Source organism: Methanomassiliicoccales archaeon (genome assembly GCA_026394375.1).
Classification (GTDB): Archaea; Thermoplasmatota; Thermoplasmata; order Methanomassiliicoccales; family UBA472; genus JAJRAL01.
This window is the reverse complement of the sequence record JAPKYJ010000015.1, coordinates 53,984-109,314: the sequence shown is the minus strand read 5'-3', so window position 1 is coordinate 109,314 and position 55,331 is coordinate 53,984. Positions and strand designations below refer to the sequence as shown.

Below are 55,331 nucleotides of genomic sequence, written 5' to 3'. Positions count from 1 at the left end.
TTCCTCCGATGACACGGGAACGATTGCGTTGTACATCCCCACATTCTCCATGGCCTTGAGGAGCTCGATGCTCTGCACCGAGCTCGGGGTGATGTTCTTGGTGGTCAGCGCGTTATAGAGCGCCTCCGGCTCCGCCGACCAGTTGAGGATCGCCTCCAGCTCTTGTTCGGTGAGGGTGTCCGCCTTGGAGAGCACGTTCAGTAAGGGAATGTCGAAACGGAAGTGCGTGATAGCGCAGAGCAGGAGGGTGGCCACGAGGCCGTTGGGCGTCTTGGCCAGAGAGGGGTCAGAGAGGAAGACCAGGAACGACTCCTGCTTTCCCAGGACGTCCACCAGGACGTTGCTCGATTGCCGGAAGGCGAATAGCTCCATCTGCCCAGGGGTATCGATGAGCACGTAGTTGGTCTTGAACTTCTCGATGGTCTCGGCCAGTTCCTTCGCGTTCAAGGCCATCATGTCCGCGCACACGATCTGCGCTCCGTTCGGACCGAGGGCGTAGTCCTTCATGACCTCCTCCACCTTGACCCAATCCCGGATGTCCACGTCCGGTTGATAGGGGATGTACTCCGCTCCCGGGTCCAGGTTGACGGTGATGCAGTCCAATCCCTGCAACGTCATCCATTCCTGGAAAGCGTAGACCAGCGATGACTTGCCGCTGCCGGCGGTGCCGATGAAGTAGATGTTAACGGACATGAGAGCTAGCTCCTCGCAGCATCATTCCCTTCGAGTAGATAAGCTAAGCGCGTCCCGGCGTGAAAACATTCCATTGCAATATCCGAGCCTATCTAAGCGTTCCTCAGACCGATATCGGAGATACGAAACGAGCCTAATTGTGTCCCCCGCAGGAGGAGCCGCCGGAAAGGCAAGAATGATGGCGGGGGCAGATGCACCGTCTCATGCGTAGCCAGTATTGCGAGCCCCCTGGCATTTCCTACCTGAATTTCAGAATTCCCATCAATACCAAGACTATGACGGCCAATACTACCGCACCAAGCAGACCAAATATCAGCCAGCCTATGACGAAAGCTATTACTGATCCGAGTCCCAGTGCCCCCCAATTCATTGTTATTGCCATTTAATATGCCCTGTCTATCACGACAGCTGCACCTTTATTATGCTATCGACATCGGCCCAAAGCCAATCCTGCGAATCGGGTTCTCAATCATGTAGCGATATATAGGCGCAACCGATGGCAGAGTAGAGAAAAAGGCGAGGGGAAAGTCCTGTCGGATTCGATAGGGTTTTTCATTGAAGTATCGTGTCGACTAAATGGATGCAGAAGTGGCGGGCCCGGTGGGTAGCACCAGCCGCCACATCCAGTTAGTCGGGTTTCGACGTCAATAACGAGGCTCCGCTTCCCGTGAGTTCGAGCCGGCCAAACCCTTTCTTTTCTTTCCCACCTTCATGGGCCACTAAGGTGGTCTTGCGCATCTCCCTCCCCTCTCCCCTACTCACAACACGCCGCCTTTCCTTCTTTCTTCTCTATCTGGATAGAGAGGAGAGTAGTAGGTTAACTCAAGGTCAACTAGGGGGTATCTGTGGGGTAACAGTGGGGTAACTCGAAAGCTAGTTAACCCAGGATTCTCGGCAGTGACCCCCCGAGTGTCCGTTGTCTCACCTGGATTATTCCCCAGAGAATGGAATGATCGATCGTTCCAAGCTTTTTCTAATACGCCAGTAGGATCTTTTGGATATGACTCAATAGGTACTGGATAAAACGTAGGTATTCTGCCTCGTTGTCGTGGCATACATCTACTGCGCAGTAGATGTATGCCGTTTCGATTGAGTGTAATGAAATTGACAAATCATTATAAGTAAATTGTCAAATCCATTACAATAAGGAATTAAGAAACGAATGAATCGAACATCTAAAGATAATTCGTTTTCATAAAATCGATAACCAGTTCATAATATGTCGCTTTTTTCATAGCCTATGATTGAGTATTAATTGTAAAATTGTCTGTTATGAAAATGACAAAATCTATATAAAGAAATGTCAATTTGGTAACATGATGTTTAACTTCACCTTTACTTACACTAAGAATCAGCTTGAGGCATTTCGAGCGATTTGCCTAGGCAACATGTCAGTGAATGATATTGTAAAATCCACAAGCTCATCGAACAAAACCGTTTACCGGATAGCTGAAGCGCTTAATAAGAAAAAAGTAGTAACGAGCCATGGCGACCGGGGTATTCAATTCCTACCGAGTACAGATCTCCATGCGGCAGCATTAAAGAGATATGTTCTATCGAATGAGCACCCCCTCGATGCAATCATAGGGTCAAAACTTCTCGTTCTCCTAGCAATATCGCATTTTCCCAAAAGCGTTAAACGAATAGCAAAAGAGACCAAACTTAAGCAGGATACGGTAAGAGTCCTGGTTTGGAGCCTAAGGAATTATGGGGTGGTGACTCAGAAAGAATCCAAGATTATGATTTCATCCACTGACGTTTTTATGGCTCAGTTCTTGCAGGATTTCTCAAAAGGTGTAAACATTAAGATTGTGGAAATGAAAACAAAATTTGGGATTCTGCTTTGGAGTGGTGGTTTAGAATGCATTTTTTCAACCCCCTCACTAGATGATTCTACGGGAATCCAGAAAACATGCATATCTGCAATGGCAAATTATGGTCTGCAATTCGTTTCTGAGACAAACTATTATTATTATTCGTATTGGCATCCAGACTTAAGAACCGAAGATGTGGCTATTCACAATCTGCTGATAGACCCATATAGCACACGGGGAATAAGTTACTCCATGTTATTACTAAAGAAGACTGGGTTCGACTCCAAGTACTTATTGCGAGAAGCTAGATCTGTTGGAATCAATAAGCTTGTAAAAGAAATAATCGACTTCGTGTCTAGCAGGAAAACTACCAATCCGTTTCTGCCAAGTAGAATCGACATTGATGACCTTTATCGCCAATATGGGGTGCAATAAGTGGAGACTACCCAATTCAACAAGGAAGAGGTTTTATCGGTATTAGTTGAAGCTGGTAAGATATGCTCCAAGAACATATCGGTATATTTGGTCGGTGGGGGTGCGATGGCCATCAGGGGGGAGAAGGATGCCACCAAAGATGTTGATCTAATTCTGGAATCTGAAGAACACGCAGAAGAATTGAACAAAGCATTAACAAGGCTTGGTTTTGAGGTGAGTATTCGACCTCCTGTTGAATGCAAGAGTCTAGTAGATGCAAGAATATTGACTATATCAAGAGGCATGAGAATTGACATTTTTGTTGGAACAATATGCGACAAACTAATTTTCAGTCAGGGCATGAAAAAACGATCAGAGTTTTACAGCGACCTTAGCCAAATTTCTCTCAGTCTATGCTCAAGAGAAGACATCTTTCTTTTGAAAAGTGTAACCGAGCGCAATAGAGATCTTGACGATATGATTGTACTTTATCGAAAGGGAATCGATAAAGAGACACTCTTGACGGAATGTCGATTCCAGAGTCAACATGATGATTTAATAGGAGGTAGAATCTGGGAAGTATTTCTTTTGATAAAGATAGAGGAGATGGAGAAGAAATATGGCATTTCTATTCCTTGGAAAAGGGAGCTGAGTAAGATAGCTGAGGTTAAACTTGGTAGTAAGTTAGTTCTAGAACAGATCAAAGGGGGCCTGAATACAGTGCCAAAGATCAGCAATGGTTTGAAAATGAAACCCGCTCAAGTTAGACAATATCTATCGAATCTCGAGAAAGCGGGAATTATAGTAATCGATAAGACAGTAAAACCCAACAAAGTAAATCTGAACGAACCCTAGCTTAGCCAATGTGGACTGTCTAAGACCTCACGAGCTAATTAGGAAGAAAGACGCCACCATATTCTCACCTCATGAATATGTAATAAGGCATTTCCTCAGACTTATTCGAAGTATCTAGGTGCAACATGAAGCGAGTCATATTCTCAATAGAATTCCCATCTTTGCTCAGAGAAAAGAATAAAGAGGCAAATCTGGAATGAATGCACAATCTTGCGCCTCATAATATGCAACATTTCAGCATGAATTGTTGCATTCTTTCTTATTCTCGGTCGATACCTTATAGGATCAACACCCTCAAATGTTGCACAATGCAACCTTATAAGTGCCATTGGTTGCATATCGATGATCATGGGATCCCGCGACGACGCTCTCGATGAAGAGCAATACGAGCAGCTGCTGCAGGCCGCGGACCCCGACCGCCCGGAAGAGCTCCTGATCCTGCTGCTCGCCGGCGACCTGGGCATGAGGGAGGGGGAGATTGCGCACCTGCAGAGGTCCTGGCTCAACTTCCAGAAGGGGCACATCATCATCCCGTCGAGCGACAGGGACGGCTGGACCCCGAAGACCAGGTGGGGGGCGAGGACCATCCCCGCGCTCAAGATGTCTCGGAGGGCGTGGGACGCGGTCAGGGCCTACTTTACCGCCTACGAGCGGCTCGGAATACACCGAATCACCGTCTACCGGATCGTGCAGCGTATAGCCGAGAGGTCCGGGCTTGAGGCCCGGACCTATCCGCATTCGCTCCGGGTGACGGCGGCCACGAGGCTGGCGTACAAGGTCAAGAACCCCCGGGTCCTCTGCGACCTCTTCGGCTGGGGCCAGCTGAAGATCGCGCAGTACTACATCCAGAGGGCTGGCGGCTTGGCCGAAGAGGAACTCGAGAGGGCGTTCATGTAAGACGGTAATAACTTTTTTAACAGAAGTTATTATTCATTTATGATGTCAGCAACCGCGATTAGTATCCAATTATGAGTTGTTAGATTCAATATTTCTTATTGCCAGATAATTCAAATTGGCAATTGTATAACGAAATGTTATACATCCATAATCCTTCCTGTATAACAATTTGTATAACAGACTGTAAAACATAAATAGGGTGTAACCAATCCCTATTTATGTGCCCTTTCGTAGCCGTCCGAATCTCTGAGGCCATGAAGGCTGAGATAGAGACGATCGTAGCGGAGACTGGCTTGTGGAAAACGCAGAGCGATTTCATAAAAGAGGCATTGGACGAGTTCATCCAGAAAAATTGGAGCGGTGAGAGGTATGTCAAGAGCAAGAATAGGAATTGATGCAAGAAAGGACCGCGACGATAGAAGGGCCAAGCACACCAGGGTAACGATCAACAGAAAGAGGGTGGACCTTCCGCTGAAGGCCGCGAACATTAGCACTGAATCCCAGATTGAAACTGACATCGCTAAGAAACAGGTTGAGAGGACGATTATCAATGAAATTGGGTTGAAGATTAACCCAAAGCGGTTAAGGGCAATCGTCACGAGTGACTCTGAGCACCACAATATCAAGAACGCCCTTCAAAACACACTATCAGACATTGGCGACTCCGGCATCAACATTGCATTCCCTTACTTTGTCAATGAACGAAGTCCCAACGAAGACCCAATGGATTTCAGGCCGTTCCCGGCCCCAACGGAGAAGATGGTGCAAAAGGTGTTCGACCTATTCGACATCGAGGGCATCGATATCCTCATTCCCCCGATGATCATGGATGATGCCCATGAGTTACAATGGGCTAAGATAGGGTCCTCAGTCTATTCGACCAGGAAGGGAGACTTCCTAGAGGAATATGCCATCTCTGGAATGGTCCCTTATGCCATAAGCGAAGAAACCGCCAAGAAGATCACAAAGACCTATCTTGAGAACGGATTCGAATCGCTCACTTTCGATTGCGGCGGTGCCAAAATCAAGCAATCAAGGATGAGGGGGATTATCGATAGCGTACCTAACTGGGATAGTCTTCTCATCCACGGCACGAACGTCCCCCACTTCAACTGGCATGGCACTCACGCTTCGTCCGTTCAACCCACCTACGATCTGCTGGTTTCGGTATACGGGTTCGACTCATTCGGAGGAATGCGAAGGGGATTCGATGCGGACCCGGAGACTCCGCAGAAGATTCAAGGTAAGATTCCCAAGAAAAGATACTACACGACCGATACCTATGGAGCATATACATGCGAAGGTCTCAAGAAGCTCATGGAGTCGCACACGCTTCGATGCCAATGCCCCACATGCAGTCGAATCAAGTCGCCTATTGATATTTATAACCGTTCGAACACGAATGAGGACCTCAAGGCACTTCAACAGGATTTAAAGATACATCGTCTTCACGCCGCACATAAGGAGATGTCCCAGGCATCCAAACTTATAGACAAGGGAAAGTACCTTGATCACGTCTCTGACAAGAAAGCAGCGACGAAGGAGCTCCAAACGATTCTAAATGCAATCAGTAGACAAAAGACATCGGAGGATTTCTAAACCCGAAAGTTGCCTTTGGGATTCAGCGCTCTTCTCTTCTCTGAAGACCCACCCCTGCTCAATCCCCTTCCGCCGATGAAGCGGGAGAGCGCTATAGAAGGCTCAGCATTTCATCGGTCATGGGACGCGCGATCGTTGGTCCTGGGTCGTGCCGCATCAGATTCCCTCGACCTTAAGCTTTAGCCGAAGTTGGATAAGAGGTCCATAATGAGGACAAGGAAGTAAGGGTGCAGATGTCTTAGACTCCAAATCCACAGCCCCTAATCATTGAACTGAGATGAAAGATACTCCATTCTCTAGCGACCAAGTCACCATATGAATCTATTCTTGAGATTCTCACGCCAAGTTTCATAACCCCGCCCTCCTGAACCAACTCTATGAATCAAGACGCGCAAATTGCACTAATGATGAGGATTGAACGGACAAGACGAAAGTACCTGAAGAAGGTATTCCACGCTGAAATAGTGGAGAATCCGATTGTTGAGCACACAAACCAAGAAATTCCATATGTCAGAATCAATCTTGGGCATAGGGGCAAGACTGGCATGGAGTTTTTCGAGACTCTCTCGGGGTTTCTCCTTCCTGAGAAACTCGATAGTTATAAAAAGGCGCTCAAGGATGGGAAGCACCTAGTGATCGTCGTTATCGCGATAAATGCAAACAAGTCGATAATGGCGGTAATCCTAGAAAGGCGAGAGCAGTTGATTGGAATTGGGGGGGCTCATCCACAGGTGTGGATCTGCGATGGGCAATACATGACCGAGGTTGCGTCACATGACCGAGTGCCCCTTGAACCCTGAAAGCTTCGCATAGGAAGTTATTCGACCTCAGTCTCCATTTCCGAATGGCCTCCACCGCGTTCATTGCCCGTTCTTGGACGTGCGTCTCGGTGTTCTCCAAGAGCCCATCATACAGCACAAGATTCGAACCCTCCGTTTGAGGTGATCAATGGCAGTCAGACAAAGGAATCAAGCTCGAGGCCGTCCGGAAAGACCTAGGCCACGAGGACATCGAAACGACGCAGATATACCTCCACCTGAACATTCGGCAGCGCTCGAGGACGTATCGGGACGCGACGAGGTTCGGTGTCTGAAGCTCAAGCAAGGCACCATATCGCAATTCGAGCCGTTTTCTGGAAGGACGGGAATGGGCGGTGCACTGGGGACTGGCCAGCGCAAATTGCTTATATGCATTGGCTGACTTTGAAGACGATGACCGCGGACGCCGAAGTAACATATGCAGCTGAACTCATCAAGTGCGTTAGGCTCGATGCCAAGGCGTCGAGATTGCTGCATGGGGCGGGACTGCATGCAGCCGGGACCTATCACCTTTGCCAGGCAGCTGAGAAGGCAATAAAGGCATATCTGTTGCTAGGAGAGCGCATGGGTCTCACCCTCTCGGATATGAAGAGCCACGACTTCCTTGCCATCCTCAAGCACTCTCTCGAAAAGACCCAGAAAGAAGTGATCGACGGCCGTGAGGCGGATGTCACCAGGCTTGGTGAACACATCAGAAGACTGAACGAAATCAAGCACAAGTGCGCCCTGTTAGCTAAAGACGACTTCGAACAGCTAATCTCCAATTATGGAGAGATCAAGGTCGAAGACTTGCCCGGAGGGATAATGGCTGAGATCGAGCCTGAGGACTTCACGAACCGGATGACCATGTACGGCTTCCTAACGCTGCTCGGGCTCATCGCGAGGACGCATGACCAAAGCACGAGATATCCAGATTGCACTCTAGAGCCGTGGGATTATGACCTGAATCTTGGCATTGTAGCGGCCGCGCCCGACCTCCTTGGGGTGATAGAGGTCTTCTGCACATGGCTAGACGAAGGATTCTAGCGTACTGGTGTCCATTATGCTGGAGGCCTGGCTGAAGAAGAGCAAGCAGCTACTCCAGGCCTGCGATAGTCCGAATCGCTGAGGAGGAGCTAGAGGTAAGAAAGAATTAGTGGGACGATATCGGTCGATCGTTCTCCTCCGCAGGTCATATTGTGGAAGAAGCAGGAATATCATTATTAGCCAGTTATCCATGTAAAATTGAAGCAAGATGACGAAGAACCTTAAATCCATAATCTTGAAGTCAGGTATTCCTTTGGAAGCATCCGTAATAAAGAAAATGGCCAAATTCAACTTGCAAGATCATGGAGACTATGAATACGAGAGAGATGGAAAGACTTTTTCTAACGACTGCTGGTTCTCCCAGAATTATCCGATTTCTAGGTCTGCATCGGTAATGGTTAATTATGTTATAGAATGTAAATATAAAGATAGAAACCAGAAATGGTTTTTCTTTAAATTTAATGAATATGCACATTCATATAGAAATGTGGGCTCCAACATGCTTTTCTCATATTTTATCGAGGCTCCGCGGGGAAGAAAGAATAGGGAATTGTTCAATCCAAAGTTGGAATATTTATTGGGCTCCGAAAATCTTTTCGGACTCCCAATCGCGGATTCTGGTCTAGATGTGACCCAGAGTGATTCCAACCCCAACGTCATTCGAGAAGCAGTTAGTCAAGTGAGTTATGCCTCGATCAATATACATAGAATCGGAATAGGGATTAATTCCTTTATGCTCAATCAGAAGATTTCGAATAAGAAAAGAATTGGAGTCTTTCCTTTTTCGACGCTAACGATTCCTATAATCGTTACAACAGCACCCTTGTCTATCCTTCGAGATGAGGTCACTTTGGAAGAGATAGAAAATTCAATAGACATTATGGATCTCGCTGAGGAAGTACCCGGGATATGTCTGAACAGGAGCCAGACGCATGACCAATTCACCTACATGGATAAAGTCAATGAAGCAGACCCAGTGTATTTATCGACGGAGGTCGAAGACTGGTTGAAGAATTATCAAGGTTTAGATAAGGAGGCAGCACACGACATTATCAGAGGGTCTCCTGTCAATAGGATTCACATTCTGAATTACGCCTCCCTTGAGGAATCTCTTGAGCGAGTCACTGGCAACATCAGATCCATCTGTGGTTCTGCTCCGCTTGATCCACTATAGCAGTGCAATAGGTTACAAACTGGCCGCCTGCCAAGAGCACCGGAAGCCTCGCCGAGGAGGAACTCGAGCGGGCGCTTGGGCCTTGACCGATAGGCTATTCGCCGCGGTCAGCCAATTCAAGTTCCGATGGTTTCACGCCTGAGGAGGAACTGGAGATGCGAGTGAAATATTCCTGTGGGGTCACTTCGAGGACTTATGTTGGCCCGATGGCATTCAAGAAAGTTGAGGAATTCCTGATAACCCTCGGAGGAGACGACAGGGGCGTGTTCACTAGACTGAGCATCGAATATGAGATGACAGATCCCGCTGAAACGCCCAAGTTAGAAATCAACGGGGACCATAGCCGTCTGGATATTGGTGGGGACCCCGAGCGCTATGCGCGGATTCTCAATCTCTTTCATACGGTCGAATCTGCGCTGACATTAAATGGAGTCCAGCGAGTCCACTATGATGACATAACCCAGGAGTGGCTCCCAGACAACGAGGAGGAGAAACGGAAGCTCACCGTAAACAATGTCAAGTTCACCAAGAGAGAACCGGAAGAACCGCTGCGTAGAGTCCGGAGGTCATTCATTGACGGGGACCTAACAAGAATATGGAGAATCGAAATCCCGCTCGCCTTCTTCAGAGAGGGAAGGAACGAGTTCCTCGCACGGAGATACATCAACGCCTTCCAGGATTTTTACTACGTTCTGGAAGGCCTCTTCGGTGAAGGGAAGACCAAAGACGTGGAGGGGGCGATGAAGGCGTCGAACGATTTGCGGCTATGCTCAGACTCCGTTCTGAAAGTGATTAGGGGGAACCCCGACTTCGAATCGAGAATCGCACCGCTCTTCGTTTCGTTGAGGCTCAACATAGACGTCGACGGCTTGGTCGATTTCATTGTCAAGTACAGGCATCGCCTCCACCATTTCTGGGTCGAAAAGAGAGAATGGTACGGGCATCCTTTCAACCATGATGAGTTCCGCGATCCAGCCCTCGTCTTGATGTTGCTCAGCATGACCATACTTGAGATTGAGGAATCCAAAGCGTATGGCTTGTGGAGAAGCTAGTGATTTGCTGCTAGATGCCTGCTTCGATGCGTCCTGCAGCCTCTCGAGCCTCGGCCGATGGCTTTGAGGTTCTCCGCCATTTTGGCAGTTGGCGACCCCCGGCGGCCTTCAGTACTGCTAGGAATTTCCCTGGTCGACATCCGGATCCTCGCCGATGAGCTCCCGAGGCCGAAAGTCAGGGAATCGCGTGCCCGGGAGGCCTCGGAATTGGGGCCTGGCTACCAATCCTTGAGTTAGTGCCAGCGGGAAAGACACGATCGGCGGCCGGAGTTCCAGAGGAGAGGAGGTCTATTCTCGTGAACATGGCGAAGCAATGAATTTCTCTTCTGACTCCCTAACAGCACGAGATATCTCAGGACTCCTTACGAGGACTTCACGACTGAGTGGCCTTAAGGCAAGATCCGCGGCTTGTAAGCGCAGAAGCCTAGCATGGCCAACGTCGACGCGGACGAATGACAAGTGCGCCCTGAATTGACTATGTCTGCCAGTCGTCTTGAGGTACGTCTGAGCGCCATTCTCCTCCTTTCTCATGATGCATTCAGTGCGTGGTTGCTCGATGGATGATCGCAATTGCCTGCTTGAGAGATTCTTCAAGTAGGCCGTCATTGACGCCTTTGAGAACATGATGTAGTCAAGGCAATTTACAATCTGGAGCCTGTTCAATTCGTCAACGTCGCTTGTCTTGTCGATGCGGATGATTCCATTGCCCTGAATCTTGAGCCGGTACAGCTCCTTGTCAAAGAAGAGAATTGACATTTCTTCGCTGATTGGAAAAAGAATCATTAATCCGGGTGACTGCAGTGCGGTCATCGTTGGGATGACTTGATTGTACAAGACTACAGGTGAATCCCCACAGATAAATGGAATATCGGTCGCGTTGCGCACGAGCGCCACCGCCAAGTCAGATATCAAGAGCGGACCTTCTCCGAGCGCCACGAGAATGCCAGTGCTGTCGGCGTGCTTGAGTTGCACACGGATGCTGTGTACGTCGGAGATGGGAACGCCCTGCGACCGCAGCGACATCATTATATCTGGCTTCATAGCAGCCATGATGGTATTCATGATGGACTCAGCTTCCATCTTGGATGCCTTGGTTCTTCTTGAGCACAGAAGGACAAAGCGCAACAGCTCAGGCCAGTCGTTCTCGTCGAGTCGGTCGAAACCCTTGACCTCGTCTATCTTGTCCAATATCTCTGAATGACTCTTCTCAATGGCTGACATTATCGTTTCAAAGTCCTTTGCATTCTCCTTATCGGCATAAAAGTAGTGCTCGGAGCCAACAGCTCTGAGGTTCCTTCTTATGATGGTTCCCTGATCGACGCAAAGAAGGAAGAGACCAGTCCCATCGCTGGAGAAGCGACGAATGTAGAACATCGGCAAGTAGTGCTGAGTCTTGTATGCAGTCATATGAAGTGGCATCCAGCAGCGTCTGCAATTAGCTCAATGGCTGACATCCTCGATAAATATTAGCCAAGCAGGTTGACCCCAAACGCAATTTTGAGAATCCACTGGAAGACAGCTGAGAGGAATAGAGGATTCATTATCCACCTGGGCAATGTGATTCTGTGGTATTCTGGAATTCGCAGGATGAATATAAGAAAATCCTAGAGTTGGTGAAGAATAATCCAGATAGACTCGCGGATTTTGCTTTCGTCTATTACCGAGACCTTAATGAAGGTTCTGCTGACCTTGGTGAATGGGACAGACTGTTTATTGCAGTGTCAAAAATGAGTTGTGAGCTCTATAGAAATGTCACTATCCAAGAGAAGAGAGCAATCAGAAAGAATCTCAGCTTCAAGGGAACATTTGTCGAGCCTTCCATTTATGAAGACGTGAAAGTAATGGCAAATGCCCATGAAATCCTCAACGAAATAGGAATGAATGGGGGTGATCCATCACTGCTCGAATTATTGCTGGTTGCTCACGATCTTGAATTCATCCTACGGCCGACCTTACTCCGATTAAATTGGCTTGTTCGAAAAACAGATGGTGAAGCGCTAGGATATTCTGAAGCGCAGCTGAATAAGGAAAAGAAACAGAGATCCATTCGCCATGGCATCGACCAAATTCAGAAGAAACTGGACTTACGGAGGAAGCACCGCGTCTTATCCAAGAATGATAAAAGGGAAATCCGTGATTTTGTAAGAAGCATGTCGGCAGACAAGGGATTCCCATTGGGGGTCGTAGAACTCCGTAATTGGATCGCCCATAGAGATTTTTTTGTGTCGGGAAATGAGGTCATCATGAACTTTCATCCATATCCAGGTAAACGAAAACCTCTAACAAAGGCACAGATTGCAGATATTCGCTATACTACTCTAGGCCTTGTCACCTTGTGCATGACGATCGATGCCGTTTTCAAAATCGCTTCGGAGGCAAACCTGGGTATCATGAAACCTCAATTGAAGATTAGAAAGAAGCCATGAATTATCTCAATAAACAAGCCTTAGAAGAGACGAGACAGGATTCACGTTCTCAGCGAGTCTATCAAGTCACCTTCCTAGACTCACAGACAACCAAATCGTCATGGAAGCCTATGAAGGCTGGGGGCAGGTCTGCAAGCGGTAACTGCAGGCGCGAGCTCCGGAGGCCTCGTATTCCAGGAGGAATGCATTACATACCATGTTTCAATTCCAGGTGCCTAAAAATCGAGGTGAATGCCATCAGCGTGCCTAATCCCCCAAGACCGATAACAATGGCTGCTATCACGGAAGCACCTGCATCATTGATCCATCCGCCTGTGAGTAGTGCGATCCCCAGCGCTCCTAGGACCCCCGCAGCTATGTTGAACAGGCTGCAAACCGCCAGGAAGAACGCGGTATCTCCGTACTGTTGCCATCTGTGCTTGCCAACCTTCTCCTTGGCCCTCTCAATGAAGTACGACATGAGAAGATTGGAAACAAGGGCAAGTCCAGCGAATCCGGTGCTGACTGCGGCAAGCCCCTCAGCGCTTGTCATCTTCTTCTTCCCTCCGATCAACCAGGTCCTTCCAGTTCCTGGCCAGATAGACAATCGATACAACTGTCAACAATAGAGCGAAAAAGGCTAGGTAAGCGAGCAGCTCCAGCAGAGGATTCTCGGGTTGATCCCAAACGAGGGGTATTGCTGCCCCTATGGTGAGGAACGCCAAGAGGCCTGCCGCAAAGAACATCAATTGGAGTGACCGACCCGGGGAAAAGACGACTTGTCCTTGAGGCTGCACGTTGCTCAAACGCTTGAGCTGGGAGATTAGGTAGATCGCGGCACCAGAAGTAGAAGCGGCAACCACTACCAGTCCTTCGAGGCCTGAGGTCACAATTTTACCTTCTAGCCGTGCCTCTCCCTGTACTCCATGATACAGAGCTCCACCCCGTGGGATCTGCTTGCGAATACCCTCTTCTTCACCATCTCATCCAGCCAATCGATTAGCTCCTGTGGAACCGTGACGGTCAGCTTCTCCCTTTGCCTAACCATGTCGGGCAAATTGCCATAGGAAGGCTTAATAGCGTATACGCTAATATACGACAATGTTAGGCATGGTTAGGGAATGCCTAATATGGTGAACACATGAAGGGACTGACCATAATGCTTGACGAGAAAGACCTCCAGGAGCTCAAAGACATGGCCAAGCGGATGGCTTTGCCGCCGTCCGTCTACGCCCGCTCCCTGCTCCTGAGGGCGCTGAGGAACGAGATCGCCGCGATGGACGAGCAGCAAGCTCTGGAGGCATGACCATGAACGAGATGACGGAGCTCGAGCACATCGAGCTGAAGATGATTGACGGCATGCCGATCGACTACTGGCGAGGGGTCGAGGACGCCATCGACCTGGTGTCGGAGCTGCTCTTCTCCTGCTCGAGGGGGAAGCCGCTGGACGTCGACGCTTTCGATCGGAAGCTGGAGGAGCTCATGATCGCCGCGAGGGACCGGCGGACCATCTGGCTGGGGAAAATGATGTTCGCATTCTCAGGGCCGGCGCCGACGGATTCTACAGCGACAAGTCCCTCCGGAGCATCAAGGACCTGGTCGAGGAGGCCTCGGGCGTGAGGTTCATAATCAAGGACCTCAGGTCGACGATCACCTCGATGACCGTGAACCTCGACCCGAAGCTCCTCCCCGCGATGTCTCTGCAGCTGAGGCACGCTAGCCCTGCGACGACGCAGCGCTACTACGCGAGCATCAAGCAGGGCCTAGCCGGCGGAGAGCTCAGGGAAGCGTGGAGCCGAAATTCAATAACCCCCAAAAACGGCGTTATTGACCGAAAACACGACAACACTGGATATGCTTAGTGGCGGGCCCGGTGGGATTCGAACCCACGACCCATCGGTTAAGAGCCGATTGCTCCACCTAGCTGAGCTACGGGCCCGTCTTTCGGCCAATACTGATTAGCCTACATAAAGATATCGCGCACGAAGTCCGTGCCTGACCGCGGAAAAGGCCGCTGGCTTTTTCTGTTTTACATGGAACCGGGCGTGATCTCTTCCGCCTTGCCGCGCTTGATCAACGCCCGCCCGATCGAGGCGGGGAGCGTGATGACATCCTCCTTGTGCAGCTTGTAGACCGAATCCGGTCCTGCGAATGAAGGAATGTCCTCGAGGATCCGCAGCAGCACCTCCGCACCTTTCGCTTCCGTAGGGCGCTCGCTCATCAGTTGGGTTGTGGAAGTGGATGGTGGTTCGGGAACGAGCTTCCTTTGCTCCCCTCCGTGGCCATCGTGCCCAGGTTGCCGGGAAGATGCTTCCTCAACTCCTGGAGCAACCTTCGCCTCCGCTCCTTCGGGCTGGACCGAGGGCGGTCTCTCTTGCACCACGGTCTTCGGGACCGGAGGAACGGGCATGGGCGCCACGGTCGGAGCGGGGATCACCTCGCGGCATCTCTCGCCCGACGAGAATATCGCCTCCCGGCTGGCCTTGGTCCGCTGCAGCACGCTCTCCAGGAGCGCCTTCTCCTCCGGCGTGAGGCGGGACTCGTCCAGCTTTCCCCCGCTCGCCGCCCGGATGGCCATGAGCGTTACCTTCTCCGCTCGGAAATCGAATATCTGCATCGTCTTCTCGGTGAGCCGGTTGATCTGCTGCCCCAGCCCTCTCGCCTTGGCGGAGTAGGGGTCGAGGGCGCTCTCCCTTTCGTGGTCGCGCTTGAGCTGCTCTACCAGCTGCCTTGCTGTGATGTAAAAGTCCTTCCTGATCTCGGTGATCGTGTTGGAACGCTTCTCCTCCCTGAACGCTTTCATCACGTCCTCGTAGGTGAGGGACTCCGGCAGCGGCGCCATCGAGGACAGATTCGGCTGTTGATATTTGATGCTTCTCGGTACTTTGCTTCGGAAAGAGGTGGGCAACGTCTTTCTAACCAAATCGCGGTGCTGGTAATCGTGAGCCGTGGAGTCTTGTTCCGGGAGACCGCTTCCGGTCTAGAGCTGGACGTCATCGTCTCTCCCAAGTCGGGCCGTTCAGAGGTGGAGGGCTTCGATCAGTGGCGCGGCCGACTGGTCGTCAAGCTCAAGGCCCCTCCCGAGAAAGGGGAGGCGAACAAGGAGCTAGTTGAACTGCTGGAGGCATTGCTCCAGGCGAAGGTCTCCGTGTTGCGAGGTCATACCTCGCGAACGAAGACCGTCCTTGTCACCGGGGACCTGGAGCGCGCGAAGAAGATGCTGGAGGGGTGGCATGCTCGACCCTGAGGAGACCTTGAAGGAGCTCATGAAAATCCTGGAGGAACTGAGCTCTCGCGCTCCAGAGCAGGTGATACTGATCGAAGGGCAGAAGGACCGGGCCGCCCTCTCCCTTCTCGGCGTGGGCGGCGAGGTGTGGCAGGTGCATGGTCCGAACTCTATCTTCTCCCTTGCCGAACGCCTCGCCACGGAAAGGAAGAGCGCTGTCATCCTCACCGATTGGGACCGGAAAGGGGGGCAGCTGGCGCGGCTGCTGCGCTCCGCCTTGGTCGCCAACGGCGTCCGCTACGACGACAACGTTCGCCGGCGATTGGTCAGGCTGGTCAAGATGGAGATCAAAGACATCGAGAGCCTGCCAGCATTCTTCTCCCGCCTGGTCTCGCTTTCAAACGCTCCTGGCCTCTAGAGAATCTTCGTCTCTCGGCGAGATAGTGGATTCCGATCTCATTCGGATGCCACTCCGTCATATGCTAGCCAGACGCACGGAATATGGCAAGGTATTAATCTAGCGGACAATGTAGCGAGGGCGGAAAGATGAGGCACCAGGAAGAGATGTTGGCAGAGCTCGGCATGCGGAGCTTGGACCAGCTGTTCGAGGACATCCCCGAGGATGTGCGCACGAAAGGCCTGCGCTTGCCGAAGGGGATATCGGAGATGGAGGTGCTGCGCGAGGTCCGCCAGACCCTCTCCAAGAATCTCACCGCCGACGATCATCCTTGCTTCCTGGGAGCAGGCGTCTACCATCATTTCATACCCTCTGCCGTCCGAACCATCCTCTCCCGCTCCGAGTTCCTGACCTCATACACCCCATATCAAGCGGAGGTGAGCCAGGGCATGCTGCAGGCCCTATTCGAATACCAGAGCTACATGGCGGAGCTCACCGGGCTGGATGCCGTTAATTCCTCCAATTACGACGCCTCCACCGCCCTGGGCGAAGCGGCCACCATGTGCACGCGTCTCAACGAGAAGCGCCGGTTCCTCATTCCCGAGGCGCTCAGCTGGGAGAAGAAGAGCGTGCTCAAGAACTACGCCTGGGGGCCGAAGATCGAAGTGGTGGAATATTCCTACGACCCCTACACGGGCGAGCTGGACCTGGAGGACCTGCGATCGAAGGTGGACGCCGAGACCTCTGGTGTCTACGTGGAAGTACCGAACTTCTTCGGGGTCCTTGATTCCCATGCTCACCTGTTGAAGGAGCAGTTCCCGGAGGTGGCGCTGGTGGTGGGCGTGAACCCGATCTCGCTTGGGGCGCTCAAGGCCCCTGGCGACTACGGCGCGGACATAGTCATCGGTGAAGGCCAGCCATTGGGCATCCCCATGAACTTCGGAGGTCCGCTGCTAGGCATCTTCGCCTGCCGACAGGAGCATGTGCGCAAGATGCCTGGACGGGTGATCGGAATGACGCGAGATGCAGAGGGGGAAAGGGCTTTCTGCATGACGCTGCAGACCCGGGAGCAGCACATAAGGCGCTCCAAGGCCACCTCCAACATCTGCACCAATGAAGCTCTGATGGCCGTGGCCGCCTCCGCCTACCTGAGCGTGCTGGGGAAGGAAGGGCTGCTATCGTTGGCCAAGGTGAACATGGTCAGGGCCCGGAAGCTAGCGGACATGATCGGAGAGATCGACGGGTTCGAATCGCCCTTCTTCGACGCTTACCATTTCAACGAGTTCGTCGTCCGCACTCCCGTCAGACCAGAGAAGCTGAACAAGCTGCTGCTGAAGAAAGGCATCATCGGCGGATTGCCTTTGGTCGAGCACATCCCTAGGCTGAACGAGCACATGCTGCTCTGCTCCACAGAGATGCACTCGGACGAAGACCATTCCGGGCTGATCGCCGCCCTGAAGGACGTGGTCTGATGTACCGCCAAGCTCGCTATGAGCGTCGCCTCATCATGGAGAAGGACGGACGGACCGACTTCGACCTGCCGTTCGATGATGAGGGGAGGGGGCTGGAGGACTACGCCCCCAGCGAGCTGATCCGTTCGGAGCTCGACCTGCCCTCCCTCCCAGAGAGGGAAGTCGTCAAACACTACATCAACTTGAGCCAGATGACCTTCGGCATCGACAACGGGATGTATCCGCTGGGCTCGTGCACCATGAAATTCAATCCCAAATACGCGGACGTACTCGCTTCCCTATCGACGGTGCAGAACATCCACCCCTATCAGGACGAGGAGACGGTGCAAGGGGCGCTGCAGCTCATGTACGAGCTGGAGAGGGCGTTGTGCGAGATCTCGGGCATGGACGCCATCACCCTTCAACCGGCGGCCGGGGCACATGGCGAGTTCACTGGCATGCTTCTGACCAAGGCCTATCATGCCAAATCTGGCGAGCAGCGCACCGAGGTGGTGGTCCCGGACTCCGCCCACGGCACCAACCCCGCATCCGCCGCCATGGCCGGCTTCGAGGTCATAGAGATCCCTTCGTCGGACGAGGGCCGGGTGGGCGTGGAAGCGCTCAAGGCCGCGGTCTCGGAGAAGACCGCCGCGTTCATGATCACCAACCCTAACACGCTGGGCATCTTCGAATCCGATATCCGGGAGATCGCCCGCATCGTGCACGAGGCCGGGGCGCTCCTCTACTACGACGGCGCCAACCTGAACGCGGTCATGGGACGTACCACCCCGGGGATAATGGATTTCGATATCGTGCACTTCAATCTGCACAAGACCTTCGCCACCCCTCACGGGGGCGGCGGACCGGGAGCCGGGCCAGTGGGGGTGAGAGAGCGATTGCTGCCCTTCCTGCCCGTTCCGCGCATCGTAAAGAAGGATGGCAAGTTCCACCTTGACTACGACCAGCCGGATTCCATCGGCAAGGTCAGGGCGTTCTACGGCAACTTCGCCGTGCTGGTCCGGGCCTACTCCTACATCTTGAGGAAGGGCGGGGACGGATTGCGGGCCGCCTCCGACGGGGCGGTGCTCAACTCCAACTACCTCAAGCACGAGCTGAAGGACGTCTATCCGTTGCCTTACGGCGATCTGCGCAAGCACGAGTTCGTGGTGAGCGCCAAGAAGCTCAAAGAGGAGAAAGGGATCAGGGCCTTCGACGTGGCCAAACGCCTGCTGGATTTCGGATATCATGCTCCGACCGTGTACTTCCCTGGCCTGGTGGAGGAAGCGCTGATGATCGAGCCCACGGAAACGGAGACGAAGGAATCGCTGGACGAGTTCGCCGCGGTCATGAGGAGGATCGCCCTCGAGGACGACCCGCAGACGGTCCGGGAAGCACCGCACAACGCCGCCGTCAAACGAGTGGACGAGGTGTATGCAGCCAAAGAAGCCATCCTCAGTTGGCGCGCCTACAGGAAGAAGATGGCAAAGGAAAAAACCGAGACCCTCTGAACCGTCATCTCTGGTCGGGCGAGGGTCAGTCTATGATGTTCAGGTGCCGCCCCACGCCCAGTCGACACGCCGCTTCGTAGACCAGCTTCGCCGTCAAGCAATCCTGCACCGCCAGCCCGGTGGAGCAGAACACCGTCACCTGATCATCGCTCGTTCTCTTTGGGCTAAGACCAGCCACGACCGCGCCGATCTCCGCGTCCACGTCCGTCCGCGTGAGCTCGCCCTTGCTCAGAGGCACGTTGATCTCCCCCGAATGGCTGGCCTGCTCCCAATCATCGATGACCAGGTAGGACCGCTTCAGTATCCTCGGGTCCATCTCCTGCTTGCCCGGGGCGTCCGCGCCGATGCAGTTGAAATGCATCCCGGGCGAGACCCATTCATCCTTGACTATCGGCGTTCGTGAGGGAGTGACCGTGGTGATGATGTCGGCGCCGCGGACGCAGTCCTCCGGGCTCTCCGCCACCTTGATATTGCTTATCTCCCAGCGGTACTCTTCTTGCAGTTCTTTGACCAACGCCTTGCTCCTTCCCACCTGCAGGTCGTAGACCCTCAGCTCGTCCAGCCCGCCGTAAAGGGTGACGAGTCCGAGCACCTGCGTCCGGGCCTGATTACCCGCGCCTATGACCCCAATCACCTTGGGGTTCGACCGGGCAAGGTACTTAGATGCGATCGCGCCGGCCGCTCCGGTGCGCATGGCGGTGATGTGTGTGGCGTCCATGAAGGCCATCGGTTCCCCGGTCCGTGGATCGACCAGGAGCAATGTCCCCATGACCGTTCTCAACCCGTACTTGGCGTTCTGCGGATGCACATTCACGATCTTGACCGCGGCCACGCCCGCGTCCTCCACGTAGGAGGGCATGGTCCGCAGGTCGCCGTCCTGCTCCTTGAAAAAGAGATAGGTCTTCGGAGGCATCTGCACCTGGCCCAGGCCTTTGTACCTGAAGGCATCCTCGACCGCTCCTAGCACCTCCTTCATATCCAGGAGTTTCTTCACCTGCGTCCCCGTTAGGATGAGGGTCTTGACCTTCACCTGCCGTTCCGCCATGGGTCCACCGTTTCGCGGCCATCCCGCGGGAGACGCACACCTCTGCTCGAAGATAAAGGCAACGTGGGACGTGCGAACACGTGTCCAGGCATCTCGCGCTTAGGATAGCTGTTGGTGGCGGCCCGATCCCTGATCGCATAAGGAGCAGCCTTATGCCAGCCGACGACTTTTTCTCCCCGCAGGGCGTTGATACCTGCCGATGACCGCCTTGGCGCAGGATGAGGAGGATTCCCTCGCGGCCACCGAGCCCGCTTCCGTGGCGACGAAGGGCCTGTTCGTGGTCTTCGAGGGAGTGGACGGAACGGGCAAGAGCACCGTCTCCCGCATGGTGCACTCCGAGCTCTTGCGGGAACTACCAGGAAGGGTTATTCTCACCGCCGAACCGAGCGATTCCTGGCTGGGGGATTGCGTGCGCCGGGCCAATGCTGAGGACGTCGGCACTTTCGCCGAAGCCCTTCTTTTCATGGTTGACCGGGCCGAGCATACACGCCAGATCGCGTCGTGGTTGGAACAGGGGAACGTGGTCATCTGCGATCGTTACTACGCATCCACCTTGGCCTACCAGGGAGCACTGCTCAAGGAGGCTATGGGCGCCAAAAAGGCGGTGGAATGGCTCAAAGAGGTCAATCGCCCCATCATCATCCAGCCCGATCTGACCATTCTTCTGACGATGAAGGTCAGCGCCGCCCTGGAACGCCTGAAGAGCCGAAAAGGCAAGACGAAATTCGAGTCGATGGAGTATCTGCAGGACGTCGACCTGATCTACCGTAGCCTGGCCATGGAAGATGTCTCCCTCCATACCCTCGATGCCTCCCGGTCGGCGGGGCAGGTGACCCAGGACGCCCTGCGACTGATTCGCAACAAGCTTTAAACGGCAAATGGGGAATGGGGCGTCATGCACCCGACGGACGGCCTTCGGGGTACGAAGAGCAAGAAGCTCGAGGGGCGACGCATCGTCCTCGGGGTTACGGGCAGCATCGCCGCTGTGGAATGCTTTGAGCTTGCCCGGGACCTCATACGCCATGGAGCGCAGGTGCACGCCGTTCTCAGCCAGGAAGCGCTCAACCTCATCACCCCCTGGTCCATGGAGTTCGCCACCGGGAACGATGTCATCGATGTGATCGATGGACGCGTGCAGCACGTCTCTCTCCTTGGCAACTCTCCCGACAAAGCGGACCTGTACCTCATCGCGCCTTGCACCGCCAACACCATCTCCAAGATCGCCTGTGGCATCGACGATACCCCGGTGACCACCATGGCCACGACCGCTTTGGGTTCGGGGACGCCCGTCCTCATCGCCCCGGCCATGCACCTGGCCATGTTCCAGAACCCCATCATCCGGAAGAACGTCCGCTTGCTTCAGGAGGTGGGAGTGCAATTCATCGGTCCGCGCATCGAGAACAAGAAGTCGAAGATCGCCACCAACGAGGAACTCGTGGAGGCGGTGATCCGAACCCTGGGAAAGAAAGACATGACGGGAAAGAGTGTACTGGTCATCGGCGGCTCCTCGGAGGAGGCGATCGATGAGATGCGGATCATCACCAACAAGGGTTCAGGGGAGACGGCCATCGAGATCGCCACCGCCGCCTTCGAACGGGGGGCGGAGGTGGAGCTGTGGATGGGGCGTGCCTCCGTTGGCATGCCTTCGTTCATCGAGACGAAGCGCTTCGTGAGCGTGGCTGACCTTACCCAGATGATCAAGAAGGCGGACCAAGACATCGTCATCATGCCTGCCGCGCTCTCGGATTTCGCACCGGCGAGATCGAAAGGCAAGATCCCGTCCGATGAGAAGGATGTCGTCCTGAGGCTGTGCTCCCTGCCCAAGGTGCTCGACACCCTGCGCTCGAGAGCGAAAGTTCTAGTGGGCTTCAAGGCGGAACACGGCATCCCCGAGAAGGAACTGAAGGCGAAGGCTAGGAAGAGGCTGAAGGAGGCTTCGCTGGACCTCATCGTGGCCAACGACCTCCGAGATGTCTCGGCGGGCAAGACCAAGGCGTTCATCCTCCGCTCCGACGGGGAAGAAAGGAAAGTGGACGGGAGCAAGTCCGCACTGGCCGAGGCCATCATGGACGAGATCATTTCATTCTGACGTGAGGCGAAGAGCATGAGAAAGACATCATTCTGTCCCGGTCACATCACCGGTTTCTTCCAGATCCGCGAACATAAAGACGCCCTCCGCAGCGGTTCGAGGGGGGCGGGGTTGTGTGTTGGATTAGGGACGCATTGCACCCTCCAGGCGGAGGAGGGAGAAGGGAAGAAGACCGTTCGATTCGCCGGCGTGGAAATGGACGCCCCGGTCACTATGGACGCCGTCTCTTACATCCTGGGCCAGAGAAAACTGGACGTAGTGGTGGACCTGGTCCACGACCTGCCCATCGGCCAGGGATTCGGTATGAGCGCGGCCGGCGCCCTATCTGCGGCACACGCTCTCTCCGAGATCATTGGCCTACCGTTCAGCGAGGCCATCCGGGCGGCGCACAAGTCGGAGCTTAGGCACCGCACTGGGTTGGGGGACGTGGCCGCTCTGTCCCGCGGGGGAATCACTTTCCGTAGGAAGGAAGGAGTGCCGCCGTTCGGACAGGTGGACCGCATCAACGCCGAACCGGAACTCGTCCTGTGCGTGGTCGGCGATCCCATATCCACGGCCGAGGTGCTCTCCGACCCGAGGAAAAGGGAGAGGCTGAACAAGGTAGGGAATGAGTGCGTGGAGAAGATGTCCGCCGCTCCCACCTTGAACAACCTCATGCGCCTCTCCCGGGACTTCATGAAGCGCTCGGAACTGGCCCCACCAAGAGTGGAAGAGGCGGTGCAGGCGGCGGAGAAGCACGGGCAGGCGAGCATGGTCATGCTGGGCAGCTCGGTCTTTGCCGTGGGGGACGTGGAACGGTTGGAGGAGGCGCTGAGGCCGTTCGGCACCGTCTACCGCACGAAGGTCGACTGGCGCGGACCGAGGATCATCGAATCACCTCGCTGAGCTCGCTTGGGGTTCTAGCCACCGCTTAAATAGGAGAAATCATTGTCTCTGCAGGGAAGAGCATGGACGACCTGGAACCGAAGATCCCCATGGCAGTGCGCGGATTCGCCTGGAGGGTAACCGCTACCATCATTCTCGGAGTGGGCTGGTTGTCTTTCTTCATCCTCTGGCTCTTCTTCTACGCTGGAGGCTGGGAATTCTACAAGAGTCTGGCCATCATCATCGTCTCGGTGCTGGTGGCCATCGGCGCGTTGGCGGCCATGTGGGCCTCCTTCGGGCTGAAGATGGTCGAGAGAGCGGCCGCCGAGGATGCTTCGTTTGGGCCACAATTCAGACGCTGGACCGGGGCCAGGGGCATCGCTTCCAGCCTACTGTGGGTAGGGTGGCTGGTGTTCCTCGTCATCTGGCTGTTCTTCTTCGCAGGCAGCTGGAACATCTATCAGAATCTGGGCGTGCTCATCGTCTCGCTGCTAATCGTCGGCGGCATCTCGAGCCTGGTCTGGCGCTCGTTCTGGCGGCGCTGGTAGAGGGCTCACTCGTACAGAGTGAAAAGGCGGTCGTCCTCGCCCACCTCGAAAAGGCCGATGCGCGCCCCGGCATCCAGCCAGGCATGTGCGTAGTTCACGCAGGCGAAGGCGTTCACGTAGTCGCCCTTCTCCTTGAAATGCAATGCGTCGGAGTAATAGGCGTTCGCCATCTCCAGGAAGGAATCCGCCATCTTCTTGCCGAAGGAGCGGGAAGGAGCGGCTATCTTCAGCTTGTCAAGCGCTCGTTTGGTCGTGTCCAGATACTTGGAGAGCTTCTCCTCGGTGATGCGGTCCTGCATCTCATACCCTTCTGGAGGGCACGACCTCCACGCTCTCGCCGCCGTGCTTGCTCTCCCGCGGACGCACTTCCACGAACAGCGGCATCTGGATGTTCGCGCCCATGATGAGGGCCACGCCGATGGGCAGGCGCTGGATCTCGTCCTCCATGCCGGCGGAAATGCCTTCCAGAGAGGCGGAGATGGCCTTCAGGTCATTGGGGTTGGTGACCTTGAGGATTATCTGGGTGTTGCACTGCGAGAGCACGTTCTTGTCAATCTTGGCCGCGCGCTGCGATATGATCGTCAGTCCGAGGCCGAACTTGCGTCCCTCGGAGGCGATGGTGCGGAATATCTTGGAGGATGCTACCACCCCTTGCTGCGGACAGTAGTTGTGCGCCTCCTCCACCACCATCATCATAGGTGGGGTCTTACCCAGCTTGCGCAGCTCGAAACAGGCCGAAGCGATTCGATTGACGATTATCTCCTGGATGTCAGGCGGGGTGCCCTTGAAGTTGATGATGGTCGTCTTGCCCTTGACGATGAGGTCGTCGATCTTCGTACCTTGCGAAGCGAAGAGGTTGACCTCGTTGAGGTACTCCAGCTCATTGATGAGGGTGGCGTTCTCCCCTTCCTCGTCCGCCTCCAGAACGTTGATCAGGTCCTTGAGCGAGTACTCCTTCTTGGCCGCCTTGACGGACTCGATGGCCTTCCTCAGGGAGGTCAAGTAGGCCTTGCCGTTCTTGATGCTGGTGAGCGACAGCACGTCTCGAGCATCGAGATTCGAGAGGGTGAACTTGAGGGGTTTGGCCTTGGGATTTATGGTGGTGTCGGTGGCGAACTCCATGATCTGGTCCGAATAGCCGCGCGTGGACACCCCGAAATTGCGCTGGCTCTTGGCCAAAGTGCCTTTCTCGCGCATCGCTCCATATTCTCCGTGAGGATCGAAGACCATGGTGGTGACCTCGTGCTTCATCAGCTCCTCGATGAGGTCGCCGCACAGAAAGCTCTTGCCTCCGCCGGTCTTGGCGAGGATGGAGACGTGCTTCTGCACCATGGCGTTGATGTCCACCTCCACTCGGATGTCGTGGCCGAAGAGCAGCCCCAGGTACGCACCAGTGTCGGTGTTCTCGCGCAGTCCGATGACGTCCTTAATCAGGTTGCCCGTCGCCTTGTAGACGTGGTCCCCAGCACGGAAAGGAGTGCGGGGCACTTGCAGCAAACCCCGGTCATCCCGGAAGCCAACCACGTCCACCTTGGCGATGACTATCTCGTCGATCAGTATCTCTTCTCCGTCCTGGAGCTTCTTGGCCCTTTCCAGGGAGAGATCGGTCTTGCGCTCCATGGCCGTGACGCGACCAAGCACCCAGCCCTCGTGCTGGTGCTCCACCTGCACGTATTCCATGGTCTCGATGTCGCCGAAGACGCGGAAGTGGAATTCCGCAGTGCCAACGGTCCCAAAAATGATGCCCACGGCGTTCAATCCGTCTTTGGCAGGGTGCTTCGGAGCGGGCGGGGCCTCGGAGTGGTGCTCCTTCTGATCGCTCGTGCTGACTGGAGCCTCCACGGTAGAATCGGTCTGCATTCCCATCCCGAGCAGAGATATCCAGCGAATATGATAAATATCTTTGGTATCCAGCGCCACCAAATGTATTAAGTGCACCAGACCGATTCCGACGGAGATGATCGTTCTCTGCGGCTCCGCCTCGAAATCGCTCGCTCGGGATTTGGCCCAGCAGACTGGGGCGGAGATCGTAGAGGCCTCGGTGAAGCGATTCCCGGATGGCGAGGCCTATGTGCGCATCGAACGCGAAAGCCTTAGCGGCGAGGTGGTCATCGTCCAGAACTCCTATCCGGACAGCCACCTCATCGAGCTTCTGCTGTTGCAGGATGCGGTCCGAGGCCTGGGCGCAGACAAGATCACCACAGTCGTCCCGTATTTCGGCTATGCCCGGCAGGACAGGCGCTTCAATCCCGGTGAAGCGCTCAGCGCCAAAGTGATGGTAGAGGCCCTTGCGACCGAGGCCGACAGGCTTTTCAGCATCGATCTGCACAAGCCAGAGATACTCCAATGGTTCGACCGGGCCGGGGCCAAGAACATCTCTGCCGCTCCGGCCATAGGCGAGTTCTTTCTGAACCATGAGATCGATTTGGTGCTTGCGCCCGACGAGGGAGCTGAGGAGAGAGCGAGAGAGGTTGCCAACGTCCTTGGATGCGATCACGATCATCTGACCAAGACCAGGTTGAGCGGCACGGAGGTGCGCATCTCGCCCAGCCAGATCGATGCCCGAGGCAAGGACGTGCTCATCGTGGACGACATCATCTCCACCGGAGGCACGATCATCGCGGCCAGCAACGAGCTGAAGAGATTGGGCGCCAAGAGAGTGACCGCGGCCTGCACTCACGGGCTCTTCGTCTCTGGCGCCCTGGACAAGCTGCGCAATGCCTGCGACAGAGTGGTGTGCACGAACACGTTGGAGAACGAGGTCTCGGCCATCTCAGTGGCAAAAGAAGTGGCCAAGGCGATCTAGATCTAGTCCCAGGGAATACATATAAACCTTTTAATGTCGAACCTTATTCCGTTCTCACCAGGCGGTGGTTCCCCATGATCAAGAAGTCCGATGATTTCGGTGAATGGTACAATGAGATCGTGGAGCTAGCGGGGCTCACTGATAAGCGCTACCCCGTCAAGGGCATGAACGTCTGGACCCCGTATGGCTGGAAGGTCATGCGCTCTATCGACGAGTACATCCGCCACGAGCTCGACGCCACCGATCACCAAGAGGTCTGCTTCCCCCTGCTCATCCCCGAAACGGAGTTCCAGAAAGAGAAGGAGCACATCAAGGGCTTCGACGCCGAGGTGTACTGGGTGACCCACGCGGGGCTCAATCCGCTAGATATCCGCCTTTGCCTCCGTCCCACCTCGGAAACGGCGATGTATCCGATTTTCGCGCTCTGGGTGCGCTCACATCAAGACCTTCCTCTCAAGACCTACCAGATCGTCAACACCTTCCGCTACGAGACCAAGCAGACCCGGGCGTTCATCCGTGTAAGGGAGATACATTTCTTCGAATCGCACACCTGCCACACCACCGATGAGGATGCGGAGCGTCAGGTGGAGGAGGACTTCGTCATCCTGGAGAACCTCATGGAACATCTTTGTCTGCCGTACTTCCTGCTCAAGCGTACCGACTGGGACAAGTTCCCCGGTGCCTACTACACTGTGGGCGTAGACACTCCGATGCTAGAGGGACGGAGCCTGCAGCTGGGTTCCATCCACCACTACAGAGACAACTTCTCCCGCCCCTTCGAGATCAAGTACGAGGACGTCGACGGCACGTTGAAGTACGTTCACCAGACGACCTTCGGCATGTCCGAGCGATTGGTCGGGGCGGTGGTCGGCTTCCACGGCGATGATAAGGGTCTGGTGCTTCCTCCGGACGTCGCACCTATCCAGGTGGTCATCATCCCCATCCTGGCCAAGGGCAAGGTGGAGGAGGTCCTGACCGAGGCACGAAATCTGCGCGAGGAGCTCGCCGCCGCGGAGATCAGGGTGCACATCGACGAGAAGGACGAACGGCCGGGCAGCAAGTTCTACAACTGGGAGATCAAGGGCGTACCTCTTAGGCTGGAACTGGGACAGAGGGACATCGCCGAGGGCAAGGTGGCCTACGCCATCCGATTCGACGGCACCAAGGGCGCAATGCAAAGGACCGACCTGGTGAAGGACGTCCAGGGACTTCTGAACAAGATATCCTCCGAGATGATGGGGGCGGCGAAGAAACGATTGGATTCTTCGGTCGCAGACATCGAATCGCTCGAGAACCCGCCAAAGAAGATCCTGCGTTTCGGCTGGTGCGGCTCGGAGGTCTGCGGTCATGCGATCGAGGCCAAGACCGAGCTCAAGCTCCTGGGAACACCATATGGCGAGCAGGGGCACCAAAGCAAGTGCATCGTCTGCGGGAAGGACACGAGCACACTCGCGTATGCTGCAAGGGCGATGTAGGCTGGTCGCTCATAGAAGAGAGGCTGGACTCGGAGACCAAGGCGGCAGCAGAAGCCCGATCACTTCTCTTTCGCGGCGAGCAGCAGTCCCAGAACGCCGAACCCCATCATGACCACGAATATGGCATACACGCCCATGTGCTGCGGTTCGAAAATGTTCCAGCTGCCATAGATGAGACCCCATCCCCAGTACATCGAGAGAGCGCCTATGATAAGCAGGAGTGAGAGGGTCACCTTGACCTTCCTGGGAAATGCGGACTCTTCCATCGCCTGCGCTCAATGCCCTGAGTCTATAAATTACTTTCTAGAATAGGAGCAGCCCCAATAGTCAACCAGCCAGATAGCGTCAATCGGCCGTTTTGGAGGCTCGGGTGATAGGTTCGACGTATCCATGCGAGCGCACCATTCCATAGATAGCATTCATTAACAATGCGCAGTGATACATATCATCCAGAACCGGTCAGAACGGCCGGATCGCATGAGGTGAGACAGATGGTGAAGAAGAAAAAGGGTGAGAAGTACGAGTGCGAGGAATGTGGACTGGTGATCGTGGTCGAGGAGGTCTGCGGTTGCGATGATTGCTTGGTCGTTTGCTGTGAGGCACCCATGAGCAAGGTCGTGAAGAAGGCCCCACCGAAGAAGAAGCCCGTGGCCAAGAAGCCCAAGGCCAAGCCGAAGGCAAAGGTCAAGAAGAAGGCCAAAAAGGCCTGAGCGACCTGATCTCGCTTCTGACCGCTTCGGTGATAATCCATCGAGGGGCGGGATTCCGAGCACATCGTCGTTCCAGGCCACCCCCGGTTCCGAAATACATTCGCAAGTTCGAAATCATTAATATCTGGCTTCCTGCTTCTTCCAAAGGTGGATGGGAATCAAGTGGTCGCGGAGCAGCTGACGCGTTACACGGAGCGTCTGCGGGTCTACCGCGACAGGATGCTGCACGTGGATTGGCGGAACCGCTCGATCCTTCTCAGGCGAATCGAGAAACGCTGGAACTTCGATCTGGCTTCGCTCTGGAGAGAGGAGCTGGACTATGTGGAGGATGTGCTGGCGAAGGCGGTGCGCACCCGTGGACCGACCTGTTTGGTGCGGGACTCGGACCAGTCGGAGGAAGCGGAGTCGGTCCGCTCCAGCCTGATCCAGCTCGAACGGTCCTCGCGCCTCATCTTCGAAGAAACGGGCGTCCGGGACACCTACCTCGGCTTTCCCTTCCTAGTGGGCAAGGCTGGCAAGGAGAGCGTTGTCCGCGCACCGTTGATTCTATTCCCCATCGTCCTGGAACGCAGACGCGAAGGCCTCTGCGGTTGGTACCTCAACTTCTTAGAGAACGAGGAGCCGGTGGTGAACCGAGCGCTCGTGGCTGCTCTGAGAAAGGAATGCGGTATCACCCTCCCCGAAGACGTCCAGGACCAGATCGACGACCTGCTCGAAGGTGCTCCCAAGGAAGATGTGGGGAGCCACCTGTTGCTGGGGATGCAAGGATTGCTCCGCCATGCCGGTCTCGATCTGAGAGATGCCGAAGCAGGGGAGTTCGTCAGGTCATTGCAGCCTATGACTGCGGAGGACCTGGCGAGGATGCAGGAAGAGAAACTGCACCTCGAGGGCATACCCATCATCGGGTCCTTCCCTCAGGGCTCGACCGCCATTTTCCGCGATTACGAGGACATGCTCGCCCGAGCAGGGGCGGGAGAGGCGGACCAGGGGATAGTGGACGATCTGCTGGAAGCGCCCGCCCTCAGGCCGGGGGGCACGGAGCTGGCCAAGAAGGCCGACATCGACTCCGTCCCCGATCGAGAAATCAATCTTGCCTTGCCCACCGATTCCAGCCAGGACCTGGTCATCCTGGAAGCCCAGGGATCGGAATGCATCGTCGTGCGCGGACCTCCGGGCACGGGCAAGTCACAGGTCATCGTCAACCTCATCACTAACGCCCTGGCCAAAGATGAGAAGGTGCTAGTGGTGTGCCAGAAGCGGGCCGCTTTGGATGTGGTATACCAGCGCCTGGATAGAGCGGGTCTGGCCGACGCCGCCGTGCTGCTGCACGATGCCCGAGCGGACCGGCCGGGGGCCTATGCCACATTAGCCAAGCGGGTGGAGGGCGATCCTCCTGGACGCGAAGAACGCCTGGAAAGGGAGTTCGAGGATGTGTCCACGCAGATCGATAACACGATCGCTGAGCTCAATGGCATCGTCAAACCCATGTGGGCCGAGTACTTCGGCGGCGCGAGGCTCCAGGAGCTCTACTCCGCGGCCATGCCTGGTTATCTTCCTCGCCTAGGGCTTGGAAACGTGCCGAACCGACTCACCAAACAATCACTCCGCACCCTCCTGCAAAAACTGCCCAACCTGCAGATCGGACACTGGAAGTACGACGCGCCCACGTCGGTCATCGCCAAGCGCCGCTCGTTCGCCGCTCTGGACACCAACGTGCGCTTCGATATGGAGGCCGCGCTGTCGCGCATGACGGCATTGGCCCTGCCCTCGACCATGGTCCTGGACACCTTGGAAGAGCAGCGCAGCACCCTGCTCTGCCTGGACGACTACGAAAGGCTGAAACCCAAGTTCACCCGCTTCTTGAGCGGAAGGTGGAGAAGGGCGAACCGGATGATGCAAAGGACCTCTTCGCTCTATCCCAACGACCCACGCCTAGCCCAGATGGCTTCTCTGCGCCTGGCCCTCAACCAAGGACAGGAGCTCCTGAGCGCCATGCATGACCTGCAGTCCTGGCTTCGCCCCGAAGGAGCGGAAGAGATGCGCCACCTGCAGCGTGATCCCAACGCGCTCAAAGGGAAGCTCGAGGCCATGCGCATGGCCTTGACAGAGTTCGATGCCATCCAAGAGCATGACCGGCTGGTGAGTTCGCTCGATTCCACGGGAGCGGAGGTGCTGGACATGTGCGCCCGCAACCTGCCGATAACCGAGGGATCGTGGGCAAGGACCCTGGAACAGGAGGTCATCGCCCGCTGGGTCGGCCAAATCGAATCGCAGAACCAGCAGCTGACCGGTGATCCGTTCCACCGCTACTTGGAGCTCAAATGGCGCCTGGACGATCTCCTGACCCGAAGGAGGGAGCTATTCCGCAAGCATCTGATGCTGAAGGTCTTGGACGATGCTCGTCGACCGCAGCTGCCGCCCGGGGAACACCATCCCAATAAGCGCCCGGAGACCGACTGGAACCGTCTCCTGAACGAGTTCACCAAGAAAAGGCGTGTGAAGCCCGCTCGCAAGGTGATGGAGGAGTTCCCCTTCCAGATGATGCGCATCTGCCCCTGCTGGCTGGTCTCTCCTGAAGCTGCATCCGATATCCTGCCCTTGAAACGGGGGCTCTTCGACCTGGTCATCTTCGACGAGTCGAGCCAGCTGGCGGTGGAGCGCGCCCTGCCCTCCATCTATCGCGGCAAGCGGGTGGTCATCGCCGGAGATGAGAAGCAATTGCGGCCTTTCGATCTGTTCCGCAGCAAGGATGAGGACGAACAGCTGGATGAGGTGACCGAGGCGGAAAGCCTCCTGGTGCTCAGCATGCGCATCTTCACCCCCCGCTACCTCAGTTGGCACTACCGCTCCCGCTACCAGGAGTTGATCGACTTCTCCAACCATGCCTTCTACGACGGCAATCTGGAGATCGCCGCGAACGTGCAGAGGACCTTCCCTTCGCCACCGATCGAGTTCGTTCGCGTCCCCGGCGTCTGGGACGAGAGGACCAATCGAGCGGAGGCGAAGAAGATCGTGGATGTCATGGCCACGCTGCTGCAGGATGGCGAGCGGAAGGGAAAGCTCCCCTCCATCGGCGTCATCACTTTCAACGAGCCGCAGCGGGACCTCATCGAGGATCTTGTGGATGAAAGGCGGTCTAAAAGTCAGGATTTCGAGCGCTTGTACTCGGCGGCCACGTCGAGCGAGCGCAATCTGGACGACCGACCGTTCGTAAAGAACATCGAGAACGTACAGGGAGACGAGCGGGACATAATCGTCTTCTCCGTGGGTTACGCACCGGATGCTCAAGGCCAGTTCCGAGTGCAGTTCGGCTCTCTGAACCAGGAAGGGGGCGAGAACCGGCTGAACGTGGCCGTGACCCGGGCCAGGGAGCGAGTGATCATGGTCGCTTCCTTCGACCCGTCCTCATTGCCGGTGGAGGGAGTGAAGAACCTCGGCCCCAAGCGATTGAAGGAGTACCTCTGCTATGCCCAGGCCGTCTCCGAGGCCAGGCACCAAGAGGTACAGGAGCTGCTCGCCCGCCTGGACAGCGCGCCCCGCTCCATTCAGGAGGCGATGGTGTTCTCGGACCTGGAGAAGCCTCTGGAGATGCAGGTGAAGGAGGCCCTGGAGGCCAGAGGGCACCGGGTGGACGAACGGGTGGGCTTCAGCGGCTATCGCATCGATCTGGCGGTGGTGGACCCGGCGGATGAATCGCGGTACATTCTGGGGATCGAGTGCGATGGAGCCACCTTCCATTCCGCCCGATCGGCAAGGGAGAGGGATGTGGTGCGGCAGCGCTTCCTGGAGGAGAGAGGTTGGAACATCGACCGCATATGGAGTCGCAACTGGTGGCGCAACCGGAATGCGGAGCTAGACCGATTGGAGGCGCGCATCGGGGCCCTTTCCGGTGAGCGTGCTCGATCGACGAAGGACAAAGGAGAGGTGCGCATCGGCTCGCTGGAACGGCAAAGCAAGGATCTGCTGGCGGAGACGAAGCAGCCGGAGGACCGACGAGACCGACCGCCGGAATCACTAGCTGACGAACTGCCGGGAGAGGACATCTCCCCAGGAAAGGACGACCGGTCCATGAAGTTCATCTTCTACACCCAACTGCAGGCCGCCAACTCCAAGATCGCGGTCCAGGCGGCGGAATCCCTGCTCGATTGGGCGGAGGAGGCGGGGACGAAGCTATGGTGGCGCGAGTTCCACGGCGTCACCACCGTCACCCCCTATTTCAAGCATAAGGACACGGCGCATTGGTTCTTCTCCATCCGGGCGGACGGGAACGTGGACCTTCACTTCCAGTATCTCAAGTCGCCGTTCGAATCTAGGGAGAAGAAATTGGAACTGCTACGCCGCCTGAACAAGTTCTCCGAACTGGACATTCCCGAAGAATACCACAACAAGGTGCGGGCGGTGCGCCTGCAACGGCTGGCCAAGGAAGGTTCGATAGGTGGCTTCCTCAAGGTCATGGAATGGTACATGAACGAGGTCAAGCGCTCCTAGGCGGCCAGCCACACTACCTTTTAATAAAGAAAGCGACACTTCATGTACAGTGATGGGATGCTCGATCTGCTGATTTGGGTACTGGTAGTTTGGCTCCTGGTAGGAGCGGCTTGCGCAGGGTACGTGTACTTGGACATGCGAAAAGCGAAGGAGATGAAGGCGCTCTGGATCATCGTAGCTTTCTTGTTCGCTCCTGTGGGCCTGGTCCTCTACGTCTTCCTGGTCAAGAGGAAGAAGGCGGGCTACATATATCCACCTAAGCCAGAGTATTCCGACCCTCAGTACAAGTACGAGAAGTCTCCCCCCTCGGCGAAAGAGGAGAAGAAGGCGGAGAAGCAGGTGCAGCAGTTGGAAGGCATCTCCCGCTGCCAGGAGTGCGGCGCGGCCATCTCCGCGCATGACTTCAGCTGCCCCAAGTGCGGCAAGAAGTTGAGGTAACCGGGCACAAACCTTTTTTCCTGGTGGGGGATAGCCTTCCGATGCGCGAAGGCGACCTCATCTATCTCCTGGACGAAAAGGGCAAGAGGCACTTCATCCAGCTAGTCAAGGGCATGGTCAAAGTCCCGGGACTGGGGGTCATCGATTGCTCCCGACTTCTTTCCTCGACGGATGGGGAAAGGGTGATCGTGGCCGGAAGGGAGTTCGTCCTCCTCACGCCCAGAGCACCGGAGTTCATGGAATCGCTGGACATAGGGGCGCAGGTCATCATGCCCAAGGACGCGGCCACAATCGCGTTCCGCCTGGGCATCGAATGCGGGGACGTGGTGGTGGAGGCCGGTGTCGGTTCAGGTTCGCTGACCACCGCGCTCCTGTCGGCCGTCGGTCCAACGGGCATGGTCATATCCATCGAGATACGGGAGGACCATGCCTCCAAGGCGCGAAAGAACGTGGAGCGGACCGGAAAGAGCGACCGCTGGCAGCTGCACATCGGAGATGCGCGCCAGGTCGAACTGGAAGCGAGCGCCAATGCCCTGGTCATGGACCTGCCCGCGCCTTGGGAAGCCTTGGAGAATCTGGGACGGTATCTGAACCCGGGCGGAAGGGTGTGCGCCTATGTGCCCAACGTGAACCAAATGGAGGAAGCGGTCAAGGCGCTTCGCTCCCATGGCTATGTGGAGATCGAGGCGCTGGAGAATCTGCAACGCACCATGGAGGTGCACGAAGGCGGCGTCCGCCCTTCTTTCGAGATGCTCGGACATACTGGCTATCTCATCTTCGGTCGCAAGACAGCACCGCGTCCGGCTAAGGGATAAATACTAGGTCGTTTCTCCTTGCGCCCGTTCATGAGCCTGGAGTTCGCCATCACCACCTTCGCTGCGGTGTTCGCCATCGTCAATCCCATCGGGAACATCCCGTTCTTCGTCGCTGTCACCGAAGGCTATCCCAAGGAGATCAAGCGTCGGGTCATAGTCAAGATCTGTCTGGTGGTGATCGCGGTCCTGGCGGGGTTCGGTCTCTTCGGCCGGTACATCTTCATGGTCTACGGCATCACCATTCCGGCGTTCAAGATCGCAGGTGGCCTGCTACTCTTCACCATCGCCTTCTCCATGCTGCAGGGCCAGAAGTCCAAAACCAAGATCACCGATGAGGACCAGGAGGACATGATGGCCAAGGAGGAGATCGGAATAGTACCGTTGGGCATCCCCCTTTTCGCCGGTCCGGGGGCGATCACCACCGTGATGATCGCCATCTCTTACTCCGCCCAGTCAGGCGACACCCTGGATTTCATATGGGTGTTCGTAGCCATCTTCGCCACCGCCTTCCTCAGCTACGTGCTCTTGGTCTACTCGGAGGGCATCTTCAGCCGCATGGGAAGGAGCGGTGCCATGGCCTTCTCCAGGGTCATGGGTCTTCTGCTGGCGGCCGTGGCGATCGAATTCATCCTCAGCGGGACGCTCCAGGTGATTTCGGACTTCATTCAGGCTGGATATCTGGCCTGATGAGCCGCCCTGGCAAGTTCATTGACCACCGAAACGCTTCTGAAGGCGGATGGCCAGAAAGGTAAGCCACCGAGAAGGTTCCTTCTTCTGCCCGAACTCCCAATCCTTCCAGGCGGTCCATATCGACTCGGGTGTGAACCTATTCTCCTGGTCCGCCTTCCGGCCGATGATGTCCACCATCTCTCTGAGACGATCATCCCCCCTACAGAAGTCGAACCTGCTCAGCACGTCGGCCACATGCAGAATGTCGTACCAGACGAATGGAACCTTAATCTTCCTGAAATCGGTGCCCATGTAGAACATGTAGGGGTGTCGCTCTCGGCTTTGCTTCCAGAGATCAAGAATGGCCTTCGCTCCGGTTTTAGCTTCGCAGGAATTGCGGGAGCTATCCGAGCAAAGAGCGAGCTTGAGCATCGCCAAGGTCGCGTATGGGCATGGATCACTCTTCTTTCCTGGACCGTGGAAAGGCTTGAGACTGGCGGAGACCGCACACGGCCAGCCGTTGTCCCTCGCCAAGGCCATAAGATGGGCGTTCGCTCTCTCCAGGACAGGGGAGGAATAGCCCAACGAACATAGGGCGAAGGAGAGCGTGGGGGCATCGCAGAGCGCCCAAGCGGAGGACAGACCGCCACTCCCTCCATACGACTTGGATATCAACATCGGCACCTGCAGCGGACCCTCCTCCGAGGCATTGCCGATCAGTCGAGATGCCAGACGGTCCAATCCCAGCTCGCTGCCATTGAGACCCAGGTCCGCTAGGAAGGTCAGCTTGTGGATGGGATGAGATGCGTTCTTGTGACTGGTCAGCGGCGGCCAGGGAAGAGCGCTCACCTCTTTGACCAGGGCGATTATCCGCAGGTCGCGCCGTGTCTCCCTTTGATCCTCCTGGACTTCGACCGAATCGGGCCTCGCCCGCATCAGATCGAGCCTAGTACGCAGCCTGACCCAGGGGTCTCCCTGCAACAGCCATGGGATCGGATCGCGTTCCCTTGATGTCATCTAGAGCAGTATTCTCTCGAATGGGCTAAGTGCGTATCGGGAGGAGGACCGATAATATCCCTGGTCCTCCTTCCACACGCCCAACAGTTAAGTATCGACTCCGAGATTCCACAGATGGGTGCGCGGATGGTGACGGCGGAGATTTGGATCGAACTGAAGCCAGGGGTGGCGGACCCAGAGGGCCAGAACACCAAGAAGGCCCTGGAGCTGCTGGGCTTCAGGGGGATAGGGGGCGTGCGGACGGTCAAGGTCTTCGAGGTAGTGCTCGACGCCACGCCCGAGGAAGCCCGCAAAGAGGCGGAAGAGATGTGCCGCAAGCTGCTGGCCAATCCGGTGATCCAGAAGTTCAACATTCACGTCAGGTGATGCCCATGGCGATCGAGGCTCTCATGACCCGGCGCCCGGAGGACTTCGAGCTTTTCGATATCGAGGTCCGAGAGGCGAACGATGAGCAGCTCAGGCAGATCAGCGAGGCTCTGTCCTTGAGTCTGAGCCTGGAGGAGATGAAGAGCGTCCAGCGCTATTTCGCCGCCAAGATGCGTGCGCCCACCGACGTGGAGCTTCAGTCCATCGGACAGGCGTGGAGCGAGCACTGCTGCTACAAATCATCCAAACGTTTTTTGCGCGATCACATCTTCAACATCCATCATCCAGACGTGCTGATGAAAGGGGACGCGGGCGTCATGGCCTTCGATGAGGAGCACGCCTACGCCTTGAGGATCGAGAGCCACAACCACCCTTCGGCCATCGAGCCCTATGGTGGAGCGGCCACGGGGATAGGGGGCATAGTGCGGGACGTGCTGTGCATGGGAGCGCAGCCGATCGCACTGGTGGATCCGCTGTTCTTCGGTTCGATCGACTACTCAGGGGAGGTTCCGGCGGGCACCAAGCACCCCAAGTATCTGGTCGGTGGGGTGGTGGCGGGCATCCGCGACTACGGCAACCGCATTGGTATCCCCACCGTGGCCGGGGGCGTGTACTTCGACGACCGCTACGTGGGCAACTGCCTGGTGAACGTGGGCTGCGTGGGCATCGCCAAGCGCTCCGACATAGTGAGGAACGCCGTCAAGGGGGTAGGGGACGTCCTCATCCTGGTCGGGGGAAGGACCGGCCGGGACGGCATACACGGTGTCACATTTGCCTCCGCGGAACTGAAAGCAACCTCCGAGGAAGAGTCCCGAGGGGCCGTGCAGCTGGGCGACCCCATCATGAAGGAGCCGCTCATCCACGCCTGCCTGGAGGTGAACTCGCGTGGCCTGTTGCATGGCATGAAGGACCTAGGTGGAGGGGGACTTTCTTGCGTCGTGGGCGAGATCGCCCTATCAGGGGGGTGCGGGGCGGAGGTCTCTTTGGATAAAGTACCTCTGAAGGAGGTCGGTCTGGCACCCTGGGAGATCTGGGTATCCGAGTCGCAGGAGCGAATGATGCTGGCCGTCTCGGAGAAGAATGTCAAGGCCATTCTGGAGGTGTTCGAGCTCTGGGACGTCCCCGCAACCGTCATAGGTCGGGTGATCAAGGAACAAGTGGTGCGCTTGAACTTCCATGGGAAGAGGGTGTTCGAGATGGACCTGGATTTCCTGACCAAAGGTCCGGAATACTGCCGTCCTTCTTGCTTGCAGGCTCCTCCCTCGCTGGTGGAGGAGGTCATGCCCAAGCTTCCCCGCGACCTGACCGGGGTGTTGCTCAAGCTGCTCGCAGACCCCAACATCGCCTCCAAGGAATGGGTCATCCGCCTCTACGATCACGAGGTGCGAGGGAACACGGTCATCAAGCCGCTCCAGGGCAAGCTGGGAATGCGAGGTCCGGGTGATGCCACGGTCATCAAGCCGCTGGAGAACTCCTGGCGAGGGTTGGCCATCGCAGTGGGGGTCAATCCCTGGTTCACTTCGCTCGACCCCTACAAGGGAGGGCAGGCATCGGTGGACGAGGCCTGCCGCAACATCGCCGCCGTGGGCGGGATGCCGCATTCGCTCACCGACTGCCTCAACTTTGGCAACCCGGAGAAGCCCGAGCGCCTGGGTGAGTTCCGGGAGGCGGTGCGAGGCATCGGGGATGTGGCATCGGTCCTCAACCTGGCCGTGCCTTCCGGCAACGTCAGCTTCTACAATGAGACGGCGAGAGGCGCCTGCCTCCCGACCGCCACAGTGCTCGGAGTGGGCATCGTGCCGGACATCCGCAAGTGTGTGACCACCGACCTGAAGGAGGAAGGCGGACCGCTCTATCTCCTGGGCGATACGAAGCAGGAGATGGCGGGCTCGGCCTTCTTCCGCTTGCTCGGCGGAAAAGGAGGAGAGGTGCCGGGAGTGATCTCATCCTCGCTCGCCAGTTCCATGAGCGCTCTGCTGGATTGCATGGACCGCGGCCTGGTGCGCAGCTGCCATGACCTCTCAGACGGTGGGCTTGGGGTCTCGTTGGCAGAGATGTGCATCGGCGGGGACCTGGGAGCGAACGTGGACCTGAAGGGGATCAAGGACCTGCCCTCGACCGTCAAGCTATTCTCCGAATCGCATTCCCGATGGCTGGTGGAGGTCGACAAGCGCAAGGAGGACGAGTGGCTGCAGCGGATGAAGGCTCCCTGCACGCGCATCGGCACCGTGGGAGGGAAGGTGCTGGTGATCGAGGACAACGACGTCCTAGTGGATGTGGAGGTCGGGGAGCTGAGGCGCAGCTGGTCCGAACCTCTGTGGAAGCTGCTGGGGTGAGGAAAGGTGAAGAAGAGGGATGTCAAGGTGTGCGTGCTGCGGATCGAAGGCACCAATTGCGAAGAGGAGACCACATCCGCTTTCCGACAGGTCGGCGCCATTCCGGAGAAAGTGCACCTGAAGCAGCTGATCCATTCCTGCCCGAAGGAGATGCGACGGGAGCTGAACGACTACGACATTCTCGCTCTGCCAGGGGGATTCTCGGCCGGAGACTACGTCCGGGCGGGGGCCATCTTCGCCGCCCGTATGCGATCCTCGCTGAGCAAGGACATCCGGTCCTTCGTTGATGCGGGAAGGCCGGTCATAGGGATATGCAACGGATTCCAGATACTGGTGGAGCTGGGCCTTCTTCCTGCGTTCGGTACCAACATGAGCGCGCAACCTCAGGCCGCGCTGTACACCAATTCCTCGGGGCGATTCGAATGCATTCCCACGCTGCTCAAGCACGAGAACCGAGGGTCCTGCGTGTTCACCTCCTCCCTGCCCAAAGGCAAGGTGGTCATGTTTCCCAGCGCCCATGCCGAGGGCAAGTTGATGTTCGAACAGGCCAAGGAAATGAAAATGGTGGAGGAACTGGAGAAGGAGGATATGGTGGTCTTCCGCTACGTCGACCCGAACGGCAACTACGCCGGCTATCCTTGGACTCCCAACGGCTCGATATCGAGCATTGCGGGTGTCTGCAATCCCGCGGGGAACGTCATGGGCCTCATGCCGCACCCGGAGAGGGTGTTCCACCGCTACACCCATCCCGACTGGACTCGCTCCGGCCTTGACCCATCCGGAGAGGGCGATGGCAAGGCCATCTTCCAATCGGCCGTGGAGCATGTTCTGAAGAAGAGGCCTTGATCAGGCCATGGATATTCGGACTTCCACCTGGTCACCGTCCTTCAGGCTCAAGGTGCGACGGAGATGGTACTTGCACAATACCTCGATGATATCCTCGTAATGCGAGCGGCTGGGCACGACCACCGCGCACTCCAGGTTCTGGAAGTTGGCTCGGTGGCAGACCACGTCCCCGAAGGTCCTGCCGTTCCGTTCGAAACCGTGGACCAGGATGCCCACGCCCCTCCTGATGATATCCAACTTGTACAGGTCCGTGGGAACGACACGGACGTTCAGAGTCCCCTCGAACGGCCGGAAGCCCAGACGATGCAGGAACTGCTCCTGGTACCCTTCCTGGGTGACGTAGTACTGTCCCTCGCCCATGCCTGTGACCACAGAGCCCTTGATGATCAGGTGGTCCCTCGGTTCAAAGATGCGCTGATACTCGGAATACTCCTGCCTCAGGGCCTCGATGCCTCTCTCCGTAAGCTTGATGCGCTGCTTGCGGGCTCCCAAGTCCCGGCTGATCCAGCCTTCGTTGAGCATCTCTAGGATGCGCTTGGAGGCCGATTGCTGGCTTACCCTGAGCATGTCGCCCAGCTCGCGGGAGGATATGGACACGTAGTCGTGCATGCCCCCCAAGAGCGCGATCTTCCGCAGCGCCAATACGAGCTTGTCGTCGGTGTCCTGCGCCAAACTCTCCCCTCACATCTGGATGGCCGTTGAAAGAGCTTCCAGACCCGTGGCTAGAGGAATCAGCGCGACGATATATAACTACTTCCTGAGTAACTAGGTGGCGAAGTGGTAGGTAGTCCCTTCGTTATCGCCTTCGTCCCGCGAATGATTCCTCCAATCCTTTTTATCTAGTGCATCTTGATTCGCCGATGAGAGCGATGAAGGACAAGCACGTGATCGAGGCATTGGGTCGAACGAAGGTCGTCATCGAGAATGGGAAAGTGACGTTCGTGGGAAGACCCCAGGTCTCCTATTGCCCGCTTTTCCTCAAGCACCGCGGCATTGAGACGATAACTTCCGACGTGGTCAGAGAGAACATAGAATTCCGCATCAAGGACTTCGGGTTATGCATGCCTTCGCGCAAGATGCGCATGGCCGATTTCCTCTCCTTTGGCATCTCCGAACTATTGGCCATGTGCGTTTCCCAGAAGCTGCTGGATGCGGCGGTCCTGGTCTGCGAGGGCGCTGGAACCGTGATCGTCACCGACCCAGAGCTCATCCAAGGGATAGGTGGACGGATGTCAGGCACGATGGAGACCACCCCCATCCTGGAGATCATTGAGACGGTGGGCAGGGAGAACGTCCTCGATCCTGACAGAGGAACGATCGATCAGTTCGCCGGGACCGAGCTGGCTTTCAGACTCGGTCATCGTAGGGTGGGGGTGACCGTCGCCAAGGCCCAGGATGCCCAGATGATCCGGGACGGGTTCGCGGACCATGTGATGCTGTTCGCGGTCCACACCACGGGCGTGGATGAAAAGGACGCCCGCGCCTTCTTCCAGACGTGCGACATCGTCTCCGGCTGCGCTTCCTATTGGGTGCGGGAAGAGGCGAAGCGCCGTGCACTTCTACAGGCTGGGACCAAGGTGCCCGTCTACGCAGCCAGTGAAACGGGCAAGTCCATCCTGGAGGAGCGGATGCGGCAGACCGGGGTGAACAAGGCCAGCGGTCCCGAGGACCCGCCTCGACCTCTGATCTGATCAGTAGTCCCCGTCAAATGCCAGGTGGTTCCCGGACCTTAGAAAGATGACCTTCAGCCCGCGCTTGCGCACTCTCGCGCGCAGTAGAGCGTCGTTGGTGACCACGAACGCCTGCAGCTTCCCCGCCACCTCCATGACGCCCTCGTCGCCCTGTCTCTCGGTGTGAAAGAGGTTGTACTTGCGAGCCAATGAGAGCGCCGCAGATGCATGCTTGCTGGTCGAGCGCTTGAGTTCGCCTATCACCGGACCGGGCACATAGACCTCGCACTGTCCGAGAAGACGCTGCAGCTCGTGATCGATGTTCAGAGAGAACTCGAAGGGCATGAGAAGCGCATTGGTGTCCAGAACGACCTTCTGCATGATTGGATCACTTGATGATGCCGTAGCCGATGAGCCGCCACTTGCCCTGGATCTTGCGGGAGATGGCCACCCGCTGATTCTTCTCCGCGCAGACGGGTATCTTCAATGCCACCTCTGACTCGTCCACGCGCGCGCTGGTGACCACCCCTACCGTGGTAGCGGTCCCGACACTGAGCATGAGCGGCTCGTTCGTCTTGATGTTCTCCACCGCCAGGTCCACCGCCGCACCGACCACCCGCTCCAGCAGCTTTGTGGTCATGACGAACTTGTGCAGGACCGGGGGCAAGGTCCCAGGCTTGCCCACTACCCGTCCCGTCAGTCCGTCCGACTTGGTCATGGCGGGGTCGAGCTTCGTTCCTATGGCGATGAGCCCGCCCGGTTTGATGACCTCCAGGTCCGCATCGCCAGCGTGCAGCGATTCCACCTTGGTGGTGATCTTCTCCCAGGTAATCTCGCGACCGGCTTCGACCTTCCTGCCCGGGGCGATCTCGATCTCATCCCCGATCTCCAGCTTGCCTTGGATGAGGGAGCCTCCCAGCACACCACCGCGGAGGGACTCAGGCGGTGAGCCCGGGTTGTTGATGTCGAAGGACCTGGCCACGAACATCCGGGCCGGCTTCTTGGTGTCGTGCTTGGGCGTTGGGATGATCTGTTCGATGGTCTCGATGAGCTTGTCGATGTTGACGTTGTGATTTGCGGAAACCGGTATGATTGGGGCGTTCTCCGCTATGGTGCCCTTGACGAACTCCTTGATCTCCTTGTAGTTCGCCAGGGCCTCTTCCTTGGTGACGATGTCGATCTTGTTCTGCACGATGATGATCTTGTCCACGCCGATGATGCTGAGCGCCATCAGGTGCTCTTTCGTCTGCGGCTGGGGGCATTTCTCGTTGGCTGCCACGAGCAGTAGCGCACCGTTCATGATCGCCGCGCCAGAGAGCATGGTGGCCATGAGAGTCTCGTGACCCGGCGCATCCACGAAGGACACGGCTCGCTGCAACTCCGCCTCTCCGCCGCAGTTGGGGCAGGTAGGTTGGTTGACGTAGGCGCTCGAACCTTCGCACTGCTGGCATTTATAGAAATTGACGTCCGCGTAGCCTAGCCTAATGGAGATGCCGCGCTTGATCTCTTCTGAATGACGATCGGTCCATTGCCCACTCAGGGCCTTGGTCAAAGTCGTCTTGCCGTGGTCGACGTGACCGATCATGCCGATGTTGATCTCGGGCTGTCGGTCCTCGCTCATCACTTCTTCTTCTCCTCGACCTTGATGAGATCCTCGATGGGCTTGGAGCCAGGAGCGGAGACCTTGAAATTGAGCTGTGACGTCTCCGGAGAAATGGCGTTGCCCCGCACCGACTTGCGCTTGCGCAGTCCCTTCTCATCGCTATTGAAACCGATTCCCCGGGTGAGCAAGAGCTTGCGCCTCTTGACTCCAGGCAGGTCCTTGCGCATGGGGAAGCCGTCCTTGTCGCTTCCCCCCGTGATTGTGAGCTTGTAGCCAGGTAGCCCTACGAATATTCCGTCCACCACATCCCCGATCTTCTTTCCGATGAGAGAGTTGGCGTGATGCCCTGTGACCGGCACCTGGTAGGATTTCCCGTTCTTCACATCATTGATAACGGCCTTGAACTCGACCATTCCAAACACCTATAGGTAAGTCGCCCTAATGTCGTTCGCCTTAAATAACTATTGGTGTTCTCCAGGGGTGGTTCCCGACCGTTGCTGGCTCGCGGTCCTCCGCCGGTCGTCGGTGATGCTAGATTATTATCCCCGGGAGTCGCTCGTGGGCCGGGGTTCTGAGATGGCGCGCAGGCGGTACCGAAGGTGGAGAAGGTCCTGGGGTCCGCTCCTGGGCGCTTTCGCCTGCGGTGTCCTGGCCTACTTGGGCCTGGACCCCAAAGGGACGATGGTACAGAGCTTGGTCGGGGCCGTGGCACCTTATTTGCAATTCGCGTCCTGGGTCCTCGTCCTAGTGGTCGTCTACCTGGCCATCAGCCCGTTCATCGCGCACTTGAGTCGCACTCGCGAGGCCTATCGCCGAGCGGGGTGGTTGGGGGTTCTGGGCATCATCCTCGCCCTGATCGCGGGCTTGGAATTGCTGCAGCGGTGGGAGATCTCCGTTCCTCTATTGGCCGTGGGAGCCGCTTTCTGGACGATTGGGCGGCACCTCTAAGGCATTCAAAATGCTTTTATTGTGCCAAACCGCTGAATCCACCCGTGAGGATGAAGGGATGTTGGATTGCTGGGTTGGCAGGGCCGCTTCTTGTTCTTCTGCTCGTGGCGTCGTCGTCTCAGCCGGCGGTCGGCGCTGAACTCACTCGCACAGGAACGGTGACCTTGAACGCCGACGCCTACCGCGAGGTGGCGACCTTCGTCACCGAGAAACAGGCTTCAGCCTACTTCGGCCTATACGTTATGTACTCCACCGCTTCGCTGGACCTATTCCTGCTCGACGATCAGCAGTTCGAGTCGTTCAAGCGCTGGGAGAACCCGACCTGAGACCCGGGATGTCATTTGGCTGGTCAGGTTGTCAATGAGACGGTGAGCCTGCGCGACGGCACACGCTATCACATGGTCATCGACAACACGGACCGGGTCACTCCCGGAACGCATCAGATGGAGAGGGCGGCCTTCGGCCTCAACGCCGAGAACGCGCATGATGCCTTCGTCGAGATGTTCCCCTCTTTGATCGTCGTGTCTGTGGTCGTGATCGCAGCGATCGCGGCAGTGCTGTTCTTCGTCCTCTGGCGACGTCGACCGAAGAACTGAGGGTTTTGGACCATTTGAAGAGGGTGCTTGAGTGAACCTATTGATCAGCAAATGGAATGTCTGGATCACATTCCCCAGAATGTGACATTCTCCAAGCCAGATGTCCGACACGACGCTTCAATCTGCGGGGATTGACTTACTGCGAGCACTCAAACCCTTTCCATTTTTCTAGCTTGAGATGGACATATCGCTTCAATCCCGATCAACGACGAGATGGCCGGGGACCTGAAGAAGGTGATGCGGTGAGCCGCCGTTCTTCGACCGCCTCATTTTATGCCTGTTGTTCGAGGAGGAGTGCCATTGGTGCCATCGAAGCGACTGGCTCATCGACGGGCGTTCGTTCGGTCGCAACCATCGCCGTGTCGTATGTCTGTGCTGCGGGCAGCCGAGGCTGGTGCGTCCGTGACTCCAAAAGCACCGTCCTCCTCGGCTACGAGTCCGGAACCGGTGAGCCGGTATGGATCCCACTGCACCACCTGACCGCGACTGGACTCACGCAGCTCTCCGGGAAGACGACGACGCCTGAGTCGCTGATTCGGCACTCTGGTCGGAGGGCGATCGCCTTCCGAGCCAAGAGTGGCGAGAGCGACATCCAGGGCGACCGCCAGGCCCGTTCTTCCAAGAGTGGTCGACTGGTGCTGCGTTGAGGTGCTCCTCGCGGCATCGCTCGAGGAGAGAAACCTGATGTTCGAGCCCTACGGCTCAGCTCGTGACGAAGGACGCGAGCTCGGTCGGACGGGTGCTGCAACGTGTCAGGGAACGGCCCGAGAAGCCAACGGCATGGCAAGGAGATTCACACGCTGCTCGCGCAATGGACCTCATCCCGACCGGGCTCGAGCCTGTTCCTTTCACAAGGAGTCTCGAGCTCGAGGACGGCATTGGCGTCATGGACCCAGTCGGCCTCAGCGAGCCGCTGCAGGCCTTGGTCATCGCGGCGACGATTGAGGGGGTCCGGAGGTCGATGCGGGACCCGGTCCTCGTCGTCCTGAAGGCATGGAAGTCAGTGCCTTAGTGTCAGTCAAGCCTCGGTCAACTGGCGGGCAGTGAAATTGGTCAGGGAGGACAACGATTCGATTGACCTCATCGGACTTGCGGACACGGCCCAAAATCTTCATTAATCAGATTAGCAATCCATTTATGGCAGACTATGAAGGTCAGACATCGAAGGTACCTTCTTTCGATTGGGCTCTTCGTCACTGGTGCAATCATCTTGCTCGTCCCGTATCTGACTGGTGGAATGTGGACCCAAGATGAGCGACTGCTGGTTCTGGTTGCGGAATTCGCGCTATGGATTGCATCTGTTTGGTTCCTCTTCTTCGCAGCCATTGAAGCAGTCGACGAACGAAGGCGCGGCTCGATGGCATCCGGCAACGATGCGTTTCTGGTTGTATGCGGGGCCACGGGCATCCTCTACATCATCATCCCGTTTGCGATCTACGTGCTCGGCACGATGAGCTATTCACCATTCTAGGGAACGACATGTGGAACCTCGGCAGCCACATTCGACAGCCTTGGCCCGCGTCGTGCAGCCCAATAAGCCAAACCGCGCTCTCTTGCTCTGGCATGCTCTCATGTCTGCGCGGCGACCCTTCACGTCAGTCTCTATCGCATGGTGTCTCTTGGGTTAAGAGATTGACCTTCGCCCATAGATTCGGGTAGAGGAGCATTTGCCCCGAATCAACAGGTATGTTCGCCATTCCCTTGAGCTGAAAGGAAGGCGCAGAGGGAATCGACCCTCTGCGTGGTTATGGTTTATGTATCGTAGTTGTTATTGCGGTCGGCCAGGGAGTTGTAGCAGATGTAATAGAACTGTGTTGACTCCGATCCAGGGAAGTGCGACACAAACTGACCGTAGAATCCCCACATGTCACTGGGGCGGTGAACCGCGACTATGTCCCAAGTCACTGAGAACGGCTTCTGGAGGAGATCCCCAAATAGGAAGCCCGGGCGCTGAGGATGGTCATTTGTATTGGTCCCATCTAGTAGATCCCCCAGAATGTGTCCCGTCATCTAGCCAGTACTCGAACGTCGCACTTCAATCAGGAGGGTATTGACCTCCGAGAGAGGCGCCAAACCCCTTCATCCACTTTTTTAACCTATGAGCGATCCAAGGAACCCCCTTCATTGACCGCATGACGACTGTGCTGGCTACAAAGAGTGGTGGGTCTGCCCGAACACAACAAATGGACCCATCCAGAACGACGATTCTCCACTGGGAATTAGGGACGAAATCCTGCCAACTCCCAGATGACCGAAACGGATTACTGGCCTTTTTAGGAAACGCCTTACTCTCTTTTCGTTGAGACTCTAGAAGGATCTTAGGGGTTGGGGCATGGAAGGGGCTAGTTCGCGACTGGACATGGGTGCACCGATTGGGACTACAGTCCACGGAAACGACCGGATTACTCCCCGAGGATTTGCACGAGTGGGCTCAGCCGGAACATTGAAGAATATGAGGCGCTACCGCGAGAGCGCATTAACATTGATTTTGATCTTCTCGCCAGAAGACTTGAGGAGGCAGGCTTCATGGATGTTGTGGCACAGGGCCCCCAGCTCACCATCCTGATGGAGGAAATCGGCGTGGTGGCACGGGTATACTCCAATGGGACCCTCCATCTGCAAGCAAGCCTAAGGGAGGATTGTGAAAGAGCTGTGATATCATTTTTGCCATAGCCATGGCTGAGAATGGCCAAGGTGGCAAGAATTCATAGCAAGAATCATTTTAAATAATGTTGAAATATCTAATCGTCATTAGCAATCGTGTCGTTGTAAGAAACCGAGCAAATTGTAGGTGCGAGATATGGAAGACAAGCCTTGTTGCGCGGAGGCAGCCGCACGCAAGATAAAGCAGCTCATGATAAACGGAAGCCCTATCGGTCTTTCTCAGCTCGAAGAGGTCATGAGCGAGATCAGGGCGATGGGGCTCCAGAGCGATGCCGAGATCGGAGAGGCATTGCTGGAGAAGGTGAAAGTCTTCAACTATGTGCCCTCGAACGCAAGTTCGGAGTACGAGAGGGCACTGTTGGAGGAATATCATCGGAGGGCTAAGTCATGATAATTGAGGTTTTCGGACTGGGGTGCAGTAACTGCGAGCGGCTCATGAACAATGCCCAGAGGGCGGTAGATGAATTGGGCATCGAAGCTCAGATCCTCAAAGTGGAGGATTTCGAGATGCTCATACGCAAGGGCATCACGATGACGCCCGGGCTGGTTATCGACGGCGAAATCCGGTCGATGGGTCGAGTGCCCAGCGTGGAAGAGATAAAGGAAATGATCGAGACCGTGGGGAAGGACAAGGGAACACTGCCGGCCTCCGATATCAAGGTGATTAATCCCACCTGCGGATGCTCCGGTACGGGGGCCGTGTTCTATCCATGCTCCGGAGGCTCTAATGTCGGGCAGATATCCAATGAGGTAGCCAAGTCCTTGGTCAACCGAGGATTGGGGAAATTCTCATGCCTAGCCGGAGTTGGATCACACGGGCAGGGCTTCATCACCTCGGCGAAAAAGGCCAACCGGGTCGTATCCCTAGACGGCTGTGCCGCCCAGTGCGCCTACAAAACCCTGAGGCATGCCGGCATCGAGCCCACATTACAGGTGGTCGTCACCAATCTGGGGATAAAAAAGGATTACGACCAGCTCAATCCAAATCAGGAAGACGTCAACAGAGTGGCGAGTCTAGTGGAGAGCCAGCTACGGCCTTAGGTCCGATACCGACCAACATGAGATAGACGGACGCGTCCACCAGGTCACGGAGATCATTGTTCACGTTGGAGAACCGTTTGACCAACAAACCTCCCTTCCTCTTGCCCGAATCGTAGCCCCACATCATGAGAACGGTGTGTATGATCATCGATTCGGATACTTTTGAAATGACAAAGTTTATTAGCCATAACGATATTTCAAAATCTGTTGAAATGACAATCGCGCCTAGGACAACCAACACGTTTGAGGGATTGAGCCAAGGGAAGGCCAGAGAATGCCGATCATCTAGAAGAAGAGGGTGAGGATTGGCACATAAGAGGATATTCGGTGATGAAAATGTCAAAGAAGCTGATTATTTATGAAGGGATGCTGTGCTGTTCCACGGGCATCTGTGGTCCAGAGCCAGATAAGGCACTCATCCAGTTAACCGAGGACGTCAGGAGGCTGCAGGCCGAGTTCCCCGATGCGAAAATCATCAGAGCATCTATGTCCTTCAACGCTCAGGCCTATCTGGAAGAACCTGAGGTGCTCAAGCTAGTTAAGACGAAAGGAACCGACGTCCTGCCGATAACTGTGCTGAACGGGAAGATCCTCGTCAAGGAGAGATACATGACTTACGACGAGATGAAGTCAGCCCTCCTAGCTGCGCAATGAGATGAACTGCTGGAGGCTAAATCATGAACACGATCATCCACGATGGAGTGAGTTAAATGAACACATTGATTGAGCCAGAAAACGGCAAGACCAAGTTCATCTTCTTCAGTGGAAAGGGAGGGGTGGGCAAGAGCACCATGAGCTGCGCGACTGCGGTATGGCTAGCCCGCAAAGGCTACAAGACCCTCATCGTGACCACTGACCCCGCGCCGAACCTTGGAGATATCTTCGGACAGAAGATCGGGCACCGCATCATGGCCATAAGCAACGTCCCTAACCTCTATGCGGTCGAGATCAACCCGGACGCCGCATCCCAAGAGTACCGGGAGCGGATGGTCTCCCCCCTCAAGGGCATCCTGGACCAGAAGAACCTGGACGCGATGATGGAGCAATTGAAGAGCCCATGCGTTGACGAGGTGGCGGCCTTCGACAGCTTCATCGAGTTCATGGACGATCCTAAGTATGATGCAGTCGTCTTCGACACTGCACCGACCGGCCATACCATCCGGCTGCTAGAGCTGCCTAGCAGCTGGTCCACTGAGCTGGACAAGGGTGGTTCGACGTGCATCGGACCGAGTTCCTCATTGCAGGGAGCCAAGGCCAAGTACAAGAAGGCTATCGGATACCTCCAAGACGGCTCGAAGACTTCATTCATTTTCGTCCTTAAACCGGAGAGGTCATCGATTATCGAGACCAACCGGAGCATGGTTGAGCTCTCCAAGCTGGGCATCAGGACCAACTTCCTGATCATCAATGGCGTACTTCCCGCTGATGTGGCTACTGATTCCTTCTTCCGTAAGAAGAAGGCCGAAGAGGACACGATGCTGGAGGAGATCAAGAGCGATTTCGTGCTCAACGAACTGCAGTATCCCCTCCAGGACACCGAGATCAACGGGGTTGACGCTTTGGAATCTGTGGCTTCCTATCTGTTCGATGGCCGGAAAGTACAGGTGCATAAGGCCTCCGAAAAGGCACGAGCCTCCTCGGCCATAGTGAAGAGCGACCTAAACGCGGTCCGAAAGCTGCTGCGTCCCGCCAATGGCACAAGATACATCTTCTTCACCGGGAAGGGAGGGGTGGGCAAGAGCACTCTGGCCTGCGCGACGTCCGTGTATCTCGCCGACGAAGGGCTGAGAACGCTCATCGTCACCACCGACCCCGCATCCCATCTCCAGGAAATATTCGAGCAGGAGGTCGGGTCGGCGCCCGCTCCGGTAAAGGGGGTCAAGAACCTGGATGTGGCCAGGATCGACCAGAAGGTGGCCCTTGATGAGTACAAAAAAAGAATAATCGATTCGGTGAAGGACCAACCGGAGGAGGTCCAGAAGTCGGTCGAGGAGGACCTCAACTCTCCCTGCGCCGAGGAGATGTCCGCCTTCGAGAAGTTCATGAGCTATTTCGAGCTGGAAGAATACCAGGCTGTGATCTTCGATACCGCACCCACAGGCCACACCCTAAGGCTGCTCGAACTGCCCTCTGATTGGAAGGGTTTTATCGACCTAGGCACATTGGCCAAGAAGACCTCCGATGAAACGCGGAACAAGTACGCGAGCGTCATCGATACGATGAAGTCCAAGGACAAGAGCACCTTCGTTTTCGTCGTCTATCCCGAGTATACACCGATCATCGAAGCATGGCGGGCGTCACAGGAGTTGAGGAAGCAGGTGGGTATCGAGACCGCGCTGGTAGGAGTGAACTATATCCTGCCCAAGGAGTACGGCCGCAATGCGTTCTTCGAGAGCAGGAGAGAGCAGCAGATGAAGTACTTGCGGGAAATCGGCCCCATGTTCAAGGTGCCTCTGTTCTTGGTGCCCCTGCTCGACCATGCACCGGAGGGAGTGGAGAACCTCAGGGCCCTGGCTAAGGAAATCTTCTAACAAGAAAATGATGGTCGGGAACGGCCATTCTCGACCTTTCAATTGTCAGCCGGCTCAGTTGCCGGATTTGATCGAGTCTTGATCCAAGATTTCCCAAATTCAGTCAACATGTAGATACGCCATTTCTTTCGAGGCGATGAGGCGACCAGTCGCGATTCCTCAAGGATGCTGAGATGATAAGAGAGCTTTGAGTTGGAAAGCCCCGTGATCTCCTTGAGAAGGCAAGGGCAAAGGTCAGTGAGGAGGAGGGCGTGCAGAATCTGGAGTCGAATCGGATCTGAAAGTGCATGGAAGAGCTCTGCTTCCGAAGCGAGGCTTTTCCTGTCAGGAACGTGACTCTTCAACCCCTCCAGCCCACCCCGCTGCCGAACGGCCACCTCCATCTCCTCGGGCAGACTCATCGCGTCCTCACAGCACTCAATCTTCTTCGCTTTCTCTCTGGCCATCCTAACATCCTCTACGCCCTGGGCAATACAAGATTATCAATTATCCACTTATTGATTTCATTCCTGCTCTTCCTGAAAGCTCGCAATCTCTCTTCATCGGTTCCTTCCACGGAGGCTGGGTCATCGAAGCCATGATGGATCTGCTCTCCGCCTCCCGGAAAGAAAGGGCAGGTTTCAGCAGCATCCGAGCAGACCATTACGACATAGTCGAATTGCTGGCCTTCGAACTCGCTGAGGCTCTTGGACTTATGGTTGGAGATATCTATGTCCATTTCGGCCATTGCCACTATGGCTAGAGGGTTCACCTGGTTAGGCTTGGTGCCAGCGCTCTCGGCGCGAAGGACCTTCGAATAGAGCGAGTTGACCAGACCCTCTGCCATCTGTGAGCGAGCTGAATTATGGGTGCATATGAATAAGACTGACTTCATTTCCTGCCTCTACTCTGTTAACTGGATTCCAAGGTAACGATGGTTAGGAACTTATTTATATCTACTTATCGTTTCAATAATAATTGAAATTACTCTTCATCGGGAGTATCCGGGGCGGGCTTGAGCATGACCAAGGTTGGCGAAGATGAACCGAAAGCGCAGGAGGGTGCCAGAAGGCTGTCTTTCCTGAATAGGTTTCTGACCCTCTGGATATTCATAGCGATATTCGTGGGGATCGCATTGGGGGCCGCCATTCCCGGCATCGCGGGCGCGCTCAACGAGCTCAGCGTAGGTACGACATCCATACCGATCGCCATCGGCCTCATATTGATGATGTGGCCTCCGTTGGCCAGGGTCAAGTACGAGGAACTCAAGGAGATACCCAGGCAACCCGAGGCCAAGAAGATGTTCGGCACCTCGCTGGCCTTGAACTACATTGTCGGTCCTCTCCTGATGTTCTCCCTTGCCTGGATCTTCCTGCCGGACAACGTCTTCTTCCGAATTGGTCTCATTCTAACGGGCATTGCCCGATGCATCGCCATGGTAATCGTGTGGAACACTTTGGCGGAGGGAGATTCGGAGTATGCGGCCATTCTGGTCGCGCTCAACTCCGTATTCCAGATACTGCTGTATTCATTCTATGCCTACTTCCTCATTGCAGTGGCATCCGATTGGATAGTCCCGGGTTCGGGCACCCAGATCGATATTGGTGTCTGGCAGGTGGCCCAGAGCGTCCTCATCTATCTGGGAATCCCATTCGCCATGGGGGTTGCGACCAGATACCTGCTTCTGCCAAGGAAGGGCGCGGACTGGTACAATAACAACCTAATGCCCAAGCTAGGCAAAATTTCGCTACTGGCATTGCTCTTCACCATCGTGGTCATGTTCGCCTTCAAGGGCGAATACATCCTTAACCAGCCATTTGATGTGGTCCGGATTGCCATTCCGCTGGTCATCTACTTCGTAATCATGTTCTTCCTTTCTTTTGGATTATCGATCAAGATGAAGTTCGATTATCCTCATGCGACGGCGCAGAGCTTCACCGCGGCCAGCAACAACTTCGAATTAGCCATCGCGGTTTCAATAGGCATATTTGGAATCGGCTCGCTGGTGGCGTTCGCTGCAGTAATCGGACCGCTCGTGGAGGTGCCAGTTCTGATAAGCTTGGTGAATGCAGCCTTCTGGATAAGAAGAAGGTATTACGATCCAGATGGCAAAGTGCTCTCGAAAAGAATTGGAGGGGCATCCCGGCAGAATGGAGAGGGTCAGAATGGATGAGAAAAGCAAGGAGATCACGGCGATAGCAGCATCGGTAGCTGGACATTGCCAGCCTTGCCTTAAGCACCACTTGGAGAAGGCTAGGCTGCTGGGAGTCCCCGAAGAGGACATTCAAGGAGCGATCAATCTGGCCAAGATCATCAGTGAGAAAGGGGACGAGCGCATGCTGGAATTCGCTGAATCGCTATTGCACGAGAAGGAGAGAGCTCAAATCGAATTTGCTGGGCAGGGCAAGAAGAAGGGTGCATAATATGGTGGTGGAAGCTGTCAATTTCTACGGGATGTCGCCGGATGACATCGTCAAGTATCTTCCAGGGAAGGATTGCGGCAGCTGCGGATATAAGACCTGCAGGGAGTTCGCTGCGGCATTGAGCGAAGGTAAGGCGAAAGTCAAAGACTGCCCCGAGATGGCGCTTCTCATGAGCGAGTCGCTGGCCGGAGCGCTATCAATCAAATTGGAGGTCCATGAGGCGGACGCCTCCATGAGTACCGTCGCGGAAAAGCTGTTCGAAGTGAACTCTCCCGGACCGGACTCTCCGGTGCTCATTACGGGCAATTCGGGAGTCACGATCCACGTCCTGAACCTGATATTCTCGAAAGCCCCCAAGGTCAGCGCATACATCGTGCCCACGGAGACCAAAGGGTTCACGATAGATCATGCTGCGGGCATGAAGTTGATGAGCCCCATGACCGTGATGCGCGGTCTGACGAACAGCGCGGTCGCTGGCAAAGTCAACCACCGGACCCTCATTATACCTGGATTATGCGCCAGTATAGAGAAGCAGACCGGGATAATGACCAGGTGGAATGTCGAAACGGGGCCGATCAGCGGCTTCGAGTTGCCGGCATTCTTGATAAAGAGGTCAGAGGAGGAATAGGAATCCGATTGCTCAATCGGCATTCAGAGGAACGGAACGTACAAAATGAGGGGAGTAAACATGTCATCTAAAGTGAAGGTCAACATGAACCTGTGCGCAAAGACGACGACCGTTGAGGTTACGCAAACGCCAGAGGGAACATACAAAGTCCAAGTCACAACGCCGTGCGACAACGTCAAGGAGTTCGCCAGCGGGCTGGAGGAGCTGACGCTGACGGACCTAACGGACAAGCAGCACAGCAAGGTCTTCGACCGCATGAGGGTGACGAGGATGAGTGCGAACTGCCTGGTGCCGGCTGGCATACTATCCGCCGCATGGCTCGAGGCGGGCATGATCGCGCAGTCCAACGCAAGAAAGAACAAGGAGAACAGCGTGGAGTTCGTGTTCGACTAGGCAGAAGATGAGCTGCGCGCTTTCCTTTTGCCCCGTGACCTTTCACGGAAATGCCCTATCAAATTTGCAGCTTTACTTACTCTCCGATTCGATTAGCGAGTGAAACCCTTCCTCGGCCGATGAAAATATCGTTGATGCCATTGCGAATCGGGCGACTAGAATAGCTTCTCCAATCTCTTTGCTAGTCAACCCCATATGCGTCCCGACTTTGATGAAGTACTCGGTGCATTGCTTGTTCTGGAGAGCTGCTGCCACTGAGATCATTATGAGCTGCTTGTACTTCGGTGGTACGTTGGGAAGGCTCATCACGAATTTGCCCTCCTCAGCTTGTCGGGGTATCCATTCAGGCATGATTTTGGAGGTCAGGATCAATGGGTTGCAGACCTCCCCACTATTCTTCTCCATCTCTCGGAGAATCTTGTCGGCGTCCATGATATAGACGACACTCTGCCCGCCTTAATATCCTTGCCTTTGGAGCCGACAACTGATCTGCAATGGATTGGCAACGACGCGGCCGACAGGTCAGACTATGAATAGGCCGCCAATCTAGTAATTACATCGCCAACCCTAAGCAATTATCATATTGAACAAGCACGCGGGTGGCTTCCCAGTTTATTACTGATGGTCCAGAATGGAAGTAAGAAAGCCCTGAGGTCGAGAAGATGACCAAGCCAAGAGAGTATTTCAGTCATCAGGAGGCGAGAAGAACTTAGTTTGATAGTCCAGGCTTTCTTAATCTGGAGGAACGGTCTTGATTCTGGGTACTGGTCGAAGCTGATCAGACTACTGGACAAGGTGACGACGTTCTCTGGCAGTCCTGTCATCCAGCAGATGAGAGTGGAGGGCGAACGCAGTGGAGGGCGAACGCTTGCCGACCGCCGCACCCAAGGATCTCAAGTCACTGGATGAGGCGGAGTTATCAGGTTGCAGATGGCGGCTGAGAGGAGCGAAGGCTGGACGGGGCAGGTCGCCATGTTGCTGACGGCATTCTTTCCGGCCACCGGTCTCAGGCCG

The 55,331-nt window shown here is 56.0% G+C and carries 64 protein-coding genes, 1 tRNA gene and 1 pseudogene (2 of these 66 running past the window's edge); 47 read left to right on the top strand and 19 right to left on the bottom strand.

Annotation, left to right across the window (positions count from 1 at the left end; translation table 11 throughout):
• Positions 1–693: the 5' portion of an ATP/GTP-binding protein gene (locus NT137_03715; GenBank protein ID MCX6652445.1), read on the bottom strand. It extends 75 nt beyond the left edge of the window; the window shows 693 of its 768 coding nt (coding positions 1–693); the start codon lies at positions 691–693; its stop codon lies off the left edge, out of view.
• A 1,388-nt stretch (positions 694–2,081) separates the two neighbouring features.
• Between NT137_03715 and NT137_03710 the strand changes: the two genes are divergently transcribed.
• The 9 genes from NT137_03710 (at position 2,082) to NT137_03670 (ending at position 10,342) form a co-directional block, all read left to right on the top strand.
• Positions 2,082–2,942 (top strand): hypothetical protein, encoded by an 861-nt coding sequence (locus tag NT137_03710; protein ID MCX6652444.1) that lies wholly within the window; start codon positions 2,082–2,084, stop codon positions 2,940–2,942.
• Entirely contained in the window at positions 2,943–3,776 is an 834-nt protein-coding gene (locus NT137_03705; protein MCX6652443.1) for a hypothetical protein, read from the top strand.
• 348 nt (positions 3,777–4,124) lie between these two features.
• A complete protein-coding gene (locus NT137_03700; protein MCX6652442.1) occupies positions 4,125–4,673 on the top strand; it encodes a tyrosine-type recombinase/integrase in 549 nt (182 codons plus the stop codon).
• A gap of 254 nt (positions 4,674–4,927) precedes the next feature.
• The gene (locus NT137_03695; GenBank protein MCX6652441.1) at positions 4,928–5,068 is read left to right on the top strand and encodes a hypothetical protein; all 141 of its coding nucleotides are present in this window, start codon (positions 4,928–4,930) and stop codon (positions 5,066–5,068) included.
• Positions 5,043–6,272, top strand: a complete 1,230-nt coding sequence (locus NT137_03690) for a hypothetical protein (protein ID MCX6652440.1) — start codon at positions 5,043–5,045, stop codon at positions 6,270–6,272. Before NT137_03695 ends, NT137_03690 begins: the two co-directional genes overlap by 26 nt.
• 377 nt (positions 6,273–6,649) lie before the next feature.
• The gene (locus NT137_03685) at positions 6,650–7,072 is read left to right on the top strand and encodes a hypothetical protein (GenBank protein MCX6652439.1); all 423 of its coding nucleotides are present in this window, start codon (positions 6,650–6,652) and stop codon (positions 7,070–7,072) included.
• 411 nt (positions 7,073–7,483) lie between these two features.
• Positions 7,484–8,116, top strand: coding sequence for a hypothetical protein (locus NT137_03680; GenBank protein ID MCX6652438.1), 633 nt, complete (start codon positions 7,484–7,486; stop codon positions 8,114–8,116).
• A 208-nt stretch (positions 8,117–8,324) separates the two neighbouring features.
• Complete coding sequence (locus tag NT137_03675; GenBank protein ID MCX6652437.1) at positions 8,325–9,290, top strand: hypothetical protein; 966 nt, start codon at positions 8,325–8,327, stop codon at positions 9,288–9,290.
• A gap of 206 nt (positions 9,291–9,496) precedes the next feature.
• Positions 9,497–10,342, top strand: a complete 846-nt coding sequence (locus NT137_03670) for a hypothetical protein (GenBank protein MCX6652436.1) — start codon at positions 9,497–9,499, stop codon at positions 10,340–10,342.
• 288 nt (positions 10,343–10,630) lie between these two features.
• On the opposite strand, the gene NT137_03665 is transcribed toward NT137_03670, so the two are convergent.
• On the bottom strand, positions 10,631–11,749 hold the full coding sequence (locus tag NT137_03665) for a DUF4238 domain-containing protein (GenBank protein MCX6652435.1): 1,119 nt from the start codon (positions 11,747–11,749) through the stop codon (positions 10,631–10,633).
• Positions 11,750–11,907: 158 nt separating this feature from the next.
• Between NT137_03665 and NT137_03660 the strand changes: the two genes are divergently transcribed.
• Complete coding sequence (locus NT137_03660; protein ID MCX6652434.1) at positions 11,908–12,768, top strand: hypothetical protein; 861 nt, start codon at positions 11,908–11,910, stop codon at positions 12,766–12,768.
• 187 nt (positions 12,769–12,955) lie between these two features.
• Here the strand turns inward: NT137_03660 and NT137_03655 are convergent, their stop codons facing one another.
• The 3 genes from NT137_03655 to NT137_03645 are packed head-to-tail and all read right to left on the bottom strand — an operon-like array spanning position 12,956 to position 13,795.
• On the bottom strand, positions 12,956–13,321 hold the full coding sequence (locus NT137_03655) for a hypothetical protein (protein MCX6652433.1): 366 nt from the start codon (positions 13,319–13,321) through the stop codon (positions 12,956–12,958).
• Positions 13,287–13,637 carry a hypothetical protein gene (locus NT137_03650; protein MCX6652432.1) on the bottom strand — a complete coding sequence of 117 codons (351 nt, stop codon included), beginning with the start codon at positions 13,635–13,637 and terminating at the stop codon, positions 13,287–13,289. Before NT137_03650 ends, NT137_03655 begins: the two co-directional genes overlap by 35 nt.
• An 11-nt stretch (positions 13,638–13,648) precedes the next feature.
• A complete protein-coding gene (locus NT137_03645; protein ID MCX6652431.1) occupies positions 13,649–13,795 on the bottom strand; it encodes a ribbon-helix-helix domain-containing protein in 147 nt (48 codons plus the stop codon).
• 93 nt (positions 13,796–13,888) lie between these two features.
• Here NT137_03645 and NT137_03640 point away from each other — a divergent pair, with 93 nt between their 5' ends.
• The 3 genes from NT137_03640 to NT137_03630 are packed head-to-tail and all read left to right on the top strand — an operon-like array spanning position 13,889 to position 14,609.
• On the top strand, positions 13,889–14,053 hold the full coding sequence (locus NT137_03640) for a hypothetical protein (GenBank protein ID MCX6652430.1): 165 nt from the start codon (positions 13,889–13,891) through the stop codon (positions 14,051–14,053).
• A 2-nt stretch (positions 14,054–14,055) separates the two neighbouring features.
• Entirely contained in the window at positions 14,056–14,367 is a 312-nt protein-coding gene (locus tag NT137_03635) for a hypothetical protein (protein MCX6652429.1), read from the top strand.
• Positions 14,364–14,609: a hypothetical protein gene (locus tag NT137_03630; GenBank protein MCX6652428.1), complete on the top strand. Its 246-nt coding sequence runs from the start codon at positions 14,364–14,366 to the stop codon at positions 14,607–14,609. The genes NT137_03635 and NT137_03630 overlap by 4 nt, the downstream gene beginning before the upstream one ends.
• Here the strand turns inward: NT137_03630 and NT137_03625 are convergent.
• Both NT137_03625 and NT137_03620 read right to left on the bottom strand, forming a co-directional pair.
• Positions 14,610–14,686, bottom strand: a tRNA-Lys gene (locus tag NT137_03625).
• Positions 14,687–14,776: 90 nt separating this feature from the next.
• The gene (locus tag NT137_03620; GenBank protein MCX6652427.1) at positions 14,777–15,589 is read right to left on the bottom strand and encodes a hypothetical protein; all 813 of its coding nucleotides are present in this window, start codon (positions 15,587–15,589) and stop codon (positions 14,777–14,779) included.
• 99 nt (positions 15,590–15,688) lie between these two features.
• Here NT137_03620 and NT137_03615 point away from each other — a divergent pair, with 99 nt between their 5' ends.
• From NT137_03615 to gcvPB, 4 genes are all read left to right on the top strand, one after another.
• A complete protein-coding gene (locus NT137_03615; GenBank protein ID MCX6652426.1) occupies positions 15,689–15,994 on the top strand; it encodes a DUF167 family protein in 306 nt (101 codons plus the stop codon).
• Positions 15,981–16,391: a Toprim subdomain protein gene (locus NT137_03610; protein ID MCX6652425.1), complete on the top strand. Its 411-nt coding sequence runs from the start codon at positions 15,981–15,983 to the stop codon at positions 16,389–16,391. Before NT137_03615 ends, NT137_03610 begins: the two co-directional genes overlap by 14 nt.
• Positions 16,392–16,519: 128 nt before the next feature.
• Positions 16,520–17,842: an aminomethyl-transferring glycine dehydrogenase subunit GcvPA gene (gene gcvPA, locus NT137_03605; protein ID MCX6652424.1), complete on the top strand. Its 1,323-nt coding sequence runs from the start codon at positions 16,520–16,522 to the stop codon at positions 17,840–17,842.
• Entirely contained in the window at positions 17,842–19,329 is a 1,488-nt protein-coding gene (gene gcvPB, locus NT137_03600) for an aminomethyl-transferring glycine dehydrogenase subunit GcvPB (protein MCX6652423.1), read from the top strand. The genes gcvPA and gcvPB overlap by 1 nt, the downstream gene beginning before the upstream one ends.
• Before the next feature lie 25 nt (positions 19,330–19,354).
• Here gcvPB and ala read toward each other — a convergent pair whose 3' ends face one another.
• Complete coding sequence (ala, locus tag NT137_03595) at positions 19,355–20,374, bottom strand: alanine dehydrogenase (GenBank protein MCX6652422.1); 1,020 nt, start codon at positions 20,372–20,374, stop codon at positions 19,355–19,357.
• Between the two features lie 199 nt (positions 20,375–20,573).
• On the opposite strand from ala, the gene tmk reads away from it, so the two are divergent.
• From tmk to NT137_03575, 4 genes are all read left to right on the top strand, one after another.
• Positions 20,574–21,245 (top strand): dTMP kinase, encoded by a 672-nt coding sequence (gene tmk, locus NT137_03590; GenBank protein ID MCX6652421.1) that lies wholly within the window; start codon positions 20,574–20,576, stop codon positions 21,243–21,245.
• 24 nt (positions 21,246–21,269) lie between these two features.
• Complete coding sequence (coaBC, locus tag NT137_03585; protein ID MCX6652420.1) at positions 21,270–22,463, top strand: bifunctional phosphopantothenoylcysteine decarboxylase/phosphopantothenate--cysteine ligase CoaBC; 1,194 nt, start codon at positions 21,270–21,272, stop codon at positions 22,461–22,463.
• Between the two features lie 15 nt (positions 22,464–22,478).
• Entirely contained in the window at positions 22,479–23,348 is an 870-nt protein-coding gene (locus NT137_03580; GenBank protein MCX6652419.1) for a pantoate kinase, read from the top strand.
• 62 nt (positions 23,349–23,410) lie between these two features.
• A complete protein-coding gene (locus NT137_03575) occupies positions 23,411–23,875 on the top strand; it encodes a hypothetical protein (protein MCX6652418.1) in 465 nt (154 codons plus the stop codon).
• A gap of 5 nt (positions 23,876–23,880) precedes the next feature.
• Here NT137_03575 and NT137_03570 read toward each other — a convergent pair whose 3' ends face one another.
• Positions 23,881–24,174 carry a DUF357 domain-containing protein gene (locus NT137_03570; GenBank protein ID MCX6652417.1) on the bottom strand — a complete coding sequence of 98 codons (294 nt, stop codon included), beginning with the start codon at positions 24,172–24,174 and terminating at the stop codon, positions 23,881–23,883.
• A gap of 1 nt (position 24,175) precedes the next feature.
• Entirely contained in the window at positions 24,176–25,735 is a 1,560-nt protein-coding gene (locus NT137_03565) for an ATP-binding protein (GenBank protein ID MCX6652416.1), read from the bottom strand.
• A 97-nt stretch (positions 25,736–25,832) separates the two neighbouring features.
• Between NT137_03565 and NT137_03560 the strand changes: the two genes are divergently transcribed.
• Positions 25,833–26,681 (top strand): ribose-phosphate diphosphokinase, encoded by an 849-nt coding sequence (locus NT137_03560; GenBank protein MCX6652415.1) that lies wholly within the window; start codon positions 25,833–25,835, stop codon positions 26,679–26,681.
• A 74-nt stretch (positions 26,682–26,755) separates the two neighbouring features.
• Complete coding sequence (gene proS / locus NT137_03555; GenBank protein MCX6652414.1) at positions 26,756–28,156, top strand: proline--tRNA ligase; 1,401 nt, start codon at positions 26,756–26,758, stop codon at positions 28,154–28,156.
• A 59-nt stretch (positions 28,157–28,215) separates the two neighbouring features.
• Here proS and NT137_03550 read toward each other — a convergent pair whose 3' ends face one another.
• Positions 28,216–28,422 (bottom strand): hypothetical protein, encoded by a 207-nt coding sequence (locus NT137_03550; protein ID MCX6652413.1) that lies wholly within the window; start codon positions 28,420–28,422, stop codon positions 28,216–28,218.
• Between the two features lie 225 nt (positions 28,423–28,647).
• Between NT137_03550 and NT137_03545 the strand changes: the two genes are divergently transcribed.
• The 5 genes from NT137_03545 to NT137_03525 all read left to right on the top strand — a co-directional run bounded on the left by NT137_03545 (position 28,648) and on the right by NT137_03525 (position 35,294).
• Positions 28,648–28,866 carry a hypothetical protein gene (locus tag NT137_03545; GenBank protein ID MCX6652412.1) on the top strand — a complete coding sequence of 73 codons (219 nt, stop codon included), beginning with the start codon at positions 28,648–28,650 and terminating at the stop codon, positions 28,864–28,866.
• A 147-nt stretch (positions 28,867–29,013) separates the two neighbouring features.
• Positions 29,014–33,354, top strand: a complete 4,341-nt coding sequence (locus tag NT137_03540) for an AAA domain-containing protein (protein ID MCX6652411.1) — start codon at positions 29,014–29,016, stop codon at positions 33,352–33,354.
• Between the two features lie 42 nt (positions 33,355–33,396).
• Positions 33,397–33,792: a PLD nuclease N-terminal domain-containing protein gene (locus NT137_03535; protein MCX6652410.1), complete on the top strand. Its 396-nt coding sequence runs from the start codon at positions 33,397–33,399 to the stop codon at positions 33,790–33,792.
• Between the two features lie 41 nt (positions 33,793–33,833).
• Positions 33,834–34,607, top strand: coding sequence for a tRNA (adenine-N1)-methyltransferase (locus NT137_03530; GenBank protein MCX6652409.1), 774 nt, complete (start codon positions 33,834–33,836; stop codon positions 34,605–34,607).
• Positions 34,608–34,637: 30 nt separating this feature from the next.
• Entirely contained in the window at positions 34,638–35,294 is a 657-nt protein-coding gene (locus NT137_03525) for an NAAT family transporter (GenBank protein ID MCX6652408.1), read from the top strand.
• 18 nt (positions 35,295–35,312) lie between these two features.
• On the opposite strand, the gene NT137_03520 is transcribed toward NT137_03525, so the two are convergent.
• Complete coding sequence (locus NT137_03520; protein ID MCX6652407.1) at positions 35,313–36,293, bottom strand: hypothetical protein; 981 nt, start codon at positions 36,291–36,293, stop codon at positions 35,313–35,315.
• Between the two features lie 126 nt (positions 36,294–36,419).
• On the opposite strand from NT137_03520, the gene purS reads away from it, so the two are divergent.
• From purS to purQ, 3 genes are read left to right on the top strand one after another with little or no spacing between them, the layout of a single operon-like run.
• Positions 36,420–36,659, top strand: a complete 240-nt coding sequence (gene purS, locus NT137_03515) for a phosphoribosylformylglycinamidine synthase subunit PurS (protein ID MCX6652406.1) — start codon at positions 36,420–36,422, stop codon at positions 36,657–36,659.
• Positions 36,660–36,664: 5 nt separating this feature from the next.
• Positions 36,665–38,995 carry a phosphoribosylformylglycinamidine synthase subunit PurL gene (purL, locus tag NT137_03510; protein ID MCX6652405.1) on the top strand — a complete coding sequence of 777 codons (2,331 nt, stop codon included), beginning with the start codon at positions 36,665–36,667 and terminating at the stop codon, positions 38,993–38,995.
• Positions 38,996–39,001: 6 nt separating this feature from the next.
• A complete protein-coding gene (purQ, locus tag NT137_03505; protein MCX6652404.1) occupies positions 39,002–39,841 on the top strand; it encodes a phosphoribosylformylglycinamidine synthase subunit PurQ in 840 nt (279 codons plus the stop codon).
• On the opposite strand, the gene NT137_03500 is transcribed toward purQ, so the two are convergent.
• Complete coding sequence (locus NT137_03500) at positions 39,842–40,513, bottom strand: DUF120 domain-containing protein (GenBank protein MCX6652403.1); 672 nt, start codon at positions 40,511–40,513, stop codon at positions 39,842–39,844.
• A gap of 188 nt (positions 40,514–40,701) precedes the next feature.
• Here NT137_03500 and NT137_03495 point away from each other — a divergent pair, with 188 nt between their 5' ends.
• Positions 40,702–41,532: a DUF2099 family protein gene (locus NT137_03495; GenBank protein ID MCX6652402.1), complete on the top strand. Its 831-nt coding sequence runs from the start codon at positions 40,702–40,704 to the stop codon at positions 41,530–41,532.
• On the opposite strand, the gene NT137_03490 is transcribed toward NT137_03495, so the two are convergent.
• From NT137_03490 to NT137_03480, 3 genes are read right to left on the bottom strand one after another with little or no spacing between them, the layout of a single operon-like run.
• Positions 41,533–41,892 carry a twitching motility protein PilT gene (locus NT137_03490; GenBank protein ID MCX6652401.1) on the bottom strand — a complete coding sequence of 120 codons (360 nt, stop codon included), beginning with the start codon at positions 41,890–41,892 and terminating at the stop codon, positions 41,533–41,535.
• Between the two features lie 7 nt (positions 41,893–41,899).
• The gene (locus tag NT137_03485) at positions 41,900–43,132 is read right to left on the bottom strand and encodes a translation initiation factor IF-2 subunit gamma (protein ID MCX6652400.1); all 1,233 of its coding nucleotides are present in this window, start codon (positions 43,130–43,132) and stop codon (positions 41,900–41,902) included.
• Positions 43,132–43,527: a 30S ribosomal protein S6e gene (locus NT137_03480; GenBank protein ID MCX6652399.1), complete on the bottom strand. Its 396-nt coding sequence runs from the start codon at positions 43,525–43,527 to the stop codon at positions 43,132–43,134. Before NT137_03480 ends, NT137_03485 begins: the two co-directional genes overlap by 1 nt.
• Positions 43,528–43,690: 163 nt before the next feature.
• On the opposite strand from NT137_03480, the gene NT137_03475 reads away from it, so the two are divergent.
• The 10 genes and pseudogenes from NT137_03475 (at position 43,691) to NT137_03430 (ending at position 50,894) form a co-directional block, all read left to right on the top strand.
• The gene (locus tag NT137_03475) at positions 43,691–44,062 is read left to right on the top strand and encodes a hypothetical protein (GenBank protein ID MCX6652398.1); all 372 of its coding nucleotides are present in this window, start codon (positions 43,691–43,693) and stop codon (positions 44,060–44,062) included.
• A gap of 50 nt (positions 44,063–44,112) precedes the next feature.
• Positions 44,113–44,388 carry a hypothetical protein gene (locus NT137_03470; GenBank protein MCX6652397.1) on the top strand — a complete coding sequence of 92 codons (276 nt, stop codon included), beginning with the start codon at positions 44,113–44,115 and terminating at the stop codon, positions 44,386–44,388.
• 15 nt (positions 44,389–44,403) lie between these two features.
• On the top strand, positions 44,404–44,658 hold the full coding sequence (locus NT137_03465; GenBank protein MCX6652396.1) for a hypothetical protein: 255 nt from the start codon (positions 44,404–44,406) through the stop codon (positions 44,656–44,658).
• An 811-nt stretch (positions 44,659–45,469) separates the two neighbouring features.
• A complete protein-coding gene (locus tag NT137_03460; GenBank protein ID MCX6652395.1) occupies positions 45,470–45,670 on the top strand; it encodes a hypothetical protein in 201 nt (66 codons plus the stop codon).
• 225 nt (positions 45,671–45,895) lie between these two features.
• Positions 45,896–46,129 carry a hypothetical protein gene (locus tag NT137_03455; protein MCX6652394.1) on the top strand — a complete coding sequence of 78 codons (234 nt, stop codon included), beginning with the start codon at positions 45,896–45,898 and terminating at the stop codon, positions 46,127–46,129.
• Positions 46,130–47,458: 1,329 nt separating this feature from the next.
• Complete coding sequence (locus NT137_03450; protein ID MCX6652393.1) at positions 47,459–47,713, top strand: hypothetical protein; 255 nt, start codon at positions 47,459–47,461, stop codon at positions 47,711–47,713.
• Positions 47,710–48,363 carry an MTH895/ArsE family thioredoxin-like protein gene (locus NT137_03445; protein MCX6652392.1) on the top strand — a complete coding sequence of 218 codons (654 nt, stop codon included), beginning with the start codon at positions 47,710–47,712 and terminating at the stop codon, positions 48,361–48,363. The genes NT137_03450 and NT137_03445 overlap by 4 nt, the downstream gene beginning before the upstream one ends.
• A gap of 336 nt (positions 48,364–48,699) precedes the next feature.
• The gene (locus tag NT137_03440; GenBank protein ID MCX6652391.1) at positions 48,700–49,017 is read left to right on the top strand and encodes an arsenic metallochaperone ArsD family protein; all 318 of its coding nucleotides are present in this window, start codon (positions 48,700–48,702) and stop codon (positions 49,015–49,017) included.
• Positions 49,018–49,100: 83 nt separating this feature from the next.
• Positions 49,101–49,937 (top strand): annotated as a pseudogene (locus NT137_03435) (ArsA family ATPase).
• On the top strand, positions 49,932–50,894 hold the full coding sequence (locus NT137_03430; GenBank protein ID MCX6652390.1) for an ArsA family ATPase: 963 nt from the start codon (positions 49,932–49,934) through the stop codon (positions 50,892–50,894). Before NT137_03435 ends, NT137_03430 begins: the two are co-directional and overlap by 6 nt.
• A gap of 38 nt (positions 50,895–50,932) precedes the next feature.
• On the opposite strand, the gene NT137_03425 is transcribed toward NT137_03430, so the two are convergent.
• Together NT137_03425 and NT137_03420 are read right to left on the bottom strand one after the other, a co-directional pair.
• Positions 50,933–51,340, bottom strand: coding sequence for a metalloregulator ArsR/SmtB family transcription factor (locus NT137_03425; protein MCX6652389.1), 408 nt, complete (start codon positions 51,338–51,340; stop codon positions 50,933–50,935).
• Positions 51,341–51,351: 11 nt separating this feature from the next.
• Positions 51,352–51,768, bottom strand: a complete 417-nt coding sequence (locus tag NT137_03420) for an arsenate reductase ArsC (GenBank protein ID MCX6652388.1) — start codon at positions 51,766–51,768, stop codon at positions 51,352–51,354.
• A gap of 126 nt (positions 51,769–51,894) precedes the next feature.
• Here NT137_03420 and arsB point away from each other — a divergent pair, with 126 nt between their 5' ends.
• Genes arsB through NT137_03400 form a run of 4 tightly spaced genes read left to right on the top strand, consistent with a single transcriptional unit; the run spans position 51,895 to position 54,317 of the window.
• Positions 51,895–53,046: an ACR3 family arsenite efflux transporter gene (gene arsB, locus NT137_03415; protein ID MCX6652387.1), complete on the top strand. Its 1,152-nt coding sequence runs from the start codon at positions 51,895–51,897 to the stop codon at positions 53,044–53,046.
• The gene (locus NT137_03410) at positions 53,039–53,296 is read left to right on the top strand and encodes a carboxymuconolactone decarboxylase family protein (GenBank protein MCX6652386.1); all 258 of its coding nucleotides are present in this window, start codon (positions 53,039–53,041) and stop codon (positions 53,294–53,296) included. Before arsB ends, NT137_03410 begins: the two co-directional genes overlap by 8 nt.
• Position 53,297: 1 nt before the next feature.
• Positions 53,298–53,924, top strand: coding sequence for a hypothetical protein (locus NT137_03405; GenBank protein MCX6652385.1), 627 nt, complete (start codon positions 53,298–53,300; stop codon positions 53,922–53,924).
• A 60-nt stretch (positions 53,925–53,984) separates the two neighbouring features.
• On the top strand, positions 53,985–54,317 hold the full coding sequence (locus NT137_03400; GenBank protein ID MCX6652384.1) for a hypothetical protein: 333 nt from the start codon (positions 53,985–53,987) through the stop codon (positions 54,315–54,317).
• Positions 54,318–54,389: 72 nt separating this feature from the next.
• On the opposite strand, the gene NT137_03395 is transcribed toward NT137_03400, so the two are convergent.
• A complete protein-coding gene (locus NT137_03395) occupies positions 54,390–54,749 on the bottom strand; it encodes a carboxymuconolactone decarboxylase family protein (GenBank protein ID MCX6652383.1) in 360 nt (119 codons plus the stop codon).
• A 498-nt stretch (positions 54,750–55,247) separates the two neighbouring features.
• Between NT137_03395 and NT137_03390 the strand changes: the two genes are divergently transcribed.
• A protein-coding gene (locus NT137_03390) for a site-specific integrase (GenBank protein MCX6652382.1) crosses the window boundary here: on the top strand, positions 55,248–55,331 show its 5' portion. 510 nt of this gene lie beyond the right edge of the window; the window shows 84 of its 594 coding nt (coding positions 1–84); its start codon is at positions 55,248–55,250; its stop codon lies beyond the right edge, outside the window.

Coding starts and splice junctions, on each gene's coding strand:
- NT137_03610 (MCX6652425.1), top strand. CDS start 15,981: ATGCTCGACCCTGAGGAGACCTTGAAGGAGCTCATGAAAATCCTGGAG.
- NT137_03400 (MCX6652384.1), top strand. CDS start 53,985: ATGTCATCTAAAGTGAAGGTCAACATGAACCTGTGCGCAAAGACGACG.
- NT137_03425 (MCX6652389.1), bottom strand. CDS start 51,340: ATGGCCAGAGAGAAAGCGAAGAAGATTGAGTGCTGTGAGGACGCGATG.
- NT137_03545 (MCX6652412.1), top strand. CDS start 28,648: ATGGTGAAGAAGAAAAAGGGTGAGAAGTACGAGTGCGAGGAATGTGGA.
- NT137_03670 (MCX6652436.1), top strand. CDS start 9,497: ATGGCATTCAAGAAAGTTGAGGAATTCCTGATAACCCTCGGAGGAGAC.
- ala (MCX6652422.1), bottom strand. CDS start 20,374: ATGGCGGAACGGCAGGTGAAGGTCAAGACCCTCATCCTAACGGGGACG.
- NT137_03460 (MCX6652395.1), top strand. CDS start 45,470: ATGGACCTCATCCCGACCGGGCTCGAGCCTGTTCCTTTCACAAGGAGT.
- NT137_03640 (MCX6652430.1), top strand. CDS start 13,889: ATGAAGGGACTGACCATAATGCTTGACGAGAAAGACCTCCAGGAGCTC.
- NT137_03560 (MCX6652415.1), top strand. CDS start 25,833: ATGATCGTTCTCTGCGGCTCCGCCTCGAAATCGCTCGCTCGGGATTTG.
- proS (MCX6652414.1), top strand. CDS start 26,756: ATGATCAAGAAGTCCGATGATTTCGGTGAATGGTACAATGAGATCGTG.
- coaBC (MCX6652420.1), top strand. CDS start 21,270: ATGCACCCGACGGACGGCCTTCGGGGTACGAAGAGCAAGAAGCTCGAG.
- NT137_03645 (MCX6652431.1), bottom strand. CDS start 13,795: ATGGTTAGGCAAAGGGAGAAGCTGACCGTCACGGTTCCACAGGAGCTA.
- NT137_03565 (MCX6652416.1), bottom strand. CDS start 25,735: ATGCAGACCGATTCTACCGTGGAGGCTCCAGTCAGCACGAGCGATCAG.
- NT137_03690 (MCX6652440.1), top strand. CDS start 5,043: ATGTCAAGAGCAAGAATAGGAATTGATGCAAGAAAGGACCGCGACGAT.
- NT137_03520 (MCX6652407.1), bottom strand. CDS start 36,293: ATGACATCAAGGGAACGCGATCCGATCCCATGGCTGTTGCAGGGAGAC.
- NT137_03480 (MCX6652399.1), bottom strand. CDS start 43,527: ATGGTCGAGTTCAAGGCCGTTATCAATGATGTGAAGAACGGGAAATCC.
- NT137_03455 (MCX6652394.1), top strand. CDS start 45,896: ATGTGGACCCAAGATGAGCGACTGCTGGTTCTGGTTGCGGAATTCGCG.
- NT137_03495 (MCX6652402.1), top strand. CDS start 40,702: ATGAGAGCGATGAAGGACAAGCACGTGATCGAGGCATTGGGTCGAACG.
- NT137_03675 (MCX6652437.1), top strand. CDS start 8,325: ATGACGAAGAACCTTAAATCCATAATCTTGAAGTCAGGTATTCCTTTG.
- NT137_03395 (MCX6652383.1), bottom strand. CDS start 54,749: ATGGACGCCGACAAGATTCTCCGAGAGATGGAGAAGAATAGTGGGGAG.
- NT137_03535 (MCX6652410.1), top strand. CDS start 33,397: ATGTACAGTGATGGGATGCTCGATCTGCTGATTTGGGTACTGGTAGTT.
- NT137_03550 (MCX6652413.1), bottom strand. CDS start 28,422: ATGGAAGAGTCCGCATTTCCCAGGAAGGTCAAGGTGACCCTCTCACTC.
- NT137_03700 (MCX6652442.1), top strand. CDS start 4,125: ATGGGATCCCGCGACGACGCTCTCGATGAAGAGCAATACGAGCAGCTG.
- NT137_03525 (MCX6652408.1), top strand. CDS start 34,638: ATGAGCCTGGAGTTCGCCATCACCACCTTCGCTGCGGTGTTCGCCATC.
- NT137_03490 (MCX6652401.1), bottom strand. CDS start 41,892: ATGCAGAAGGTCGTTCTGGACACCAATGCGCTTCTCATGCCCTTCGAG.
- NT137_03405 (MCX6652385.1), top strand. CDS start 53,298: ATGGTGGTGGAAGCTGTCAATTTCTACGGGATGTCGCCGGATGACATC.
- NT137_03665 (MCX6652435.1), bottom strand. CDS start 11,749: ATGACTGCATACAAGACTCAGCACTACTTGCCGATGTTCTACATTCGT.
- NT137_03620 (MCX6652427.1), bottom strand. CDS start 15,589: ATGGCGCCGCTGCCGGAGTCCCTCACCTACGAGGACGTGATGAAAGCG.
- tmk (MCX6652421.1), top strand. CDS start 20,574: ATGACCGCCTTGGCGCAGGATGAGGAGGATTCCCTCGCGGCCACCGAG.
- NT137_03440 (MCX6652391.1), top strand. CDS start 48,700: ATGTCAAAGAAGCTGATTATTTATGAAGGGATGCTGTGCTGTTCCACG.
- NT137_03485 (MCX6652400.1), bottom strand. CDS start 43,132: ATGAGCGAGGACCGACAGCCCGAGATCAACATCGGCATGATCGGTCAC.
- NT137_03530 (MCX6652409.1), top strand. CDS start 33,834: ATGCGCGAAGGCGACCTCATCTATCTCCTGGACGAAAAGGGCAAGAGG.
- gcvPB (MCX6652423.1), top strand. CDS start 17,842: ATGTACCGCCAAGCTCGCTATGAGCGTCGCCTCATCATGGAGAAGGAC.
- NT137_03575 (MCX6652418.1), top strand. CDS start 23,411: ATGGACGACCTGGAACCGAAGATCCCCATGGCAGTGCGCGGATTCGCC.
- NT137_03410 (MCX6652386.1), top strand. CDS start 53,039: ATGGATGAGAAAAGCAAGGAGATCACGGCGATAGCAGCATCGGTAGCT.
- NT137_03420 (MCX6652388.1), bottom strand. CDS start 51,768: ATGAAGTCAGTCTTATTCATATGCACCCATAATTCAGCTCGCTCACAG.
- arsB (MCX6652387.1), top strand. CDS start 51,895: ATGACCAAGGTTGGCGAAGATGAACCGAAAGCGCAGGAGGGTGCCAGA.
- NT137_03445 (MCX6652392.1), top strand. CDS start 47,710: ATGATAATTGAGGTTTTCGGACTGGGGTGCAGTAACTGCGAGCGGCTC.
- NT137_03635 (MCX6652429.1), top strand. CDS start 14,056: ATGAACGAGATGACGGAGCTCGAGCACATCGAGCTGAAGATGATTGAC.
- purS (MCX6652406.1), top strand. CDS start 36,420: ATGGTGACGGCGGAGATTTGGATCGAACTGAAGCCAGGGGTGGCGGAC.
- NT137_03475 (MCX6652398.1), top strand. CDS start 43,691: ATGGCGCGCAGGCGGTACCGAAGGTGGAGAAGGTCCTGGGGTCCGCTC.
- NT137_03450 (MCX6652393.1), top strand. CDS start 47,459: ATGGAAGACAAGCCTTGTTGCGCGGAGGCAGCCGCACGCAAGATAAAG.
- NT137_03580 (MCX6652419.1), top strand. CDS start 22,479: ATGAGAAAGACATCATTCTGTCCCGGTCACATCACCGGTTTCTTCCAG.
- NT137_03680 (MCX6652438.1), top strand. CDS start 7,484: ATGACCGCGGACGCCGAAGTAACATATGCAGCTGAACTCATCAAGTGC.
- NT137_03685 (MCX6652439.1), top strand. CDS start 6,650: ATGAATCAAGACGCGCAAATTGCACTAATGATGAGGATTGAACGGACA.
- NT137_03710 (MCX6652444.1), top strand. CDS start 2,082: ATGTCAGTGAATGATATTGTAAAATCCACAAGCTCATCGAACAAAACC.
- NT137_03470 (MCX6652397.1), top strand. CDS start 44,113: ATGAAGGGATGTTGGATTGCTGGGTTGGCAGGGCCGCTTCTTGTTCTT.
- purL (MCX6652405.1), top strand. CDS start 36,665: ATGGCGATCGAGGCTCTCATGACCCGGCGCCCGGAGGACTTCGAGCTT.
- NT137_03695 (MCX6652441.1), top strand. CDS start 4,928: ATGAAGGCTGAGATAGAGACGATCGTAGCGGAGACTGGCTTGTGGAAA.
- gcvPA (MCX6652424.1), top strand. CDS start 16,520: ATGAGGCACCAGGAAGAGATGTTGGCAGAGCTCGGCATGCGGAGCTTG.
- NT137_03570 (MCX6652417.1), bottom strand. CDS start 24,174: ATGCAGGACCGCATCACCGAGGAGAAGCTCTCCAAGTATCTGGACACG.